Source organism: Treponema bryantii NK4A124 (assembly GCF_000421345.1).
GTDB classification, from domain to species: Bacteria; Spirochaetota; Spirochaetia; order Treponematales; family Treponemataceae; genus Treponema_D; species Treponema_D bryantii_B.
Window position 1 is genome coordinate 1 of the sequence record NZ_ATWV01000014.1, and the last position, 57,671, is coordinate 57,671.

The window sequence follows — 57,671 nt, forward strand, 5'->3', positions numbered from 1 at the left end:
AATATAATATTTCCAATACGCTGATTCATTCGGATCAGGGAAATACTTATAAAGCGTCAGAGTACAGAAAACTGCTGGAAGAGAAAGGTTTTATCCAGAGCATGAGTCGAGTTGGTAACTGCTGGGACAATGCCTGCATGGAACACTTTTTCGGTACGCTGAAAGCAGAGTCTGGATATTACAATGTTAGTAGACATGGCCTGCTTTCATATCAAATGATGGAAGAACTGATAACAGATTTTATTCAGTTCTATAACAAGGACCGCATACAGAAAAAATTAGGCTGGAAATCTCCAAAGACTTTCAGCCTAAAATGTGCGTAATAACTGTCTAAAAAAATGGGGGCAGTTCACGTAAAACTCTCTTTAAGGGTGAGCCTGTTCCTTTTGTTATGGAGCTTCCAAATTACAGACTGCCGAGCGTTAGAAACACCTGCCAGCTGCTCTGGGAAAAGGCAAAGGACTTTTTAGAGCGTGCCTTTACAGTGATTTTTATTGCGACTATCGTAATCTGGTTCCTGCAGAGCTTCAGCCCGCAGCTTCAATTTATAGAAGATTCTTCTCAGAGTATTCTGGCCCGCCTTGCAGGCCTGCTGGAGCCTCTTTTCCGCCCGCTTGGACTTGGTGACTGGAGAATCTGTACCTCGCTGATTTCCGGCGTTATGGCAAAAGAAAGCGTGGTTTCTACCATGGAGATTCTCTTTGCGGGCGGAGTTGCAAGTGCTCTTTCAAGCCGGGCCGCAGCAAGTCTTCTTGTTTTCAGCCTGCTCTACTCGCCTTGTATTGCAGCTATTGCCTCGGTAAAAAGAGAGCTGGGTACAAAGTGGGCCGTGGCCATGGTTGCCTGGCAGTGCGTTGTGGCATGGGTTTGCGCATTTGTAATATATGTAATATAATTTATCAATATTTATTTTATAGGAGTAAAAAAATGAGCAAATACGCAGGAACTCAGACAGAAAAAAACTTACAGGCAGCTTTTGCCGGTGAATCACAGGCAAGAAACAAATACACATATTTTTCAGCCGTAGCTGAAAAAGAAGGCCTCTCAAAAATCGCAGAAATCTTCAAGAAAACCGCTAACAACGAAGAGCAGCACGCTAAAATGTGGCTTACAGAGCTCGAAGGCATTGCAGACACAAAAACAAACCTTAAGAATGCAGCCGACGGCGAAAACTACGAATGGACAGACATGTATGTAGGCTTTGCAAAAACAGCAGAAGAAGAAGGCTTTAAAGAACTGGCTGCAAAGTTCCGTGCAGTTGCATCTATTGAAAAGCGCCACGAAGACCGCTACCGCTCTCTTCTTAAAGATGAAGATTCAAAAGCAGAGCTTGCAAAAAGCAGCGTAAAGGTTTGGGAATGTCTTAAATGCGGTCACATCGTAACAGGCGAAAAAGCTCCGGACTACTGCCCTACTTGCGGCGAATACAACCAGTACTTCGAAGTTCGCGAGGACAACTACGACCTGATTTTGACATGGGGACGCTAATTCTTATATAATGGACTTACTATGGCAAAAATACAGATGAAAAACGCCATCGCAGAGCTCGATGGCGATGAAATGACAAGAGTTTTATGGAAGGTTATTAAGGATGAACTCCTTTTACCTTATATCGATTTAAAAACTGAATATTTCGACCTTGGTCTTAAGAGCCGCGACGACTCAAACGACAAGATTACTTACGATGCTGCTGCGGCAATCAAACGTCTTCATGTCGGCGTTAAGTGTGCAACAATCACTTCTAACCAGGCACGTGTTGAAGAATATCACCTTAAGCAGCTCACTCCAAGCCCAAACGGAATTATCCGTGCAGAACTTGATGGAACTGTTTTCCGTGAGCCTATTTTTGTAAGCAATATCCACGGAACTGTAAGCTGCTGGAAAAAGCCGATTGTACTTGGCCGCCATGCTTATGGTGATGTTTATAAAAACTGCGAAATTAAATGTCCTACTGCCGGCCGTGCAGAACTTGTATTTACCGGCGTAGACGGTATGGAAATCCGCAAGACTATTATGGATATGAGCGGACCTGGAATCATTCAGGGAATCCACAACCTTGATAAATCAATCGAAAGCTTTGCCCGCTGCTGCTTTACTTATGCCCTCGACAGAAAGATGAGCGTATGGTTTGGTGCAAAGGATACAATCAGCAAGACTTACGACGGAAACTTCAAGGCTATCTTCCAGCGTGTTTTTGATGAAGAGTTCAAGGCTAAGTTTGAAAAAGCTGGCATCGAATACTTCTATACTTTGATTGATGATGCTGTAGCCCGTGTTATGAGAAGCGAAGGCGGCTTTATGTGGGCAACAAAGAATTACGACGGCGACGTTATGTCTGACATGATTGCCTCTGCCTGCGGTTCACTTGCCATGATGACATCTGTACTTGTAAGCCCGGATGGAAACTTCGAATATGAAGCAAGCCACGGAACTGTTCAGAAGCACTATTACCGCTACCTTAAGGGTGAAAAAACTTCTACAAACCCTGTAGCAACAATCTTTGCCTGGACAGGAGCTCTTGCAAAACGCGGCGAGATGGATGGAACTCCAGAGCTTACAGACTTTGCAAAACGTCTTGAGCGCGCTACCCTTCAGACAATTGAAGAAGGCTATATGACTGGTGATATTGCAAGAATCGCAGAACCTGCTGCAAAGGAAGTTCTTGATTCATGGCAGTTTATTGCCGCAATTAAAAACCGCCTTTAGTGTCATTGTCGGGCTCGACCCGACAATCTATACATTTCTACTGATGTAAAGATTCCCGCGTCAAACGCGGGAATGACAAAAAAATTATTTGACTTCATAATTGTTTGCATTTAAAATGGTTAAACGATTTATGAATGCAAAAATTAAAAAAATCCAGTTTCTCTCTATAATATTTTTTCTCGCCTCACTTATTTTTTTACTGATTTTTATTTTGACAAAAAATAAAAATAATACTTCTCATACAAAAAATGAAAACTCAGAAAAACTGATTCTTGGTTTTTCCCAGATTGGCTCTGAAAGTGCCTGGCGTACAAGAAATACCCAGTCTATTTTCGAAGCCGCCGCTGAAAACGATATTCAGATTATTTTTGATGATGCCCAGCAAAAACAGGAAAATCAGCTTAAGGCAATCCGTTCCTTTATTGTTTATCAGGTTGACGTAATTGCCTTTGTTCCTATTGTAGAAGACGGCTGGGATAATGTTCTTACAGAAGCAAAAGATGCAGGCATTCCTGTAATTCTTGTAGACCGACAGATAAATGCAGATCCTTCTTTGTACGCAGGTTTTCTTGGAGAAGATGGTTTAGAAGAAGGCCGACGCGCTGCCCGATTTCTTTTGAACAAATGCCGCAACCGCACTGGCACTGTAAGTATTTACGAAATGTCAGGTACAGAAAATTCTTCTGTGGTTCGCGACCGGGCAAAAGGCTTCCGCGAAATTATTGCAAGTGATCCTAAATTTCAGATTATCCATTCTGAAGACGGAGACTTTCTTCGTTCACGAGGAAAAGAAATTGCAGAAAATCTTATAACCAGCAGCTGCAGGAAAGACGGACTATATTATGAAGGACAGAAAATAGATGCCGTTTATTCCCATAATGATTCTATGACTCTTGGCATGCTGGATTCAATTGAAAACTACAAGGTTTATACAGGTAATACAATCATAATCAGTGTTGATGCCGAACAGAAATCAATTGATGCCTTACAGGCAGGGAAGCTAAATTGTGTTGTTGAATGTAATCCTAATCTCGGACCAAAACTTATGGAACTTGTAAAAGATATTGCAGAAGGAAAAACTATACCACGGGTTACCTACAACAGCGAAACAATGTTTACCGAAAACGATGATTTTTCTACCTACCAGCCACGCGGATATTAAGTGAGGAAATAATGAAGCACAACAGAAGCCTCAGAAAAACCCTCCTCCTGACTTACGTATTCCTTCTTTTTATCACACTCATTCCTTCAATTTATTCGGTACTTACATTTCAGATTCATACAAATAAATACAGTCAGATTATTAAAAATGTCAGTTCAGCAAATAAAATAAGCTCCATTGCAAAAAATGAACTTCCATCAGAGCTCTGGAATATCATCTGTGGAAAGAAAGAGATTGTTGAAGCTGATCACAACAAAATGCTGGATGAAATTAATTCAGGTCTTTCTCTCATGCTTCTAACAAACAATAATAATGAAAGTCTTGAAAAACTTGAGGTTGCAAATCGAGCTTATACTACCCTCAGACGAAATGTCGACATACTCATTCTCCAGATGGAAAATGGCAGTCCTGTTACACAAAATGAAGCTACTCTTGATGAAATCAGAACCATTACATCCCTTTTTTCTGATATCATGCAGGATTTTATAGTTACTGAAATTGATTTTGCAGATCAGACAAACCATTCTCTCAGAAACACATCCATTATACTTACAGCCATTCAGATTATCATTACCATTCTTGCAATTCTTGCCTCTATAAACAGTTTTATTACAGTTTCCGGTGCAATTCAAAAACCAATTTCTGACATGGAAAATCTTTCTACAAAAGTTGCAAACGGAGATCTTAATGCCCGAATCGATATTCCTCATGTAAACGAACTCGACACCCTTGCAGGCAATCTTAATACCATGACGGAGCAGATTGATGTACTGATCAGAAAGAATATGGAAGAACAGAAAAACTTCCAGAAGGCAGAAATGAAAGCTCTTCAGGCACAGATTACCCCGCACTTCCTGTATAACACTTTTGACACAATTGTCTGGCTTGCAGAAGAAGAGCATACCGAAGAAGTTGTAAAGATCACAAAAGCCTTTTCAGACTTCCTCCGTATTTCCCTAAGCCGTGGTCACGAATGGATTACTATTTCTCAGGAACTTGACCACATCAAAAATTATCTTACCATTCAGAAAATCCGTTATGCTGATATTTTGAATTATACGATTGATGCAGACGAATCCCTTATGGAATATAAAATCATAAAGCTTGTTCTTCAGCCTCTGGTTGAGAATGCTATTTATCATGGAATAAAAAATAAACGGGGACGTGGCATTCTTAAAGTAAGTATTCATTATGCAGATGAATCACATCAGAAAATATGTTTTACTGTTGAAGACAATGGAGCGGGCTTTACGGAAGAAAGACTAGGCCAGGTGCGTAATGAGCTTAGAACAGGCGCAGAAGATTCAGAAAAGCTTTCATCTGTTTATGGTCTTTACAATGTAAATAAAAAGCTTAAACTATATTATGGTGAACAGACCGAAGGTATTATAATTGAATCTGAAGCAGGAAAAGGAAGCAGAATTTCTTTTACTATTCCAATATTCATAGATGTACCATATACAGGAGAAAGCAATGTATAGCGTTTTTGCCGTTGATGATGAACCTATTGTACTCGAAGGAATCCGCTCTAAAATTGACTGGGAAGGCAGCGGCTTTACTTTTGCAGGTGAGGCAACTGACGGTGAAATTGCCCTCTCCATGATTCACGAAATTAAACCTGATATTTTAATCACTGACATCAAAATGCCTTTTATGGACGGTCTTCAGCTGGCAGAAGCAATTAAGCGCACCCAGCCCTGGATTAAAATAATAATTCTTTCCGGACATGATGAATTTGACTATGCAAAAAAGGCTATTTCTATCGGAATTGAAGATTATCTTTTAAAGCCTTTTACTCCAGATGAACTTCTTTCAAGCCTGAACAAAACTGCAGCCCAGATTGATAAAGAAAGAAAGCAGCTTTCCGACATCTCCCGTCTACGTGAGGAACTAAAAAGCAGTGAGGCTCTCATCAAAAAAGAATTCTTAAACAATCTTGTACACGGCTCAGAAGAAATGAGTACAGTAATTCAAAAAAGCTCAGAACTTGGCCTTAATCTTATTTCCCGTTATTACAAGGTTCTTATAAGCCGTATAGAAAGCCGCAGTGGAAACACTCAAACTCAGCAGGAAGCCTGCTCTCTTTTGAACTCTTATTCAACTGCCATTAACGAGGCTGTTTCTTTCTTCCATCACTCTAACCTTCTTGTCTGCATTTTTAAGGGAAGCACACAGACAGAACTTGATGATAATACCTTCCGTGCTGCAGAAACCATAAGCCATATCGCAACAAAAAATGAAGACTGTACAGTTCTTACGGCAATGGGAAAAACTGTTGAACATCTTTCTCAGCTTAAGGCTTCATATGAAGATGCTAAAAAGATTCTCGAGGCAAACAGTATTAAAGAAAACAGGATTATCTCTTCCGACGACCTTACAGATTCTGCTGGAGATGGCTCTGCTGCAGATGCTCTTCTTGATTTGAACGAAGGAGACCCGCTTGTTGATAAACTAAAATATGCAGCCAAAGGTGATATACAAAGTATTATAGAAGAATCCATGGAACTGATAAAAAAGAATCCTGACCAGTTTAATGTATTTGCTTCATATCTATTAGTTGATTTGATTTTTGCAGTTTCCAAGCTGGTAGAAAAACTTGGCGGAAATATTAAGGAATTAAAGCCAGAGATTTTGCAACGTAAATTTATTGATGATGCAGTTTCTGATGAGACTCGCTTTACAAAAACACTAGAACAGGTTTTAAACTTTGCCCTTGAATACCGGGACTCAAAAGTTACTGGAAAATATGCTGATGTTATTCTGAAAGCAAAGCATTTCATAGAAGAAAACTATGCAGATCAAAATACAACACTTACAACTGTTGCAGAAGAAGTTGCGTTAAGCCCTAATCACTTCAGTACAATTTTCTCTCAGGAATGTAAGACAACTTTTATTGAATACCTAACGAACGTTCGTTTGGAAAACGCAAAGCGTCTTATGCGGGAAACTGATATGAAGGGCTATGACATTGCCTACGAATGCGGCTTTTCAGACCCACACTACTTCAGCTACATTTTCAAAAAAAATACGGGGCTTTCGCCCCGTGAATATAAGTTGAGTCTCGAGAATTAACTGAATCGGTGGTTGAGTGCCGCGTAGCGGTGTATCGAAACCACCAGTGATTCTGCGGTGGTTTCGATACGATGCTTCGCATCACTCAACCACCGTAACATTATCCCGCCATATTACCAAGCTTCTTCTTACGCTGTGAAAGAATTACACTCTGCAATACGATAAAGAATGCAAGCATAAGACCTGTAGTAATAGACTGCCAGTAAGGTTCGCGTAAGCCTGCAGCAACTACCAGGTTATTAATTGTCTTAAGGGACATAACACCAAACATAGTTCCAATTACACTACCTACACCACCACTAAGCAGCGTTCCTCCGATAATCGAAGAAGCAATAGCCTGCATTTCTGCAGCCGTAGCGTTAGATGCGTTTCCGGCACCTGTATGAAGCAGATAGCAGAAACCTGCGATTCCGGCAAGCACGCCACAAAGAACATAAGCAAAGAACTGTGTTCTTCTAACGTTAATACCAAGCATCAAAGCAGATTCTGTATTTCCACCAACAGCGTAAAGGTTACGACCAAAGCGAGTCCATCTCAGCATTGCCCAAAGAAGAAGAACTACAACAAGTGCAATCACGACTCCTACTTCAATATAAGATGGAATCCAGTTACCATTACGAGCCCAGGTACCAAGGAAAGGAATGTCAATTTCAAAATCTTTAAGATCAAGAAAGAGTTCATTATTTGCTGTACGTGGAGCAGTACTTACTATTGTTGTCATACCACGTGTAAAGAACATACCGGCAAGAGTTACAATAAATGGCTGAATTTTAAGGAATGAAACTAAATATCCCTGAATAAGTCCCATAGCAAGACCAATTCCAAGAGCAATCAGGATTGAGCTTAAAATTCCACCGTTATGATCTTCCATAAATACTACAGAAGCCATTGTAATAAGAGCAATTGAACCACCAACCGAAATATCAATTCCACCGGTAATCATTACGATTGTAAGACCACAGGCTGCAACAATCAGATATGCATTATTATTAAGCAAATCCAGGAACTGCTGGGGATTTCTAAAACCACCACCCCAGATAATAATTCCAAGCAGATACATTCCAACAAAAATACAGATTGTTATGAGAAGAAGCAAAGATGTATTTGAAAGCGGCTGTCTGTTTTCTTTCTTTCCAAAAAGATTAGTAAAAATATTTGCCATAATTATTTAGCCTCCTTCTTTTCCATAATCTTGTCTTTAAGCTGAACGAACAACTGTTTTACAACAGGAGAACCTGCAACAACGATGATAATGATTACAACAGCTTTATATGCTTTTACAGCAGTAGAAGAAACCTTCATTGAATACAAAGTAGTTGTTAATGCCTGGATAATGTAAGCACCAAGAATAGAACCTGAAAGCTTAAACTTACCGCCACCAAGTGAGTTACCACCGATTGCAACTGCAAGAATTGCATCCATTTCTATATCAAGAAGTACAGTTTCATGGTTGATGATTCCTGTTCGGCAAACACTCATAGAACCTGCCATTGTTACACAGATACCAAGAATAATGAAAACGGCAAGCTTCCATACTGTAGGATTAATACCATTAAGCTTTGCAGCTCTTTCATTAATACCTACTGACTGAATGTACAATCCAAGAGTTGTCTTTTTTAAAAGCAGATTTATCAGCAGAATGAAAATTACAACTATAATAATAGGTGTTGGAATAGGAACATGTGGAATAAAGCTTCCCAGATAAGTAAGAAGATTACTTTCAACACTAGGGCTCGCACCACCATTAATCCAGTAAGCAATAGGACGTCCTGCTGTAAAGAGAATCAGCGAAGCTATCATAGGCTGAATATTGAACTTTGCAATAAGTGTTCCATTAAAGAGACAGAAAAGAATTGCTACAATACATGCAACAATCATTGCAAGGATTATTGTTGCAACATTGATGGAACCGGCACGCAAAATCTTTACAAACATAGAACCTGCAATTGCTGCCAGGGCACCAACAGAGATATCCTGTCCCTTTGTTGCAGAGGTAACAAGTGTCATTCCTATAGCAAGAATTACAAGCTCAGAAGCTCCGTTCAAAATACTGATTAAGTTACCTGCAAGAACAGTATTTCCAAAATTATTCTTTTTTATAAGAATAGAAAAGAAACTTGGATCTCGGATAAGGTTGAAAATAACCAGTACAATCAGGGCAACAAGCGGAATTGCAAGCTGCGATGAAAAAAGTTTTTTAATCTGATTTACGATTTTATTAGCCATTTTGTGCCTTGCCTCCCGCAATAGTCTGCATAATTACATCCTGACGCAAAAGATCATCCTTAAGCTCACCAACAATTTTGCGGTCGCGCATAACGATGAGTCTCTGACATACAGAAAGCATCTCTTCAATTTCAGAAGAAATAAAGGTAACACTTACCCCCTCTTCTGCAAGTTTAAGAACAAGCTTCTGAATCTCAAGCTTTGTACCAACGTCAATACCACGGGTAGGTTCATCAAGAATCAGATATTGTGGATGGGTCAAAAGCCAGCGTGCAAGAATAACCTTCTGCTGGTTTCCACCCGAAAGTGCTTTAATAGGAGTTTCCTTAGATGCAGTTTTAATCTGCAGCTGTTCAATAAACTCGTCTGCAAGTTTTTCCTGCTCTGCACGGGAAATAGGTTTTGTAAAACCATTGAGCACCTGAAGAGCAAGAATGATATTCTCACGAACTGAGAGGTCCTGGATAATTCCGTCTCCCTTGCGGTCTTCCGGCAAGTAACCGATTCCAGCCTTCATTGCATCCTTTGGCTGATTGATTTTTACTTCACGGCCATTAACATGAACCTTTCCGCCGGTAACACGGTCTGCAGCAAAAATCGCACGAACACTTTCACTACGTCCGGAACCAAGAAGACCTGTAAAACCGTTTACTTCGCCTTTGTTAATAAGGAAGTCGAAAGGTTTTACTCCTTCAGAACTTGAAAGGCCTTCTGCTTCATAAACAACCTCACCAGCTCCAGAATAAGGACGCTTCTGATTCTTGAGGTTTGTCATATCTTCCATATCTTTTCCAAGCATTGCAGAAATCAGCTTAACGCGTGGAAGCTCGCTTACTGTGTATTCACCTACAAGTTCACCGTTTCTTAAAACTGTAATCTTGTCGCAAACCTCGTAAACCTGTTCAAGGAAGTGAGTAATAAAGATAATTCCTACTCCACGGCTCTTAAGGTCACGCATGAGAGTAAACAAGAGTTCAACTTCTTTTTCATCCAGAGAAGAAGTTGGTTCGTCCAAAATAAGAACCTTACATTCCATATCAACAGCACGGGCAATAGCAACCATCTGCTGAACTGCAAGAGAACAGGTTCCAAGCTGCTGACCTGCTTTTGCCGGAATGTTTAATTTTGTAAGAAGCTGATCTGCTTTCTTTTCCTGGGCACGGCGATTAACAAACTTGTAATTTCCGCGACCTATATACATATTCTCTGCCACTGTAAGATTAGGACAGAGGGTAATTTCCTGATAAACTGTAGCGATACCCAGATTCTGGGCATCCTGTGGAGAACGAATTACAGCAGGCCCTTCTGTTCCCGCAATATGGATCTCACCGGCATCTTTTTCATAAACACCTGTGATTACCTTAACCAGAGTTGATTTTCCAGCTCCGTTTTCTCCCATGAGCGCATGAATCTCACCTTTACATAGAGTAAAGTCTACATTCTGCAGGGCTTTTACTCCGGGGAATTCCTTGTAGATTCCGCGCATAGATAAAACAACATTATTTTCCATTTATTTGTACCTTTGTCATCCTGAACTTGTTTCAGGATCCTTTTTTTAGATTCCGAAACAAGTTCGGAATGACGTAAGTCTTCAAAAAAAACGGCGTAAAATATGTACCACACACTTTACGCCGTAATATTTACAAGAGGGGGTTGGTATTAGTCACCAAGACCGTAAGTATCGATATCAGACTGTTTAATTGTCTTAGCATCGAAGCCCTTTTCATCATTGTAGATGATCTTTGAAGGAACTTTTCCGCTCTTAATCATATTTTCGATTACAGCAGCCTGGAATGGAGAACACTGTCCATCATAGTTCCAGCGGCCAGCGAGAAGCTCGCGGAGAGCCCACTTGTTTGTATCGAATCCCATAATGATTACTTTTCCATTTACACCGTGTGTGATACCAGCTTCATCGAGAGCTGCAACAGCACCCTTAGCCATGTCATCATTTTCAGCATAAATTACATTGAAGTCTTCTTTCTGGTTGATAACTGATTCAACAATCTTCTTTGCGTTATCTGCAGACCAGTCAGCTGTCTGCTGAACAACTTTCTTCATTGTTCCTGCAGCAAATTCCTTGTCCAAAGCACCTGTACGACCGATCTGAGCAGCAGATCCCATGTGTCCCTGAAGGTGGATTACCTTGTATTCCTTGAGTTTCTGAGCCTTGAGCCATGCAACAGCTGATTCACCTTCTTTAGGCATATCAGATACAACAGCAGCTTCATAAAGATTATCTTTTACATCAGCAAGGCGGTCAAAAAGGAATACTTTAACTCCTGATTTCTGAGCCTTCTTGAAAGCAGAAGACCAACCTGCCATATCAGCAGGAGATAAGAGAATATAATCTACTCCGTCTGTTACAAACTGAGAGAATGCATTCAACTGTTCGTCATTGTTCATGCTGTAATAAGTCTTAACATCATAACCTTTAGCTGCAGAGAATACGTTTTCCATATCCTTTACGTTAGCAGCACGGTATCCTGATTCTGATGGTGGGTTGTTGATAATACCAATCTTGATTTTTCCATCACCAGCAGCCTTTGCCTTCTTTTTTGGAGCGGCAAACAATGATGCTACACACATAAGTGCAACAGCAATAATCACGCTTTTTTTCATCTAATTTTCCTCCTATAGATGCTTTTTTAGATTACATGGTAACTATAAGCCTGTCAGAAGGATTTTTGAATGAAGATTTTTAGGAATTTTTGTATGAATTTTTAGGAATTTGAAAAAGTTTAAGGATAAATGGTTGGAAATTTATTTAAAAAAGTTAGAAATTTTACGAAATACGGTGGTTGAGTGATGCAAAGCATCGTATCGAAACCACCCTAGTACAGAACACAGGTGGTTTCGATACGGCACTCCGTGCCTACTCAACCACCGAAGCAATCTATTACTTATGACAGATTCTAGTCTGGCACTCTTTGTAAATTGCAGCAGTCTTGGCAACTACATCAGCAGGAATTTCCTTAATGTTAGGGTCGCCGGCAAGATTGTGCTCCTTGAGCCAGTCGCGAACGAACTGCTTGTCGTAGCTTGCAGGACTTCCGCCAACTTCGTATTTTGAAGCATCCCAGAAGCGGCTTGAATCCGGAGTAAGAACTTCGTCTCCTAGTACAAGCTCTCCATTCTCATCAAGACCAAATTCAAACTTTGTATCAGCAATGATAATTCCGTTTGCCTTAGCGTGCTCATAGCACTTCTTGTAAATTGCAAGAGCAGCCTGCTCGATTTTTGTTCCAAGCTCTTCGCCAAGATCGTCTTTCATATACTGCAATGTAACGTTAATATCATGACCTTCGGCAGCCTTAGTAGAAGGAGTTACAATAGGCTCGTCTAACTTTTCAGCCTGCTTGTATTCCTTGTCAAACTTGTGACCAAGGAAAGGCTCGCCCTTCTTGTAAGCCTCGTACATAGAACCAAACATATATCCGCGGACAATTACTTCGTAAGGAATCATCTTAAGCTTCTTTACAAGAATAGTGCGGCCTTCAAACTCAGGCTTCTGGAACTCAGCAGGCATATCCTTCAAATCACTTGAAATCATGTGATTCTTAACAATGTCCTTAGTGTAATCAAACCAGAAGTTAGCAAGAGCGTTGAGCACCTTACCCTTGTCGGTAATCATAGTTGGCAGAATAACATCAAAAGCAGAAATTCTGTCAGTAGTAACAATTACCATGCGACCATCTTCAAGGTCATAAACCTCGCGAACCTTACCAGAAATAATTTTCTTCATATACATCCTCTATTTCTATTTACTCAGCAAACCGCCGAATTTAATTCCAAAACGTGAACACAGCACATTATACTGATTTTCTTCCTCAATGTCACGGAAGCCTGTTATAAACAAATTTGGAGTTCCACCGGTGGTTGAGTAGCCCGAAGGACGTATCGAAACCACATTTTTTACGGTGGTTTCGATACACTCGCTGCGCGAGCACTCAACCACCTCGAGTGCATGTCTCACAACACCATCTACCGAGTCCACCACACGAATATCCGGTTTACAGGCTTCTTCAAATACATCAGTAAAATTCAAAAAGTGAGTACAACCAAGAATAATTGCATCACACCCCTGTCCGCGGAAAAAATCCACCGCAGGCTTTACGGCTTTGAGGCATTCTTCCCGGCTTGCAGTAAAAGCATTATGTTCAATAAAAGAAATAAGCTGTGGGTCAGGACGGTTTACAATCGTACAATCGCTGGCAAACTTATTTTTCAGCTCAATATTATAAGGATTTTCGCAGGTAGCCTTTGTAGCAAGAAGACCTATGCGGCGTTTTTTAGAAAGACTTGCTGCAAGCTTAATGGCAGGTACGGTTCCCACAAATTTTACCTCAGGAAATTTTTCCCGCAAAGCATCCAGAGCATTTACGCTCATTGTATTGCAGGCGACAACAATAACTTTTGGAGCAAACTGAGAGTTGATTTTTTCAACAAGCTCAGTTACACATTTTACTACCTGCTCGTGAGTCTTTTCACCATATGGAAAGTTTGCGGTATCAGCTACGTAGACACATTTTGTCTCCGGGGCACGCTGCAAAAGAGTTGTCATATAAGGAATTCCGCCAACACCGGAATCAATAAATACAAAGTCAGTCATAATTTCCTAATACATGGATTGCTTCGCTTCGCTCGCAATGACACATCCACGTCATTGCGAGGAGCGCAGCGACGAAGCAATCCATTCATTAATTAAACAAAGAGTTAAAAGCATCGCGGGCTGCTGCAGCTTTGTCATTACCAGAAGTACCTGCCGGGCCTTTCGAGCTTGCCCTGAAATAATCGCAGAAGTTTCCTCTTTCCTTGTCATTTACAAAGTCGGCTGAGCTTTCGCGGCAATCATTGTGTGCCCCGCTTTCATAAAAGTCGCAGGCCTTGCAGACATGCAAATCAGCATGACAAGACGGACATTCGTCTCCGCGTACAGGCTTTTCGATATTCGTTTCTTTTCGGCATTTCCAGCAAATCATAATTATATAGTATCATTTTTTAGCATTTTCTACTATAATAAAATTATGTTCACGCAGAATAAGTGCCTTGTACATTACTGCCGCAATCTCGCTCTTTCCACCTTCGATAAGGACGGAAACATAACAGACGACAAAAACTACTGTCTGGATCATATTCCGGATCCTGGAAAATTCAAGGCAGATATTTACAAGTATATTGCAGAACATGATAAGATAGTTGGTCTCAATGTCAGCGGCCTTCTGTTTTCCGACATTGACCTTTCAAACAAAAAGTTTTTCGGTTGCACCTTTACAAACTGTACTTTTAATAACATCAGTTCCAGTAACGTTCTGCTTCGCATGTGTATTTTTGATTTTGCTATTTTCAACGACTGCTCTTTCATCAAAAGTAATTCACTCTTTACCTCTTTTTCCGGTGCGACTTTTACACATACGCTTTTTACTTCCAGTGATATCATTCAGAGCAATTTCAACGGTATTAAAGCCTATCAGTCTTCCTTTGATGATTCAGACCTTTTCAGCAGCCGCTTTATTGCCGCAACTTTGACAGATACTTCCTTCAGAAACTGTAACTTAAAAAAATCATTGTTTTACGATTCAAAAAGAAGCAATGTTTCTTTCAAAATGTCAAACACACGAGAAGCTCTTTTTACACCGGAAGGTAAAACTCCTCTCGAAAAGGATTTATCATTTGGTAATTCAATTGTAGATGGAGACCGCTTATGAAAGTTTACTTCCATCTGAATCTGAGCGGTTTTTCTAACTGCTATATTGTTGTAAATGAAAAGACTTCTGAAGCCCTTATCATAGATCCGGGAAAAATTACAGAAGAAATAATTTCTCGTATAGAAGATAATCATCTTAAACTGGTTGCAGTTTTGATTACCCACAATCACGGATCTCATGCAGGAGGACTTCACACCCTGCGTAAAATATATTCGCCGAAGATTTTTGCAGCCGACTGGGAAGTAGCCGGTGAAGACACAACTGTAATCTCTGGTGACGGCACAATCAAAATTGCAAAAATGATTGTTAAGTATATGTCGCTTCCTGGTCACACTTCAGACTCAGTTGTTTATGAAATCGGTAACATCATGTTTACAGGTGATATTCTTTCGGCTGGCGAAATAGGAAGTACTAACTCAAGTTATTCTGAATATATCTTAAAATCAAATATTGAAAAGAAAATTTTTTCTCAGCAGGACAATGTAATTTTAATGCCAGGCCACGGACCTCCAACAACACTCGGAGCCGTAAAAGCCTTTACTGCAGACTTTAAGAATATGATCCAGAGTCCGCAGAATGACAGGATAAGAAGCTAAGGTGGTTTCGATACGCCCTTCGGGCTACTCAACCACCGGTGATTGAGTGCCGCGAAGCGGTGTATCGAAATCACATGTTATCTATTCACTAAGGCAATATTACCGCAGACAATTCCGTACTTATCATAAACAAAATCATTAAGGGCTGTGGCAGCATCTTCGAAGCCACGGCCTTCTGTTTTTCTGATATAGGCTGCAAGGTCCGGAGTAAACTTTATTACAGTGCCACGGTTAGCAAGATGAACAAAATACTTTGCAACTTCAGAAAGCCGCTGCTGCATTATATAAGCCATAAATTCATTGTGCATAAGATATTCGTCATTAATGTCATAACCAAGACTTGGCTGAGACTTAAAGTAATCAATAAGGAAGTCTCGCGAGGTCGGGTCGAAGGTATAATAAACTGCAGAAACAAAATTACGGAACTCTGCATCGCGGAAGAAAATTGTATGCCAGCCTTCATGAGCAAGTAAGTTTGTACGGCTCCAGCCAGGTGTTTCGCGAGAAATAGAAACAAGGCCGCCTTCATTTGCCTTTACATAAATTCCGTCATCTTCAAAAAGTCCGTTATGAATAAGAATTCGTTTGAGTAAAAGTTCTTCTTCGTTCAAAGGGAAATTAAGCTCAGTGGCCTTATTAAAAAATCTCGCCATTGATTCTGCACTATAATCGTGAGCATTATAGCCGTGCATATCACCAAGTTCTTCGTTAGTCAGCAGGCGGCCTTTATAGCCCTGTTTTTCTACAAAGAAAGCAAGACGGCGAAAAAGTCTGTCCTGAACTTCATAATTTCTTGTATCGAAAAAGAGAATCTGAGGAAAGCGGTCCCATTCGTAAATCTCATAATCCAGAGTACGCCACTGAGAACTTTTATAATTTAAGATAAGCCCCGGATCTGTGCGGATTGGTTCAAGAATCTCTCCTTCATCTGAAGCAAGAGCTTTTGTACCCCTCATAATAAGAGATTCAACGCAGTTTGCATTCTCAGCAAGTTCGGTACGGGAAAAAGGTGCATTTAGAGCTGCAGCCGGAATTATAATTTCGCGGGCAGCGTTTACATTATTTATGTAGAGTTTTTCACCGCCAGCATTCATCAGAATTTTTACAGAATGCTCACGGGTAGTTTTGAGGTCAGGATTTTCTGAAAGCACCAGTCTGTACTCAGGCATTGTCTGTTTTGCACTACTCTGCACAGGGAATACCATGGAAGTTCCGGAAAAATCAAAGCCCTTATTTTCAAAATCAACAAGGCCTCCGTTGCAGGCAAAACCGTAAAAAGGAATTTCTTTTGTTACATCAAAGCCAATTTCTGCAGGAACAACCGCAGCCGCTACAATTCTACAACGAACAGTAGAATAAACATAAAAACCGTTAGGAATATATTTTTCAATATTGTCATTTTTTTGAACAGCAAAAGAAAGGTCAAAGACTTCTGGAGCTTTTTTTTCATCTCCCTGAATCTGAATGCGCTTTATATCAGGGTACTTTTTCTTTATGTATTTTCCCTGAATCGTAAAATCGTCATTTCCTAAAAAACCGTATCTGAATACAGTTTCTGCATCAGATTCCAGAAGCTGTTTTTGCTTTTTTGTAGGAATAAGCTGAAGGCATACGGTTAATGCTACCGACCCATTTTCCTGGTAAGTTTTATAAAAATAATCTTTCTGCTCTTTAGAAAATTTGAAGTTTGCATAGCCTTCGTTTACAGTACCTTTTGAAGCAGCAGAATCCAGGGCATAAAGCCTTGTCATTGCCTGATTACCACAAACAATACGCACTGCAGATTTGTTTTTGTTTGCAAGAAGAATAATTCCTGCGATAATATCAAGTAAAAGAAATATAGTTACTGCAATAGAAAGAATCCATTGAGATTTTGTCAATTCTGGTAATTTTATGTTTGTTTTTTGTAATTTAAGATTCAACTTAGGCAATTTCATATTTAAAACTATACCAAATATACAAAAAAAGTTATACTCCCCTTATGACCGCACTTTTAATGCATCCTAATGATGAATTATTTTTCACTGATTTGCAGAAAGAAATAATCGCAGCCTTATACGAAGATGGAAGAATTATCTACAGCAAGATTCCTCTCTGGATTGAGCTTGGAGATTTTAACCTCAAAGACAAGGCTTTAATACAGAAGGCGCAGATTGGAGAATTGAGTTTTTCCGGAGAAACCATATACTGCCCGGTCTTGATTGAATGCAGCAATGTGCAGATTAATTCCAAACTAACGTTAGTTTGTTTACACAAGGGTAAAATTTTTACAGATTCAGAAATCGCGGCACTAAAAGAAAAGCCGGTAAGACAGCTTAAAGTCTTCCGGCTTGGTCTTGTGCAGGACGAAGGCCCGCACGCAAAAAGTATTTCAAAGTCTGTCTGGTGTAAGTTGAAATAGATGCTGAAATGTCATCCTGAACTTGTTTCAGGATCAGCATGACACAACTCTGTCGCCCTGCCCCTGAAACAAGTTCAGGGTTCAGGGTCTCTCACATAACTCCCGAACCTCTATCAAGAGAAGTAAGACCTGTGCGAACATACTCAAGAATTCCATAAGGCTCGAGCAGGCGTAAAAGGCTTTCCACCTTCTCTTCGCTTCCGGTAATTTCTATAATAACTGATTCCAGGCTTACATCCACGATTCGAGCCTTGTAGATGTCTGCAGTCTCAATGATTGTGCCACGGTTACTTGCCTCGGCACGAACCTTAATGAGAGACATTTCGCGCTGAACAGAACTTGAAGTTTCGCACTTTTTGATTGCGATTACTTCTTCGAGCTTGGCAAGCTGCTTTTGAATCTGGTCAAGAATATGCTCGTCACCCTTTACAACAATTGTCATACGACTCTGCTCAGGATTGTTAGTCGCACAAACTGTAAGCGAGTCGATGTTATAACCGCGGCGGCTGAAAAGCCCTGACACACGGCTAAGTACACCGGTTTTGTTTTCTACTAAAACGCTAAGTACGTATTTTTCCATAATAACTCCAAATACGGTGGTTGAGTAGGCCAGAGGCCGTATCGAAACCACATCATTGAAAACCGGTGGTTTCGATACGCTCGCTTTGCGAGCACTCAACCACCGTATTTATCGACAATTTCTATCTCTCAGGATTAAACGAAACTGTTCTCAGAATATCTCCAAATACACCGGCAGCTGTAACTCCTGCACCTGCACCGTATCCGCGGACAGTCAAAGGAATAGGCTGGTAACGCTCTGTGTAGAATACAAAGGCGTTCTCTCCACCTTTTACGCTGTACAAAGGATCGTCCTGACCTACTTCCATCATACCAACGCTAACCTTACCGTCTTTGATTGTTGCACCCATGCGGAGAACCTTACCCTTCTTTTTGAGGTCGGCAATTTTCTTTGCAAAGTAGTCATCAACTTCAGGAAGCTTCTTTAAGAACTCTTCAACAGTTCCACTTGAATCGAAGGAATCCGGGAATACCTTGAACATCTGAATGTCAGAAAGCTCAATGTCATAACCAGATTCGCGGGCAATGATAAGTCCCTTGCGGGCAACATCCATTCCGTTCAAGTCGTCGCGTGGGTCAGGCTCAGTGTAGCGGAGTTCTTTTGCTTCAAGAACGGCTTTACTGAATGGAACGCCCTCGTCGAGTTTTCCAAAAATGTATGAAAGAGAACCAGACATAATTCCGTTGAAGCTTTCAAGCTTATCACCAGATTTATAAAGGTTCTGCAGAGTATCGATGATAGGAAGTCCTGCACCAACGTTTGTCTCGTAGAGGAAGCGGCGGTGCATCTTGTTTGCTGTACGGCGGAGCTCGTGGTAGAATTTAATGTCCATAGAGTTTGCACGCTTGTTTGGAGTTGCGATGCTCATACCGGCATTAAGAATATCAAGGTAGCGCTCTGGCAAATCGTAGCTTGCAGTACAGTCAACAAAGACCGGATTCAGAGGCTTCTTCTCTTTTACAAACTTGATGATATCATCAACATTCTGATTTGAGTTGAACGGGAAGTCAGGCTTTTTCATCTGGTCGCGCCAGTTAGAAAGGTCGAGGCCGTCTTCATTCAAAAGCATACCATCGATTGTTGTTATACAGAGAACCTTGATATCAACATTTTCTTTCAACAATTTCTCGCGCTGGTCGCGGATCTGGTCAATCATTGTTCCACCGATAGTTCCGGCACCAAAGGCAAATACTTCGATTGTCTGAGCTGTGTGGAAGAAGAACTGATGAACGGCTTTTACGGCAGTATCAGCATATTCATTTTCAATTACAGCAGAAATACAACGCTCACTTGAGCCCTGAGCAATGGCCAGAATATTGATATCCTGACTTGAAAGAGCATTGAGGAACTTTCCTGCAACACCGCGGTTAGCAATCATGCCGTCACCAACAACGCTGACGATTGCGCAATCCTTGCGAACATCAATTGCATCAATCAGCTTTTCGCGGATTTCAAGCTCGAACTTAGCTTCAAGAGCATCTCTTACTACATCTGCCTCGCTGTCGCGTACACAGAAAGAAATTGTATATTCAGAAGATGACTGAGTAATCAAAAGAATAGAGCTGCCTGCGCTTGAAACGGCAGAGAAAATCTTACTAGCCATACCTGTGCGGCCGCGCATAAGGGAACCACCCACGCTGATCATGCTTACGTGCTTGAGCGAAGAAATACCACAGATGCTTGACTTTCCACGGCTTTCAAAAGGTCCCTTACCAATACGTGTTCCGCGGGCACTAGGATTGTGGCTGTTCAAGCTCCATGCTTCAATTCCCTTTGCCTGAAGAGGTGCAATTGTTTTTGGATGAAGTACCTTAGAACCAAAGAATGAAAGCTCCATAGCTTCTTCATAAGACATATCGTCTACGAGGATTGCATCTTTTACTACACGTGGATCAGCTGTATAAACACCGTCAACATCAGTCCAGAACTCAACACGCTTTACACGAAGGCTTGCACCAATAATTGCAGCAGAGAAATCAGAACCGTTGCGGCCAAGGAGCCCCATAACAGGCTTAGTACCGTGTCCGCCAGACCATGTACAGATAAAGCCCGGGAAAAGAAGAATGCGGGTCTGAGCCGGTGAAGCGCCGTCACGGAATGGAGCACATGCTTCATTACATGCAGAATAATCAGCTTCTCCCTCTTTCTGGTTGCCGGTTGTGAAAACAAACTTGCGGCTGTCGAGGAAGATTACACTCTGCTTTTTTGCAAGCAGGACATTTTCCATAATAGGTGCCGAGAGGAGTTCTCCCATACCCATAATGCGGCAGTGAACAGTATCAGGACACTCGCCGAATGAAACACAGCCGGCGAGGAGTTTTTCGAGTTCAGTAAAATTAGGCTCAAGACGAGCCATTGTTTTTTCTGCATCAAAGCCAGGAAGCTTAGACTGCAGTTCAAGACAAATCTCGTTGTGAGTGTTGCGGATGTCGTTTACGTAATTGGTTCCGGCAATTCCACCGGTACAAGCGTCGATTGCAGATTGTAATGTATTTGAAACACCAGCTGCCGCGCTTACGACAACAGAAAGACGGTCTTCCTTTGCACGAGAAATTATAATCTCGCTGGAAGCCAGAATGCGGCGGGCGTTGGCCATTGATGTGCCGCCGAACTTAAGAGTAATCATAAATACCTTCCCGCTGAAAACCGCAATTTCCCCGAACATCCGGGCGAGCTCCACCGCGCACAAGGCAGACCAGCGGGTCGGTTGTCAGCTGTTGTAAAAATATTAAATAATATAGTAATGCTTTGACAAAAAAATGGCAATGACATATGGATTGCCACGGCCTTCGGCCTCGCAATGACAACAATTATCGTCATTGCGAGCGCAGCGAAGCAATCCATCAGTTTGACTTCGGTTCAAATTTTGCTGAAAAGAAAGACATTGCAGCTCCGGCAATTATGCAAAGCACAGAAGTGATGCAGCTTACAGGAGCGGTAAAGCCAGACAGGCCTGGGAAAATCACAAAAACAGAACCGCAGATTAATCCAAAAATTACTGCATAAGTCTGATGCGGCAGTTTTTTAAAAAGCAGGCCGATTGCCTTGGCTCCGCACAAAAGTCCAAGCAAAACTCCTGCTCCATTAGGAAGCAGTAAGAAGAGAGCCCTGGTGAAAGTCGATGGTTCAAAGAGAGCTGGAATTGCAGTAATTATGATTGTGTAGACCCCCATCATGAGCATTAAAAGAGAACCTGAAATGCCCGGAATAATCATTGCAATAGCCCCGATAAAACCTGCAATAAAAATCCGTAAGGCAAGCATTACAGTCCAGTCCGGTAAAATCATATTTTCGATAGAGTCTTTATCAAACTTTTTCTCAAGATAAAAAAAGACCATTATGATTACAAAGCCTGCAAGGGCACACAAAAGAAGACTGATAATCCGTGCGACAGGAACAGAAGCACCTCCCGCGGTGGCCAAGCCTGCTCCCGCAGTGTCCGGGCCTGCTCCCGCGGTGGTTGAGCCTGTCGAAACCACATCATTCTTTTTTCCGCCCTTAATCATAAGTGAATACAGCAGAGGAATGCTTCCCAGAATCAGGCCGGTAAAAAAACAGTTTGTCTGAAATGGAAAGTTCGAATAAAGCAGACTGATAAGCTTACTGAAAATCAGAACACCCAGAGCCATTCCGCCCAGCATAGGAAAAACAAAGCGGCGGTTATGCCAGATATTTTTTACGTTAAAAGTAATGGCATTTATAAACTGGTCATAAATATTAAAAACTACAGCCAGAGTTCCACCAGAAACTCCGGGAATTACATTTGCCATACCAACAGCAATACCAATAAAAAAAAGTCTTACAATATTTAACATAGGCTATTTCAACTTTCCTTCAAGTTCTTCGAGCAGCATGATATTAAGCCCGCGCTTTTCAATTTTCTTGCGAAATTCAGGATGAGGCTCATTTTCAAAAACTGCAGTTCCTTTACCAGTAAGATGCTCGCCTGTTGATCCCCCGTTGTCATAAATCTTTTTTACAAGTTCAAAGGCTGCATCTACATCTTTCAAAATTTTATGATCCAGTTCAAAGCGTTCTCCCACCACTGTCTTAAAATGCGGCATAGGAGAAACCTTACCGTAGAGGCGTTTGATTTTTTCAGTCATCTCGCGTCGGTAAGCACGCTCTGCTGCCTGTTCAAGAATCTGCTCATTGGAAACAAAACATTTCTTTCCTTCGGCACTGGTCATAATCTCTTCAACACTCTGTCCAGACCTCATGCACTCAGCCTTAAGACAAAGCATAGTCATAATTGCATCGTCCTCAGATTTATGACTCTGATACTTTGCAACATTTACGCCAAACTCAGTAGCCCACTCTACAAGCTTCTGCTTTTTTTCGTATTTGCGTTCCAGGTAGCGCTCAAGATCAAAAGCCCGGAACTGAATGTAAGGCAGCTCATAGCGTTCGTTAGCATCATTCACAAAGCCCACGTCGTTGCTTACTGCAAAGCCCGCAATGTAGCGGTTGCCGGTTGTAAAAAGTTTTTTGATATCCTTATAGTAAGCCTCGTAGTTAGGCTTTTCGCGGAAGTAGTCTTTAGAATAAGCAAGCTTACAGTCGCCCTTTCCCGAAAGCAGATACCAGTCAAAATCGCATTCCGGATTCATTACAACATCTTCGCTTTCAATAATATTCAAATCGTCGTCGCAAATCACATAACCAAGCGAACAGATTTTTCCCACGCCGTCAAAGGTATTGGCGCACTCACAGTCAAAAAATACAAAACTCTTGTGATTCATTCTTCTATTGTACATATTATTCTTTAGGGTTACAATCCATGTATTATGATTTCATTTAATTCAAAAACAAATACTTTCCGTTTAGACACACCCGGCTCAACTTATGCTATTTTCATCAACGAGCGGGGCTATATTGGCCATGCTTATTATGGAAGCAAGATTGGAGACGATGATGTTTCTTACCTTACCCGCAACAAGGAATACGGCTTTTCTGATAATGCGATTTTCCGTGAGAAAGGCTCCTTCCTCGACTTCTTTCCACAGGAGCTGCCGACCGACGGGCTTGGTGATTACAGAGAGTCTGCCCTGGCCGTTTGCGATGCAGAAGGCCACAATGCCATTGAATTGAAATATAAGAGCCATAAGATTTCCGCTGGGGCGCAACCTCTGCCGGGCTTACCGGCCGTTTTCGGCTCAGCAGATGAGTGCTCTGTCCTCGATCTTACCGCCACTGATGATATTCTTGATGCAGAAGTTACTATTATATACACAGTTTTTGAAAAGCTTGATGCCATCGTCCGCTCTGTAAAAATCAAAAATAATGGAAGCAAAACACTCTTCCTCAAAAAGGCTCTTTCCCTTGCCCTTGATATTGATGATGATGGTTTTGATGTAATTACCCTGCACGGTTCCTGGGCCCGCGAACGTCACATTGACCGTCGGCCAGTGCATATGGGAAAACAAGGTGTCTGCTCTAACCGCGGTGAGACCAGCCATCAGGAGCATCCTTTCCTTGCCCTGCTGGACCACAAGGCAGACTGGGACTCCGGCCGCGTTTACGGAATCAACTTTATTTACTCCGGAAACTTTATTGCAGACGTTCAGAAAAATCAGTTTAATAACGTGCGCGCCGTAATGGGAATCAATCCTGAAAACTTTAGCTGGAAGCTGGAGCCAGGTTGCGACTTCTACACTCCTCAGGCTGTTCTTGTTTATTCTGATAACGGTCTTAACGGCATGAGCCATACCTTCCACGACCTCTACCGCGAACACCTGATCCGCTCCCCTTATAAAAAGTCGCCTCGTCCAATTCTCATCAACAACTGGGAAGCAACCTATTTTAATTTCGATACAGACAAGCTGATTGATATTGCCCGCGAAGCTTCAAAAGACGGAATCGAAATGCTTGTAATGGATGACGGCTGGTTCGGTCACCGCTCCTTTGATGACTCAAGTCTTGGCGACTGGATTGTAAACGAAAACAAAATCAAAGGCGGCCTCAAGCACTTAGTTGACGAAGTAAACAAGTTAGGCATGAAGTTCGGCATCTGGTTTGAGCCGGAAATGATTTCACCGGATTCTGATTTGTACCGTGCTCACCCCGACTGGGCAATTCAGATTCCTGGCCGCGAGCCTGGTATGAGCCGCCAGCAGCTGGTACTCGACATAACAAGAAAAGAAGTTGAAGATTACACTTACGAGAGCGTTGCAAAAATCCTTCGCAGCGCAAACATCGAATATGTAAAATGGGATATGAACCGCCAGCTCACAGACATTGGTTCGGTGCAACTGCCGGCAGACCAGCTTGGTGAGTTCTACCACCGCTACGTGCTTGCCGTTTACCGCCTGCAGGAACGATTGATCACCGAGTTCCCAAAGCTTCTGCTTGAAAACTGTTCCGGCGGCGGCGCACGTTTTGACCCTGGTATGTTCTTTTACAGCCCGCAGATCTGGTGCAGTGACGACACAGATGCAATTGAGCGTCTTGCCATTCAGGAAGGAACAGCCCTGGTTTATCCGCTTTCTACAATGGGAGCCCATGTGTCAGTCTGCCCTAACCATGCCTGTGGCCGCGTAACTCCTTTTAAAACCCGCGGCTACGTTGCCCTCAGCGGCACCTTCGGCTACGAACTGGACATTACAAAACTGCCGGCAGAAGAAAGAGCCATGATTCCAGGCCAGGTTGCCTTATATAAGAAGTTTAGTGATTTAGTTCGTAACGGTGACTACAGCCGCATTGCCAGCTACAGCGAAAATAATGAGTATGATTGCTGGGCTAGCATTGCAAAGGATAAGTCAAAGGCACTTGTTACTTTTGTGCAGGTTCTAAATCATCCAAATTATAAGACACGATTTATAAAAATCGCAGGCCTTAAACCGGAAGCAAAATACCGCGTTACCTGGCCGGATGAAGATCAGACAAAGTTCCAGCCGATGGAACTCTCCGGTCTCACACTTGCAAAAGCAGGAATCCCGCTTCGCCGAGACTGGGGAGACTTTCAGGCACAATTAATATATATAGAAGAATGCTAGTCATGCTGAATTTATTTCAGCATCTATACAAGGGGACCCCGAAACAAGTTCGGGGTGACTAGTTTTCAGAAATGATTTTTATCTGTTTTAATGAAAATCCAGCCCTCATAAGAGCCGCGGTCAGTTTTTCTCCGGATTTACTTTTCGATAATTTTTCATAGGCCTTGCGACAAATCTCATCTTCATCATTTTCAGAAAAAAACTCATCCAGGGCTTTGCCTGCAACATCCCGCGCAATACCTCGTGACGCCAGTTCTGCCGCCAGCCTGCTTCTTCCTTCAAAATGATTTATTTTTCGCGTATTAAGCCATGCTGTAGCAAAGCGGAGGTCACTCAGATAGCCCCGCCCCTCAAGATAGGTCAGCGCCGCTTCAACATATTTTTTATCATATTTCTTTTCAATTAATTTACGAGTAAGCCCAAAGCGGCTCTGCTCCGCACGAGCCAGATAGCCCACAGCCTTAAGCTCAACTGCACAGGTAAGGCCGGCGTCCATAAGAAGGTCCACCTGTTCCTCGTCAAACTCAACACCAACATCAATTTTATCAAACAAGCCTTCAGGTAAATATTCTTTACGTATATAGAATGAACTTCCTTCTTCAGGAGTAAACTTAAACATCCCTGAATAAGACGATTCTACAAGAGTTTTTACAACCATACGATTATTGTGTGTGTTTTTTTATATAGGGTCAAGCAAAAAAAAACACGGCCAAACGACCGTGTTTTGTAGATCTTCGGGTCGAGCCCGAAGATGACATATCTTCGACTGAAGATAACAAGCAAGTTATCGACTAACGCTTTGAGAACTGGAAGCGGCGGCGAGCACCCTTCTGTCCGTACTTCTTACGCTCAACCATACGAGAATCGCGTGTGAGGTATCCGTTAGCCTTGAGAGATGTACGAGCATCTGGATCAATCTGAACGAGAGCGCGTGAAATACCATGCAAGCAAGCTGCTGCCTGGCCGTTCATACCGCCACCCTGTACGTTGATAAGAACGTCATACTTAGCACCCATAGAAGTTACCAAGAGAGGCTGCTGAACAACCTGAATCTGTTCTGCAGTTGCAAAGTATTCTTTTACATCTTTACCGTTTACAACGATTTTTCCTGAGCCGTCGCGAACAAATACGCGGGCAACAGCTGTCTTTCTTCTTCCTGTACCAATAGCAATATTCTTTACCATTTTCTATCCCCCGTATTACAGCTCAACTGGCTGTGGATTCTGTGCAGCATGTGGATGCTCAGCACCAGCATAAATCTTAACATTGTCCATCATCTTGCGGCCAAGTCTTCCGTGTGGAAGCATACCAGCAACAGCGATTGCCATTGGGTCTGTAGGATGTTTTTCCAAAAGCTTTTCATAAGTGTGAGCGCGGAGACCACCAACGAATCCTGTGTGGTGATAATAAATCTTCTTCTGCTCTTTTCCACCAGTTACAACAGCTTTTTCTGCATTGATGATTACTACGAAATCACCCATAAGCTGATTCTTTGTGTAAGTTGCCTTGTTCTTTCCGCGTGCAATATAAGCAGCCTTTGCAGCAACACGTCCAAGAGGTTTACCAGCAGCGTCAATAACATACCATTTGCGTGGCTGGTCGTATTCTTTTACAAAAATAGTTTCCATGATATACCTTACTATAAAAAATTAAAGTTTATCTGCGGCTTTGGAGCTTTTGCATCTTACCCCAAAACTGCCTTGGATTTAAGATGAGCAGTCAAAAATCCAATAACGGGTAAAGTATATTATCAGATTTCCAAGGTTTGTGTCAATGCAGAACAGACTCATTTTTACATCTTTGCTAATAGTAAAAATTTAAAAAAATGTTATTGACATAATTGTATATATGTTGCATTTTATGCTTTAGACATTATTAATTGAGAAAACGACCCAGGCTTGCTAAGTTTTTGATTTGGTGTTAAGCCCTGCGTTTGCAGGATGTCCGTAAGGACAATCATTATTAGATTGAGGTTACTTGAGTGAAAGGAAGTCAGGTTACCATTGATCATGTATCCAAAAGATTCGGCGACTTTGTTGCCTTGGATGACATCAACTTTACTATTAAGCCGGGAGAGTTCTTTTCTCTTCTTGGTCCTTCTGGCTGCGGAAAAACTACCCTTCTCCGCATTATTGCAGGTTTTGAATCTCCAGATGACGGAGTTGTTCTTTTTGATGACAAGAATGTAATTCCGCTTCCGCCGGATAAGCGCGAATCAAACACAGTTTTTCAGACATACGCACTTTTTCCTCACATGACTGTTTATGAGAACGTTGCATTCTCATTACGTCTGAAAAAACTTCCAAAAGATGAAATTGATAAAAAGGTTCGCGAATACGTACATCTTGTACAGCTGGATCAGCATATAGACAAAAAGCCTAACCAGCTTTCCGGTGGCCAGAAGCAGCGTGTAGCAATTGCCCGCGCCCTCATCAATGAGCCAAAGGTATTACTGCTCGATGAGCCTCTTTCTGCCCTGGATGCAAAGCTCCGCGCCAATCTTCTTATTGATCTGGACCGTCTCCACGACCAGATTGGTATTACATTTATCTATGTAACACACGACCAGAGCGAAGCTCTTTCTGTTTCTGACCGCATTGCAGTTATGAATGCAGGCCATGTACTTCAGATTGGAACTCCATACGAAATTTACGAAAGCCCTGCAACTCAGTTTGTTGCCCAGTTTATTGGTGAAACTAACCTCTTTGATGCCGAAGTTGTAGACTGCGTTCCTCACAAGGATGCAGCCGGTAACGACGATTTTATGGCTACCCTCAGCGTTCCGGAACTCGGAAAACAGGCTCCTCTTGCAACTGATACTGCCGCAGAAGCTGCCCTTGACCGCTTTATGCAGGTTACAGACTACGAGCACACAGACAAGGGCCAGAAGGTTGCCTTCACAATCCGACCTGAAAAAATCCGTATTACTCTTGAGCCACCTTCTACAGGCGGACGCACAGATATCAACGTTTTCAGCGGTGTTGTAGAAGAGCCTATCTATTCAGGCTTCCAGTCTAAGTTCTATGTTAAGCTCGACACAGGCAAAGTCATTAAGGTTTTCAAGCAGCATACTGACTATATGGATGATGGTCCTGTAATTCAGTGGAAAGACAAGGTATATGTTTCCTGGTCTGCAGAAGATGCATATATCGTTGAAGATATTGAGAAATAGGTTTGCGTATGAAAGAAAAGAAACTTTCTAAAGAACTGCACGATTCTCGTGTCGGCTCTTTTTACGGCTGGCCTATGGGGCTCTGGTTTATAATCTTCTTTGTTGCGCCTCTGGTAATCATCTTTGTTTACAGCTTTCTCAAAAAAGGTATTTACGGCGGCGTAGAATGGAACTTCTCTCTCAAGGCCTACAAGCAGATGTGCAAGCCTGAATATGGCCTGATTGTGCTGAGAACTCTTAAAATCACTATTATTTCTACTATAATAACGATTTTAGTTTCGATTCCGAGTGCATACGCAATGGCCCGCAGCCGTCATCAGACTCTCTTCCTCTTCCTGGTAATCATACCTTTCTGGACAAACTCCCTGATTCGTATTTTTGCCTGGATGAGCATTCTCAACAACGACGGTATTCTCAATCAGATATTGATGAAGTTGCATATAATTAAAGATTACGTTCCTTTCCTCTATAATACAAAGGCCGTAATTCTTGTAAGCGTTTACATGTACATCCCTTATGCAATTCTACCTATTTTTACCGCAGTAGACCGCTTTGACTTTTCTCTGCTTGAAGCTGCCCGCGACCTTGGTGCAACCAAGCCACAGTCTATGTTCAAGGTTTTGATTCCGGGAATCCGCAGCGGTATTATTTCTGCCTTGATTTTTACCTTCATTCCTATTTTCGGTGCTTATACTGTTCCTTTGCTGGTCGGCGGTAAAGATTCTTACATGCTTGGTAATATCATCGTAGATCAGGTTCAGAAGACCCGTAACTGGCCTCTGGCCGCTGCTTTCTCTATGGTAATTACTTTGATTTCTGTAATCGGAATTATGATGATTACAAGAACAAACAGCAAAGACGCTCAGCTTAAAAAGAAGAACACTAAAGAAGATAACTATGTGGGAGGGGTACAGTAATGGCAAGAAATCTTGGTATGCTGATTCACGATGCCTTATCAGGCAAAAACCGCCCGCGTTCAGAAAATGCCCGCCACGCAAAAAGAGCCTGGCGCCGTCACGGTCACAAATTTTCTTTTTCAAAGCTGGTTCTCTGGCTCACAATTATCTTCCTCTTCCTGCCCCTCTTTGTAATCATTGTATATTCTTTCAATGCAAGTAAGGGTGCAGAGTTTACAAAGGTAAGCCTCAACTGGTACAAAGAACTTTTCTTTAATTCGAAGGCCCTCTGGCAGGCACTTTTGAATAGTATTCTCGTAGCCTTTTCTTCTGCTCTGGTTTCTACAGTGCTTGGAACAATGGCTTCCATCGGTGTAAACTGGTATAAGTTCAAGGGTAAGAAGTTTATTCAAACCCTCACCTACCTGCCTATGGTTTTGCCTGAGGTTATCATTGGTATTTCTATGGTAATTTTCTTCAGTGGTATTCATCTGCCACTTGGTTTATTTACCGTTTTTGCAGCCCACACAACCTTCTGTCTGCCTTTCGTATTTTTGATGGTGAACGCCCGCCTCGATGAATTTGATTTTTCGATTGTTGAAGCAGCTCACGACCTTGGGGCTACAGAAAAACAGACAATGTTTAAGGTAGTTGTTCCTGCAATTATGCCTGGTATTCTTTCGGGCTTTTTGATGGCTGTTACAATGTCTCTCGAAGACTTTGTAATTACCTTCTTTGTTTCAGGCCCGGGAAGCACAACACTTCCGCTTTACGTTTATTCGATGATCCGCTTCGGCGTTTCACCGGTAATAAACTCACTTTCTGTTATTATGATTATTTTTACCTGCTCAATTGCCTTCTTGTGCCGTAAGGGACTAAAAGGCTTTGCCGCAGGACATTAATACATGTGGTTTCGATAAACCGCTTCGCGGCACTCAACCACCGGTGGTTGAGTAGACACGTAGTGTCGTATCGAAACCACTATTATAGGAGATACATTTTTATGAAAAAGATTGCACTTGCAATTATGACACTCGTTGCTGCAACATTCTGTTTCACCTCATGTGGTGACGAAAAAGACGATGGAACACTTTACCTCTACAACTGGACTTACTACACTCCAGATTCAGTTCTTCGTGCTTTTGAAAAGGAATTCAACTGTACTGTAAAGGTTGATACCTTCGACTCAAACGAAGTTATGTACGCTAAGCTTAAGGCCGGAGCAAAGGGATACGATATTACCTTCCCTTCTCAGGACTACACTTCTATTATGATTAATCAGAAGATGCTGCAGAAAATTGACCAGTCAAAGTTTACAAACAAAAAATACATCAACATCGACTGCAAAAAGCTTATGACCTTTGACCCTGAAATGGAATGGCAGGTTCCTTACTACCTTGGTATGGCCGGTATTGCCGTAAACAAACAGAAGGTTTCTGACTACGAAAAATCATGGAACATTTTTGCCCGCACAGACCTTAAGGGCCACATGTCTATGATGGACGATATGCGTGAGGTTATCGGAGATGCTCTTGCTTACCAGGGACTTTCTGTAAACACAGTTGATGATGCAAAGCTTCAGGCTGCTACAGACCTTATCAATAACTCATGGAAGCCTAACCTTGTAAAGTTTGACGCTGAAGGTTTTGGAAAGTCTTTCGCCGCAGGTGACTTCTGGGTTTGTCAGGGTTATGCCGAAGTTGTATTTGGTGAAGTTCCAGAAGAAAAACAGGCCGATATGATTGACTTCTTTATTCCAAAGGAAGGCGGCCCTATGTACCTGGACTCTATGGTTATTCTTAAGGGTGCAAAGCACTACGACCGCGCCAACGAGTTCATCAACTTCATCCACAGACCAGAAATCTATGCTATGTTCCTTGATGACTTCCGCTTCCCTGGCTATGTAAACCTCGAAGCAGAAAAACACCGCACAACAGTGCCAATGTACAAGGCAGAAGAAATGGCAGGCGGAGAACTTAAACTCGACGTAGGCGAAGACCTCGAAAAGTTCAACGAAAAGTGGGAAACAATCCGCTTTACTGCTGACTAATTCTTTTCCGTTTCTATAAAAAGAATTTGACTTATGCTCATTTTGGACTTACTATAATAATTGCCGAGAGGGGAATTAAAAAATATAGCAGGTAAAAAATGAGCGTAAACCTTCTTTCGGTTCTCGACAATATCGCGGCTCCAGTTGTAGTCGCAACCCCCATAAAAGACACTTCCGGTAAAATCACCGATTTCGACATAATCTACACAAACGAAGAACTAAAAAAAGCAGCAAGTCACGTACTTCAGAACAAGCCAAGATGGTCTGATTTTTCCATGAACATCACTTCTGACATCCCCTGGTTCAAAATGGCCCTGGATGCCATTGCAGGCCGTTTTTACGATGATGTAAAGTATTTTTCACCATCAACTCAGGCCTGGTATAAAATTGAAATGAAATGGCTGCCGGAAGACCGCTACATCATAATCACCTTCATCAATATAACTTCAGAGCGTGAATATTACAGAAAGCTTAAGAAAACCCTTATTACAGACCCTATGACAGGCTTTTCTAACCGTACAGGCTTTGCAGACTCCTTTGCAATTACCCTTGAAACAGCCCGCTTTAAGAAATTTTATGCGGCCCTGCTCGTAATTGATATTGATAATCTTCAGAATATAAATGATTCGCTGGGAAGTCAGGCAGGAGACAAGGTAATTCTTGACGTAGCCGATGTACTCAAGCAGTTCCAGCGTGAATATATCCAGATTTTCCGCTATGGAGATGATGAATTTGCAGTTATTATCACAAATTTTGAATCTCAAGACTCCCTTGTAAACTTTATAGACTGTATTTTCGATGCCTTCCAGTTAAAGCAGATTTCTGTTTCAGGCGGAATTTCTATGTTCCCTACAAATACAGAGCAGAAGGATGAAATGATTCGCTTTGCAGATATGGCCGTACATTATGCAAAGAAAAACGGAAAGAACAGTTTCTTCTACTTTGAACCGGAAATGCAGAGAGTATTCATTCAGCATCTTACAATTCAGACAAGAATGAATGCCGCCCTGCTCGAAAGCAGCTTTACCCAGTACTATCAGCCGCAGTTTGATATTCAGACAGGAAAACTACGCGGCTTTGAAGCCCTTATCCGCTGGAATGATGATGAACTTGGTAACATTTCTCCTTCAGTTTTTATTCCGCTTGCAGAAGAAACCGGTCTTATTGTTCCAATCGGCAGATGGGTTTTGTACACTGCCATTAATACCCTTAAAACCTGGCAGGCAAAATATAATTTCAACGGAATCATTTCTGTAAACGTTTCGCCTATTCAGCTGCTGGGAGAAGGCTTTGTAGAAGAATTAGCTGATATGATTAACACCTTTAAGGTTGATCCTAGTCTTCTCGAGATTGAAATTACAGAAGGTGTAATGATTAATAACATGGGAGACGCAATCGAAAAGCTGCGACAGATTAAGGCTATGGGCTGCCGTGTTTCTCTGGATGATTTTGGAACCGGCTACTCTTCATTGAGCTATCTGCAGATGCTGCCTTTGAACACCCTTAAAATTGATAAAGCCTTTATTAATGATATCACTTCTGAAGACGGTGTTCAGGCAACAATTACCCGCTCTATCATTGATATGGTTGAAAAAATGGGGCTTGAAACTATTGCGGAAGGTGTTGAAAACACTGCTCAGCTGAATATGCTTAATCAGTTCCGCTGTAACTTTGTTCAGGGCTTTCTCCGCGGAAAACCTATGCCATATCACCTCTGCGATGCCTATCTTGCAGGTGATGTAAATGCACTTTTGAAGAATTAGCAAGTGGTTTCGATACACCCTGCGGGCTACTCAACCACCGGTGGTTGAGTAGGCGAAGCCGTATCGAAACCACCTACTCTCCCACCCTGTATTCCACATAGCGCACCCGGCCTTCGGCAACCGCCCTTTTTACTTCCCGTTCACGGCCGCTCAGGTTAGATTTTCCGGTTTTAACTTCAATTAAAAGCACTTCGTGAACCTCATCATCCTCTGATATACCGGGAAAGGCTATAAAATCCACTGGCTTTCCTATAAAACGTGCATCTCCGGGGTTACAGGGAAATCCGGGTAAAAAAGGTGCTACCTGCTCGGCTAACTGACCGCCGATTACAGAGCGGGAACGCTTAATTGCATCCCGGCGGATTTTTGAATTACCGGCATGCAGGCGGATTGTCTGAATAATCAAAAGAATAAAGAGAATCGCTGTAAGAATAATGGCCGGCAAAGGTATTGCCGTTGCTGTATTTTTTATGTAACTTAAAATCTGACTAATCATTTTTACAATATAAAGCAAAATAACCGATAATGTAAGTAGATTTTCAGGAGGATAGTTTTTTATGAAAAGCAGAGCATTTATCGCTGCACTCATACTTTTTTCAGCATCTCTTTTTGCCGAAGATGAAGGCGTTTTATTTGAATTTAATCAAAACAAGGGAGAAGCTGTTGTACATGTTGCGACTGTAGAAGAAGAAGCATATTTGAACGGACAGCTGCATAACGAGACACAGTTTATAAACCGTACATCTACAACTGTTACAGAAACTCAGAATGATGGATCAGCAAAGCTTTTTACCCATTATATGACAACCCAGAACAACTTCTTTAAAGAGACCGGAAAAATGCTTTCCTGGGGTGAAGAAGAGTCTGTAAGGCTTTACCGAGACAAAAACGGCCAGCTCCACGATTCAGATAACGATTTTCTTCCTACTGTTCAGAGTGTACCTTCTTTTTCTGATAAAAAAATCAAAATCGGTGAATCCTGGACCAGCGATGGACTTGAAGTTCACGACTGCAGGGAACTTTTTAACATGGAAGAAGCTATTCAGGTTCCTTTTACTGCAACTTATACTTACACAGGCGACGAAGAAATTGATGGAAAAAAGCTTAATGTAATTGAAGTTGAATATAAATTCTTTCAGGATGCTGGAGAAGCAGGTGACAAAGGCAGTCTCGGCCAGGACTGGTATGACTCTTATCTTTATGGCACTGCAAGTGGCAGCACATATGCAGGCACTCAGGGCCAGGCTGTACAAAAAATCTGGTGGGATAATGAACGCGGCGACCTGGATCACTATGTCGAAGAATTTGTAATTTATATGTACGACACCTTCGGTAATACCTATGCTTTCAGGGGAACAGCCCACGGGGAAGTTACTGAATATAAATCTGTAAATGATAAAACTAATCTTAAAAAGCTGCAGAAAAAGGTTGAAAAATACAAGCTGGACAATATTTCCGTAAAACAGGGCGAAAAAGGCCTTACAATCAGTCTGGATGCAATTCAGTTTGAGCCGGATTCTGATGTACTGCTTCCTTCAGAAAAGAAGAAGATTGAAAAGCTGGGTGAGATTCTTAAAGAGTTCAACAATGACCTTTTGATTACCGGACACTGCGCACAGCGCGGTACAGTAAAGGCTCAACAGCAATTGAGTGAAGAACGCGCGGAGTCGGTTGCCTCTTACCTGGTGGAACTTGGAATCCGTGACCAGTATCATGTGTTCACACAGGGAAAGGGCGCCACAGAACCGGTAGCATCGAATGCCACAGAAGCAGGAAGAATAAAAAATCGTCGCGTTGAGATTACGATTATGGATTAAGTCGCTTAGTTTTAATTAACCGATATGCAAAAAATCTGAAGTGCGTGAGCGAAACCGATGCAAAACTGCATCGAGGGGTATTTGGCGTTTAGCCATAAAAAAAATCCGAGGATTTTGCGAAGCAAAACCGCAGGATTTTTTCACAAAAACCAGCTCGCCCGCAGTTTTGCAATCGGTGTAGCGGAAGCACTTCAGATTTTTTATTTGCTGTAATTGTAAACGTAGCAAATCAATTCATATTAGGAAGACTTCATTTTTTTATTCTTCCTGATTCGTAATCTGCCTTTCCAGAGGAAATTATCCAGCTCTATGCGGCCGCTGTCTTTCAGTTGTTTTACAACTTCTACCGTATCCTTGTGGGTCCAGACGTTCAGGCCTAAGAGTGCACGGGTTCTGGCGTTCATTCTTTCAAAGAGTTCTGTTTCAATGTCGTCTTCGGAATAATAATTGCGGGCCTTGCGGATAATTTCGTAGGCCTCTTGCCAGTCGGAAGGCGCAGGCTTTTTCAGTTTTTTTCCTTGGGCCAGCTGTCGTCTCGCATCACATAAATCACAGCCGCTGCAAACAGCCTGCTCCGCTCCCAATGCATCCAGCAGAACCTGACGGCGGCAGCTATCAGTTTCTGCAAACTCACGCAAGGCAGCCTCTCTCGAGCCTTTTTTGAAAACAGAATAATTAAGCGAATCCTCCGGGCTCCAGAGCAAAATCGCTTTTGCAATACTTCCGTCACGCCCCCCTCTTCCGGCTTCCTGAATATAAGCTTCCGCCGTGGCGGAGGCTTCAAGATGCACAACCGTCTTTATATTTTTTTTATCTACGCCCATCCCGTAAGCGCAGGTGGCGCACAGAACCCCATCAGTACTGTCATAAAACCATTTTTCAGTTTCATCCTTTTCGGCTTTTTCCAGCCCTGCATGATAAAAACGGGCACTTCCATCTCCAAAGCAGAGATTTAGCTCCCGCGCCATATCTTCGCATTTATTACGGGTACCACAAAAAATTATCATAGGCCGGGCTTCTGTGCGGGCCAGCACCAGTGCTTCCTTTTTCTTGGCGGCGGCATAACGCACATAATAAATGATATTCTTGCGGTCACTTTCGCTGCGGACAATATGAGCCTGGCCATCAAATAAGATTTCTGCAACACGGCTAAGTACCTCAGGGGAAGCCGTTGCAGTAAAAGCCGTAATCACCGGCGGATTTATAACCTTAATTACATTTCCAAGGCCAAGATATGCCGGTCTAAAAGAATCCCCCCATTCAGAAACACAATGGGCCTCATCAATCGCAATGTGCTTTATTCCAACTTCCTTAAGCTGATTTAGAAGAGTCTCACTTTGAAGCACCTCGGGGTTGGCAAGAATAATCTGTGCCCCTTCCCTTATCTTCCGGAAGTTTTCGGCCCGCTCTTCATCAGTCTGCCCGCCTCTAAAGGTTACACTGCGAAGACTTCCCTCTTCCATTCGCCGCTGCTGGTCGCTCATCAGAGCAAGCAGCGGGTAAATAATCAGCGAGGGGCCGTCCAGCAGCAGAGCCGGAATCTGAAAACACAATGATTTTCCCGCCCCCGTCGGCAGCAAAACTATCTGACGTCCCTTGCAAAAAGAGTCATCAGCCTCACCGATATCCTCATAATCTGCCATGTTTTTGTGATATTCATAGGCTTCAAGAATATTTGCCACCACAAGCCTCTGCCAGGGATAGAGATACTTAATGCCAAAATTCTTAAAGGCAGTCTGGGTCACAAAATCATCAGAGATTTCTTCGTTTTGTGTCTGAAGTTTTTCATCACTTTCCATATATATAATATGGTGCGACTTTTGCTATTTCAGGAAGTTTTTTGAGAATAATTTTGATTTTTTTTATTTTTTTTCTTCGCCGCCGGCTGCTGCATCGCCTTCTGCAGCCTTTTCGTCTTTCTTCTCTTCTTTTGCTGGCTGAGCGGCTTTAGCGGCCTTTGCTTTCTTTGGCTTTGGAGGCTTTTTGCGGTAGGTGGTTACGAATTTAGCGAACTGAATTACTAAAATCATGACAATAACGGTGCCGATTACACGGAGGTCTTTGAGAACGCCAAGTATTACTGGGATATATTCTTTTATTGTCATAGTTTTTATATCGGCCAGCTGTACTTGAAACATTACCGTTTCTAATTTATCTTATATAAAACGTTTAACATAAAAGTATAAGAAGGAAGGAAAAAATGAAAGAATACATTCACGGTGCAAATCCATATATGCCATTTTGGGAGCATGTTCCTGATGGGGAACCTCGTGTTTTTGAATACAATGGAGAAAAACGAGTTTATCTTTACGGCTCTCACGATACTGTAAAAACTGAATACTGCGGTCCGGATCAGGTTGTATGGTCGGCTCCAGTTGACGATTTAACTAACTGGAAATGCCACGGTGTCTGCTATACTGCAACAGACGGCGGCATTCTCTATGCTCCTGATGTTGTTCAGAAGGGCGACACTTTTTATATGTATGCGGCTGAGGCAAAGGGCTCACGAATCATGCTTGCAACAAGTAAGAATCCTGCCGGTCCTTTTACAAATCCTGTAAAAACAGAACTTGGCTTTGATCCTGGTATTTTAGTTGATGATGACGGCCGCGTTTATGCCTTCTGGGGCTTCTGCAAGCAGTACTGCGCCGAACTCAATGATGATATGGCTACAATCAAAAAGGAGACTTTACGAGAAAATGTTGTAAAACACTGTATTGCGCCATGGTCGCCAAAAGACGGAATGGAAGATGAAAAGGACGCCTTCTTTGAGGCTTCTTCTCCTCGTAAGCTTTTTGGTAAATATGTTTACATCTATTCAAAGCGCTACTACACTCATCAGCCTCAGTATGGCGTTTACGAAGACTGTAACGGATTTCTGTCCTACAAATATAGCGACACCCCGCTCGGAGACTACAAGATGGGCGGCGACATCAGCTTTAACGGCGGCGAGATTCTTCCTGGTCCGGACGGCAAAAATCAGATGAGCTACCGCTGGGGCAACAACCACGGAAGCCTTATGGAAGTTAACGGCCAGTGGTATATTTTCTACCACCGTCAGATTGGAACTGATGAGTATGCCCGCCAGGCTATGATCGAACCGGTTGATGTTGCAATGGATAAGGCCGGCCGCATTTTTGTTGGTAAGATTACTTATAAGGACGGCGAACCGGTAGCTTCGGAGCCGGTTGAGATGACTTCGCAGGGTGCCCACATCAACGGTCTTGATGCCCGCAAGTGGATTTCTGCAGGTTATGCAGTTCACATTTACGGCGGTGCAAAGGGCGGTTACAACGGTGGCGCAGGCGGAGCCTACATCAAGCCTGTTTACGAAAAGGATGATAATGTAAGTTCTCCGATTGTTGACATTACAAATGGATTGACTGTTGGCTTCCGCTATCTGCAGTTTGGTTGCAATACACCTCACACAGTTACAGCTGATATTCTTGCTAAGGAAGATTTGACAGTAAAAGTGCGACTGGACAATTATAAAGGAAAAGAGATTGCCTGCTTCAATATGAAGAAAGGCGACAAACAGGCAACAGCCCCACTCACCTCTGGAGTAATTGGTAAGCGGGCTATTTACTTTGAGTTCCTTTCTTCATCAAAAGAAATAATCGCAGAGTTCGACAAATTTACTTTTGATTAATCATCGTCATTGCGAGAAGCGAATGCGACGAAGCAATCTACTCGTAATTATCCGGGTTGCCGATTGTACAAAGCTTGCCGCGAAGAATAAAACCTATTTTTTCGTAGCAGGCATTTGAGGCTTTGTAATCAGCATCAGTATAAAGCATTGGAAGATATCCTTTTTCCTTTGCGATTTTTGCCACCTGATAAACAAGATTTTCAGCATAATGGTGACGGCGGTATTCCGGTCTTGTAAATACAAGGCCGATACTTGCCAGTTCACCGTTAGGTCTGTAATCGCAGCTGGCAACATTCTTTCCTTCTTTATTCTTCCAGAAAAAAGTTCCCTTCCCTTTTATTGCTTCACCTGCATTCACAAGATACTTACTTCTTTCCTGCTGGTCAAAACCAATTTCACGATGCATCAAATCCATAAACTCTGCAAGTTCTTCCCTTTCTTCTTCAACACAAAGGACAAAGTAGCCGTCGGTAGGAGTCGGGGCCTCCACAAGCTTGGGGCAATCATAAGCAAACATATTTGTAAGAATCTCTAATTTTTTCCCTTCTGCTTCAGCACGTTTCATAAAATATTCTGCAAGAGGATATTTTAAATTGATTCTGTGAGTCTCGTCCAAAAAGCCATGTTCCATAGCAAGCTGGTAAGCCTGCTTCAATTCATCTTCATTTACATCATCAGCAGTCCAGATCCATACAGGAAAAGGGCTGCAGGAAAAACAGATAATGAGACGCGAATGGTCGGAAAGAATAAGCTGGCAGTCTCCACCCAAAATGCGCTTCAAAACAAAAAAAGTGTACTTGTCTTGTTCCAGTAATTCAAAATCTTTTTCGTTTGCAAATGTGTCCATAAGCGTCTCCTGTTATGAATATCTTGGATTATATTGTTTTTGTGATTGTGAAGAAAGAGATTTTTTTCTATAATCAGAAACATGGTTGGAATTATTGATTTTAATGCGGGAAATATCACTAGTCTGGAGCGGGCTCTGGACTATCTGAAGATTCCCTATATCCGTTCTAAAAATCCTTCTGAATTGAAAGACTGCGACCGCTTTATGTTTCCTGGAGATGGAGACGACGCTTATGCAATGGCAGAGCTGAAGAAAAGCGGCTTTGATTCTTTTGTCCGCGAGCAGGTTGCGGCAGGAAAGCCTTTGCTTGGAATCTGCGTTGGCTCTCAGATTATTTTTGAGCATTCAGAAGAAGGCGACGCTAAGTGTCTTGGGCTTGTAGAAGGCGAAATCAAACATTTTTATACGATTGAGCCAAAGATGAAGGAAGAGAAAATCAAGGTTCCCCATATGGGCTGGAATAACATAACTTTTGAAAACGGCGACTGCCCTATTCTGGCCGGAATCATAAATGATTCTGATGTTTACTTTGTTCATTCCTTTGTGATTTGTCCTAACGACCGTTCGGTAGTAAAGGCAAGCGCAGAATACGGAATTAAAGTTCCGGCTGTAATCCAGAAAGGAAATGTTTTTGCATGTCAGTTCCACCCGGAAAAAAGTGGCATTACTGGTCTGAAGATTATTGAGAACTTCTGTAAGTTATAAAAATGTGGTTTCGACAAGCTCAACCACCGGTGGTTGAGTAGGCTGCAAGCCGTATCGAAACCACATTGTTGGAGTAACCATGTTAAAAAAACGAATTATAATTTGTCTGGATGTAAAAGACGGACGCACCACTAAGGGTGTAAAGTTTCAGAATAATATAGACATCGGCGACCCGGTTGAGATGGCCGCAGAATATTACCGCCAGGGCGTAGACGAGCTGGTATTTTATGATATCATAGCCTCTGCCCGTGGTCGCGGTCCTATTCTCGATTTGATTTCCCGTGTTGCCCAGCAGGTTTTCATTCCCTTCTGCGTAGGCGGCGGTATTGGTACAATCGAAGATATCCGCTCTACAATTCTTGCAGGAGCTGAAAAGGTTTCTCTGAACTCACAGGCTGTGCGTAATCCAGGCCTTATTACAGAAGGCGCAAAAGTCTTCGGAAGTCAGTCTATTGTTCTTGGAATGGACGTTCGCCGAGACCCTACAAAGCCGAGCGGCTTTGGAACAACAATCAACGGTGGCCGCGTAGACACAGGCCTGGACGCTCTTGAATGGGCAAAGCGCGGCGTTGAGCTTGGAGCCGGCGAAATTGTTTTGAACTCAATGGATGCAGACGGAACTAAAAACGGCTACGACATCGAGCTCACCCGCCTTATTTCCGAAAATGTACCGGTACCTGTTATTGCAAGCGGCGGCGGCGGTACTCCTGCCCACTTAGCAGACGCCCTTACAGCAGGCAAGGCAGATGCAGCTCTTGTTGCCAGCATGGTTCACAACGGAACTTACACCGTTGGCCAAATAAAAGACGAATTGAACACTATGGGCGTTCCGATGCGTATGTAAAAGATGCTGAAACAAGTTCAGCATGACGTCACCCCAAACAACGTGGCTGTCACCCCGAACTTGTTTCGGGGTCTATTCATCTACGCGATATCGTGCACGGCTTGTTTCAGTTTCAAAAACATCAACTGCATAAAGGACTGGACCTTTCTTGCCTTTCTTGTAAGTCAGATCCAGTCCTTCGTTTTTCAGAAAATCTATTATTCCATTGTAAATATACATGGCAATGCGTTCTGCACTCGGGTTCTGGTCGAATACAGACATATCATTTAAGTTAGTGTGATCTAACTCCTTGCAAACCAGACGCAAAGCACCCTTGAGCTTAGAAAAATCCATCAGCATGCCGCCCTCGTTCAGCTCCGGCCCTTTTACATGAGCGTATACTTTATAGTTATGGCCGTGGAGGTTCTCACACTTGCCGTTATAGTCTCTTAAAAAATGTGCGGCCGCAAAATCCGCTGTTACTCTTACTTCAAACATAGAATATTTATAAATCTTTAACAGAAATTAATCTATATATATAGATTGCCACGTCGCTTCGCGCCTCGCAATGACAGTCATTGCGAACCGATGGTGAAGCAATCCATTTTCAATGACAAACAGTAATTAATTCACTATAATATAAGAATGACAAAACAACTTTCACAGATTCTGCCGGCTTTTCAGAACACAATAGTTGCAGCTGACGGAAGTAAAATTACAGATTTATCTGAAATCAATAATATACGTATTACGAACCTTGTATTCGACTCAAGAGAAGTTACAAAGGATTCTCTATTTTTTGCCCTTCCTGGTACCCACACAGACGGAAACAATTACATTGAGCAGGCAATTTTAGCCGGAGCTAACGCAGTTGTTTTTCAGGGAGAGCTCACTCCAGCCCAGAAAAAAGACGTTGCAGAAGCCATCATTAAGCGTACAATCGACAACGCCATTTCTGATGAAGCTCAAAAGTTTGCCCCTGCCCTCATCAATGTACCAGATGCCCGCTTTGCAATGGCTCCTCTTTCTGCAAGCTTTTATGATAATCCAAGTGAACGGCTTATTGTAATCGGAGTAACCGGTACAGAAGGAAAATCAAGTACAGTAAGCTTTATCTGGCAGCTTCTGAGAGCATGCGGAGAAAAGGCAGGCTTTATCTCTACTGTTGAATATTCCTTTGGCGGAGATGCCCTTCCTAATCCTCAGCATCAGACAACTCCGGAAGCACCAATCATCCAGCATCATCTTAATGAAATGCTGGAAAACGGCTGTAAATATGCAGTTGTAGAGACCTCTTCTCACGGACTTTCTACAAAGCTCAACCGCTGCGGTAATATTCTTTTTGACTGCGGAGTATTCATGAATGTAACTCTTGAGCATCTTGAGTTCCATAAAAACTTCGAAACCTACCGCAGTGACAAGGCAAACCTTTTCCGCGCTCTCGACAAGCATAATCATCTTAAAACAATTGCAGGCACAAAGCAGAAAATCAATTCTATTGGAATTGTTAATCTGGAAGATCCTTCTGCCCAGTACTTTATTGAAGCAACAAAGCAGCCTGTATACGGCTTTACAACAGAAGGAAAAGCAGGAAATGCTGCAGCAGAAAGCGGAAGCGAGGCTACACCACTTCCACCAATTCCAGATAATCTCCGCTACATGACAGCCCGCAATATTGCAAGCGCAACCTATGGTCTTAGTTTTGATGTAGATGCAGACGGAGAAAATGCCCTTTATCCGGAGAACTACGACCCGGTACAGCCACGCCCTCACAGCCACTTTGATGTAAAGGCAAGCCTGCCGGGAGCATTCAATGCCTATAATCTTATGGCAGCCATTACAGCTGTAAGCAGTGTAACCGGCCGTTCATTCGAAGAACTGGCAGTCCTCATTCCGCAGCTTACACCGATTAAAGGTCGCATGACTGTTATCGACGAAGGCCAGCCTTTCGAATTAATTGTAGATTACGCACACACACCTTCAAGCTTCGAGACAATCTTCCCGCCGCTCCGCAAGCGCTGCAATGGCCGTATCTTTGCCCTCTTCGGCAGTGGCGGTGAACGCGACCTTACAAAACGTCCCCTTCAGGGCCAGATAGCAGCCCGCTTCTGCGATACAATCGTTCTTGCAGATGAAGACCCTCGCGGTGAAGATCCTGTAGAGCTTCTTAAAATGATTGCAGAAGGAGCAATCAAAGAAGGTAAAGTAATGGGCGAAAATCTCTTTATCATTCATGACAGACCTCAGGCAATCCGCGAGACCTTTAAGATGGCCGCAAAGGGAGACATAGTTCTTCTGCTCGGAAAGTCGCACGAAAACAGTATTATTTATAAAGACCATGTTATGCCTTATGATGAAATCAGCGAGGCAAAAAAAGCATTAAAAGAGATGGGATTCACACAGGGGGAAAAATAAGATGACCATAGCAGTAATATACGGAGGCCGTTCAGGCGAACACGAAGTAAGCCTTGTTTCGGCAGCAGCAATTGCAAGCAATATCAAAAAAGAAAACAAGGTTCTTTTGATTGGTATTACAAAAGCAGGTAAATGGTACCTTCAGCCGGATGCTGAATACGAAAGAATCTGCAAGGACTCTAAGGCCGTTCTTACAATCAAAGAAGATGAAAGCAAGGCTGTGAGCATTGTTCCGGCCGGCGGAAAAAAGGCCTTTGTTGCTGGTGGAAAGCCATTAGACATTGATGTTGTTTTCCCTGCCCTTCACGGAACTTATGGTGAAGACGGTACTATACAGGGCCTTTTTGAAATGGCTGATATTCCTTACGTTGGCTGTACACCACTTGCTTCTGCCCTCACAATGGATAAGGAAAAAACAAAGCTTATCTGGCAGAGCGTTGGACTCCCTGTCGTACCTTATGTCTGCATTAAGCGTTCTGTTGTTTTAGACAGCATTGTTTATGATGCAGTTATCGAAGAAACAGAAAAAGAACTCGGTTATCCTATGTTTGTAAAACCTTGCTGTGCAGGAAGCTCTAACGGTGCTTCAAAGGCAAAGGACCGCAAAGAACTTCAATTTGCAATTATGGAAGCCTTCAACTGGGATGATAAGATTCTCGTAGAAAAATCTCTCAACAATGCCCGCGAAATTGAATGCAGCGTTACAGGAAACTCAGTTACCTACCCTGCAGACAGCGATGTTGAAGATGTAGTTGCTTATATTCCTGGCGAAATTAAACCTAATCATGATTTTTATGATTTTGATGCTAAGTACAATGACCCGGATGGTGCAAATCTTATGGTTCCTGCAGAACTTTCTGAAAACGACCTTGAAAAAATCAGAAAAACTGCCTGTGCAGCCTACAAGGTTCTTGATGCAACAGGTCTTTCGCGAGTTGATTTCTTTATTGACCGCGACTCAAAGGCTGTTTACCTCAACGAAATCAATACAATGCCTGGCTTTACTCCAATCAGCATGTTCCCTAAGATGTGCGATGCCGCAGGACTCAAGTTCCCTGAACTTGTAGATCTTCTGATAAAAGAGGCAGTTGCCCGCTACGAGGCAAAGAGCAAGTTGAGCACCAGCCGATAAAAAACTAGACTTCATACTAATTATATGGTAAAATATTCCAATTATTTTTATCAAATATCATAAAAAAAAGGAAACTTTATTATGAAAAAAAATACTGTTTACACACTCGGATCATTGATTATTCTTTTGATCTGTGCATTCTGTTTCGTTGTTCTTCCTGCAGTTGAAGGCAGAACAAGCCGTAACCAGGGCGGCGATGCTCCTGTTTTCGGAAAATATAACGGAAAAGAAATTAAATATGAGCAGGGCTCTGAGTTTGCAAACTTTGTATCTCAGTTCGGCCAGATGTATCAGATGTATGGTCAGCAGCTTGACCAGACTACTTACTATCAGATTTTCAACCAGGCATTTACTTCTACTGTAATGAATTATGCATTCTCAGATGAAGTTAAGAAATCTGGTTACAAGGTACCAAAATCTGCCATCACACGTCAGATTCTTCCATATTTCCAGGATGCAGACGGTAACTACTCATCTAAGCTTTACAAACAGGCTTCTGACAGCATCAAGCAGGAACTTCATGAGTCGGCAGAATCAAACCTTACTGCAAACCGTTTTTCAGAAGACTACTTCACAACAGAAGATAGACTTTATCTTACACCGCTTTATGGTCTTAAAACTTCTGAAGCTGAAAAAGCTTTCATTGCAAAAATGAATAAAGAACAGCGTGGCTTCAAAGTAGCTGTTTTCCAGAAATCAGATTACCCTCTTGAAGAAAAGCTTAAGTTTGGTAAAGAAAATGCAGCAAAATTCAACAACTATGACATGATGGTTATTACTGTTGAAGACAAAGCAAATGCAGAAACAATTGCTAAACGTATTTCTAACAACGAAATTACTTTTGAAGATGCAGTTTCTGAATACTCAGATAAGAACTATTCTAATTCAGAAGGTAAACTTACAAACTCATATCAGTATCAGATTGAAAACATTCTTGAAAACAAAGAAGACCTTGCTGCTGTAACAGGTCTTGCAGTTAATGCTGTAAGCGGAATTATTCAGACTAAAAACGGCTACTCAATTTTCAAGAATAATGCTGAATACACAAAACCTGATTTTGATTCTGAAACTATTCAGAGAACAATTACTTCATACATTTCTGCTTATGAATCAACAGTAATTGAAGATTACTTTACTTCAAAAGCTAAAGAATTTATTGCAGAAGCAAAGAAGACAGACTTCAACTCTGCAGCTGAAAAATTTGGTGCTAAAGCAAGCGAAATTGCTCCATTCCCACTCAACTACGGAAACATCGATGTTCTTAATAAGATCGATACTTCTGCTGATGGTCTTGCTAATGCAGAAAAGAATGAAAACTTCCTCAATACAGCATTCTCTCTTAAGCTCAACGAAATGTCTGAACCATTTGTTTTGAACAGCAACATCGCAGTTCTTCAGTATACAACAGAAGGTTCTTCGGATGATGATGATGTTAATACAAATCTCTTCCTTACTTATGATCGTAATGCTGCAACTGACATTGTTATGAATAGTGATAAACTTGAGAACAACTTCCTCTCAGTTTATTTCGACAACTACATGAGATAATAATTGGCAGATACCATTAATCAAAAGCCCTGTGTCGTTCAAAAAATCGAAACGCCTCAGGGCTTTTCTGTTTCTTATAAAGACCACCTTCTCTATTCAAAATACAATCCTGCCAAAAATATATGCTCTACAATTGAAAAACTTCAGCTTTTACCAGGAACAATTATTTTATGCTGTTCCCCGGTTTTGAATTATGGCCTTACAGAACTTCTTAATAAACTTCCTGAAAACTGTCTTTTAATTCTATGTGAAGCAGAAAAGGAACTTTATGATTTTTCTCTAAATGAAGGCCTTTTCAATATTTCTGATAAAAGATTGATTTCCTGCTCACAAGACAAGCTTAATGATTTACCACTTTTGATTTATAACTTTGCCAGCTCAGGACTTTACAAACGGGTTATTAGAATTGATATGTCTGCAGGAACTCAGTTTAACAAAGAGTTTTACGAAAAATTATTTGCAGCCTGCTCAGACTCAGTAATGACCTTCTGGAAAAATAGAATTTCTCTGACCCGCTTTGGCCGCCGTTATTCTAAAAATCTTTTTACAAACCTTCATTATCTTGCAGATTCAAAGCCAATAAGTGATTTTTTTGCCACAGTAGAAAAACCTCTTATAGTCTTTGGTGCAGGAGAAAGTACACAGACTTTGCTTTCGTCATTGCGAGCACAAAGTACGAAGCAATCCATTCTTTCTGATTACTATGTAATCTGTGCAGACACTGCCCTGCAACCTCTCTTAAAAAACGGAATCAAACCAGATGGAGTTTTTGTAGAAGAAGCACAAAGCGTAATTGTAAAAGCCTTTACCGGGACCCCAAAAGATATTCATATTTTTGCAGGCCTTTCTTCTATTCCGAATCTGGCACATCGTGCAGGAGCGAAAAATCTTTCCTATTTCTTTACGGAATATGCAGACGGAAATTTTTTTGATTCCTTAAAATCCCAAAGCTTTATGCCAGCTGCAAACAAACCTTTTGGCTCCGTAGGACTTACAGCTGTTTATTATGCCCTCAAGTTCCGTAAAAATGAAAATGTGCCGGTCTATCTTACAGGTCTCGACTTTTCTTACAGTACAGGCCTTACCCATACAAAGGGAGCACTGGCTCACATCCTGCGGCTTATCCAGTCTAACCGCCTGATATCACCACAGAACTACGCCGCAGCCTATGGACTGGGCACTGAAAAAGTATCTGGAAAAAACGGCCAGCCGGTAATTACGAGTCCAACTCTTAAAAACTACGCCGCAATGTTCAAGAGCTTTTTTGCAGGAGAGAAAAATCTTTTTGATGCGGGTGATTCAGGAATTGACCTGGGCTTACCACGTAAAAAACTGGATTGCCACGTCGCTGACGCTCCTCGCAATGACGAAGGAAGATGCGAGACCTCCACTTTCCGTCATTGCGAGGCCGAAGGTTGTGGCAATCCATACGTAAAAGAAATAGAAAACTACCTTCAAAAAGAACGCATAGCACTCGAAAACCTGCGCGACCTCTTAACCGGTAAAACAGAATTGAAGGATGATAAACTTTTAGAAGAAATCCGGAAAATCGCAGAACCACGCGAGTATCTCTATCTTCATTTTCCAGATGGATTTAAGTTCTCTTTGGAACAATCATTCTTGAACCGAATACGTATAGAACTCGACTATTTTCTTAAATTAATATAATCGTAAGAATCACGATAATGTGTGTTCAAAATATGGAACGCATATTTTGAACACATTATTGATCGTCGTTTTCTTTAAGAACTGCAAGGAAAGCACTCTGAGGAAGTTCAACATCACCAATCATCTTCATGCGCTTTTTACCCTCTTTCTGTTTTTCCAGCAGCTTTCGTTTACGGGTAATATCACCACCGTAACACTTGGCAAGAACGTCCTTGCGTACAGGGTTTACGGTTTCGCGGGCAATAATCTGGCCACCGATTGCACCCTGAATTGCTACCTTAAACTGCTGACGGGAAATCTCGTTCTTAAGGCGTTCACAAACCTTGCGGGCTCTGTCTACTGCGTTCTGGCGGAAGGTCAAAAGAGACAGGGCATCAACATTCTTTCCATTCAAGAGAATATCAACCTTAACAAGGTCAGTTGCACGATAGCCTGTAACTTCATAATCAAAAGAAGCATAACCGCGGCTGTAGCTTTTGAGACGGTCATAAAAATCAAAGAGAACTTCTGCAAGAGGCATTTCGTAAGTAAGTTCAACACGCTTTGTATCAAGATACTGCATGTTAGTCTGAACACCTCGCTTTTCTGTACAAAGGGCAATAATAGAACCAAGGAACTCAGCAGGAGTAATAATGGAAGCCTTGATGTAAGGCTCTTCTGCATCCTTAATGCGGCCCTGTGGATATTCAGAAGGGTTATCAATATACATATCTTCGCCGTTCTGAAGATGAAGGAGATAGCGAACGCTTGGTGCAGTAAAAATTACAGCCTGGTCAAAGTCGCGTTCAAGACGCTCCTGAATAATTTCAAGATGAAGAAGACCTAAGAAACCGCAGCGGAAACCATTACCCAGAGCAAGGGAATTATCCTTTTCGTAAATCAAGCTTGCATCGTTGAGCTTAAGCTTTTCCATACTGTCTTTAAGCTCTTCGTAATCGTTTGAATCCATAGGGTAGATTGATGAATATACAACAGGCTTTACTTCCTTAAAACCAGGAAGCGGCTCTTCTACACCGCCCTCTACAGAAGTAATTGTATCACCAACCTTAACATCACTTACAGTTTTAAGACCAGAAATGATATAACCTACATCACCAGCTTCAAGCACACCGGTTTCTTCATAATTGATTTTAAATATACCGCACTGCTCTACCTTGTACTGAGTGTTTGTACTCATCATCTTGATGAGGTCACCGGTTTTTAAGCGGCCTTCCATTACGCGGACATGAACAACAACACCGCGGTAAACATCATAATGACAGTCGAAAATCAGGGCGGCAAGCTTTCCGTTAGGGTCGCCTGTAGGGGCAGGAAACTTTGTTACAATAGCTTCAAGAAGCTCATCAATACCCTCACCTGTTTTTGCAGAAACACACATAGCGTCTGCAGAGTCCAGACCAAGCTCATTATCAATCTGATTTTTACATGAAGCAATATCAGCAGATGCAAGGTCAATTTTATTGATTACAGGAACCATCGTGAGGTCATGTTCAAGAGCCATATACATATTAGAAACAGTCTGGCTTTCAACCCCCTGGGTTGCATCAATCAGAAGAAGAGCACCTTCACAGGAAGCAATGGCACGGGAAACCTCATAAGAAAAGTCTACGTGACCCGGAGTATCTACAAAGTTCAGTTCATAGTCGTTGCCGTCCTTTGCGTGATAAGGAATAGTTACAGCCTGACTTTTAATTGTAATACCGCGTTCACGCTCAATATCCATATTATCGAGAATCTGGTTCATCATTTTACGGTCATCGATAATTTTTGCCTTTTGAATAAGGCGGTCAGAAAGAGTTGATTTTCCGTGGTCTATGTGTGCAACAATACAAAAGTTGCGCTTAAATTTCATTTCAGTCATTTATATGCTCCCAAAGTTAGAAGTAGTAAGGGCTGTCAAAGCTTGTTCCAAGACTCATAACTACATCAAGAAAGGCTTTTTTCTTTCTTTTTGTAGAAAGTGTTGTGATGATTACTTTGGCTTTATCGTTTACAGTAACATCGGCAACTGTTACAGTATCATTTTCAGAAAAGCTCATATCATCAGCGGCACTGCCCGGTATAATTTTTTCTATTGTATAGGATTTTCTGTTTGTTGTCGATGAAGGAATAAGCTTCATTCCAAACAGAGGAACAAAAGAACTTGTAATCAAATCAGATTCATAAACTGTTTTAGAAGGATTTTCCGGTCTTTTATCAAGATATACAAGACACTTTTTTTCCTGACCATCATCAGAAATATATTTACATTCAATAATTGTTTCAGGCTCAAGAGCCATCATCATAAAATTAAAATCATCAAGAGAAGTAACTGCTTTACCATCCAGAGAAGTAATAACATCTCCAACTTTCAGGCCAGACAAAAAGGCAGAACCACCGGAAAGTACATACTGAATCTCAAGACCAGTCTTCTTTGTCCCCTCTCTTTTTGTATTACCAAAGCAGCCTGTCCATGCATGAATAATTTCGCCGCGACCATAAAGATAAGGAAGCTCCTGTTTTAAGTACTCAACAGGAATTGCAAAGTTTAAGCCCTGCAGCTGAAGGATACCTGCATAAACAATAGCCTGAACTTTAAGATTTTTATCGATTAAAGGTCCACCGGAGTTTCCCGAGTTTACAGCCGCATCAATCTGAAATACATTTCCCAAAGCAAGAAGCTTACGGTCAAAAGAAGAAATAATTCCCGAAGTCAAAGTGCCTTCCAGACCAACCGGAGTACCTATTGCAGAAATCTTATCACCAATTTCCAGGTCGCTGCTGGAACCAAGATTCAAAACATATTCAGGTTCAATTTCAACTTTAAGAAGAGCCAGGTCCAGCAGAGAATCATAGCCTACAACCTTTGCAGGAATCTTTGTCAGATTATCTTCCGAAAGCTTGATGTAAAGACGGGCGTAACCTTCGTACTTTGGATTTACCATAGAATCGATTACATGATGATTTGTAACGATGTAACCGCGCTGGTCAATAAAAAATCCAGAACCGATTATAATATCTGCATAACCTGCCCCGTTTTTTACGGTTACACCACGGTCAAGCCAGATAGTAACTGCAGCCTTCATACATTCAGATATTTTTGAAGGTGATTTTTTATTAATTCCTGTAAGCCCGGGAACTTCTGTAAGTGCTAACTTATCAAGTTCTTCATATGTCATACTTGATTTCCACTGAGGGTTTACAGCCTTTAAGGATTTATAATTTTTTCTTGCATCGAGATAATTTTTTTCTTCAAGGGCTGTATTGTAAAGCTCTTCTACTTTAGAAAAACATCTTTGAATTACATCATCTCGTCCCAGCAGGTGGGCACGCCATAAAGCCCTCAAGGGCTCATTTTCAAGAAATCCATCAATACGTTCTATTTCATTCTGAACAATATCTTCATCAGTATAATTGATAGGCTGAGCAACAGATTTAGGCTGACGTACTGAACGGCAGGAAATACAAAGAAAAGCAAAAGAAAAAGAAATCAGTAAAAAAGAAGTTTTAATAAATCCCTGCATTTTATTCAGAGGCTCCCTGGTCAAGTGGCAATGTCGTAAAAGGTACCTTTCGGCAATAGTAAGAAGAGCCAACCTTTATTACAGAAATTCTTTCTTCCTGATAATCAAAAATATCAATTGCTCCCTGTTCAATATCTTTTTTAACATAATCTAAAAGTGCAACTTCTTCATCTGCGCTTCCCTTCTGGTCAATCCAGTATAAGTCAGCTGAATCACCGGCATAAATCATAACCTCAGAGCCCTGCACATTCATTTTTACCGGAACTCCATCTGCAATTGTAAGGGCAATAATCTGAAGACCATTCGAATCATAATACATGGTTTCTTCGATTAATGATTCGCCTTCTTTCTGAGGATAGCGGATATACTGGCAGTCTGGTAAACCGTTATCATCATTATCCCAGACAGTAACTTTTCCGCCATATTCAAGATACTCTTCACTAAACTCACTGAAGGTATTTGCATTGCGGTCTATCTGAATCTTGCGAAGATAAATATTCTGGCGGCCATCAATGAAATTAAACACGCTTGAAATGATGCGGTCATTTTCATCTGAATTAAGCCCCTGCTGTGCAAAAGGAATCTCAGAGAACTGTTCAACAGTTTCGAAGTTACCGTCGTTATCATAATCTACAAAACGAAAGATTGAACCTTCCTTTGTAAAATCGCTGTAGGCATAGCGATTATTATCTTCATAGAACTCTGCAAATACAATATTGCCGCCTGAAAGTGTATAGACAATTCTTGCATTGTCTCTTTCGGTTATAGGAAGCTCAAAGCTTGCAGCCTTTTCAATCAGCTCCTGAGGAAGAGGAATTGCAGTTTCTCTTGAAATATTAGGAATATAAAACTCTGCTCCTGTACGGGCAAAAACATTGTCGGTAACAAATTCAAAAGGAGAAAAAACAAAATCATCGTGAAGAAAATTAAAAACAAGATTTGTATCAGAATAAGAAACCTTTGAAATGCGGGGGAAAGTATCGTAGAAGAACTGAATGCGGCGGGAATTGAAATAAACAAAAACCGGTGCACCAAAATCACAGGCAGAATACAGTTCTATTTCTCCGTCGTTGTTTCCGTCATATTTAATATACTGAGGACGCCCCTTTTCATACTGAACGGTAAACTCATACTGTAAATCAATATTTTCATCGATATAAAGAGTTCCGGTAAATTCAGCCAGAGTTTTAGCAGCACATTCAATAATTTCTTCATCCTTTAAAAGTGCAATAAAAGTTTCCAGCAGATCTAACGAGAACTCTGAACCACTTGCTCCAAAAAACATGTCAAAGGCTTCTGCATCTGTGTAAATGCCGGCGCGAAGAGCTGCTATTGCGAGCAAAGAAGAAAGACTTTTGTTTTTAGCGTCAATTGCTTTTATGAGACGGATTTTATCTTCTCCACGGGCAAAGGAAGCAGCCATAAGTTCCAGTTCCTGATTTCTGTCTGAATAATCCGGAAGCTTTGCAATATAAGAATCAGCAATTGTACTTACAATCTGAGGAACAGTGTACTTTAATCCATCACGCTCAGCCTCACTCATAAACTGAGATTCAAACATAAAGAAGATTTCCGGAAAGCGCAGATCCTGCGGGTAAACACGACGGTCACTGTTTAAGCGCTGGCGTGCATTGTTGAGTCCCTCTTCTGTTCCCATACGGTAGTAGTTTTTAATACGAATGAATTCAGCATCAGCAGAATAAATAAAAGGCTCGGCATCAAGAGCAGCAAGAGATTCTTCGTAAAGACCTGTGTCCGAAAGAAGATCTGCCATAAAAATACGGGCTCCGTTTTTTGTATAGCCGGCCCAGGCAGAACGCTCAAAAGCAGAAGAAAGAAGCCGCAGGGCATCTGCTTTTGTTCCGCCAAGATTAAGCGAAGCAGCCGCTTTTATATAATACAAATCAGAAATTGAATCATCATAAGAAAGGCCAAGCTCAGCCTGATTCAAAGCATTCTGCCAGTCATTACCGACGAGACAGTTCTCTGCAAGTTTAAGGCAACGAAGGGCAGTATTTTTATTTGCAGCGGCAGCAGAATTTTGAGCCAGAGCTGTAAAAGTAATTCCAAACGATAAAAGAACAATAAGAAACTTTTTCATAACTTTACAATCCAATCCTTATATCCTAAAAATCCGCCGAGAATTGCTTTAATTGACTGCGGGTTTTCATCAAGCATTTGAATGACAGGCAGAAGACTCCTTTTTTCAGGAGGAACGTGCCAGTCAGAATAAATATCAGAAACTTTTTTTTCAGAACCGTCGGCAGAAAGAATTGTATCTCCCGGTCGAAAACTTCTTACAAAAAAAGGAAGAGGAATATTTTCAGCAAGGCTGTTTTCTCCAGCCTGTACAGAAACACAGGCTTTTCCATTCTTTTCTTTATAGTTAAAAACAAGTAAGTTCCCAAAAGGAAACTCAAAAGTTCCACTTTCTTCTATTATATCAGAAAAAACTAAATCCGTATTGCTTTCTGAGTATTTTTTTATAAAAAGTTGATTATTTTTCCGCCTGATTTCTATACTGCCAAAACGCTTAGAAAATGAAGCAGCCTGACATAAAATTACATCTTTTAAAAACTGATGAGGGATTCTTTCGCTTTCCCCCGCCCGGTTACAGGCTTCAAGCAGAAGACGGTATTTTACAGCCTCCGGAGCATTAATAAAATCATCAAGAGGAAGTTCTACACTCCCGTCAGCATTTTGCAGAATCTTAAAAGCTTCAAGACAGCTTTGAATAAATTCAGAATCTTCAGCATTTTTTTCAGCACCTTTAAGGGCTGCGGTCTGCCATCCTTCAAAGTTTTCATCAAGAAAAGGAAGAAGCTTAAGGCGGATTTTATTACGAAGATAATCTGTCTCAAAATTAGTTTTATCTGTCCGCCAGGTAATTCCAAGTCCTGTCAGATAAGACTCAATCTCCGTCCTCGCAATATTCAAAAGAGGCCTTACATAAGGACCGCGGCGGGCCCTGATTCCACCCGCAGAATCAAAAGAAGCCCCCTGCAAAAAACGCATAAGAATAGTTTCCAGCTGGTCGTTGCGGTTGTGGGCAAGACAGAGTGCATCCAGCTGATTCTGGCTGATAAATTTTTCAAAGGCTTCATAGCGCAGGCTGCGGGCAGCATCCTCAGTACCCCGGCCCCGCTTTTGAGCTTCGGCCTCTACGCTGCCCCTTGGTAACTCAATAATCGTGCAATTGATTTTTTTGCCGTTTTCCTTTTCCAGCTTTTGACAAAGCTCTGACACAAAACGAGCATCGCCGTCTGACTCTAGAGCCGGTCTTATATTATGGTTTACAGTGATTACGTATAATGAAGAAAGAAAAGATGAAAGAGCAAGCAGTAAAGAAACAGAATCCGCCCCGCCCGATACAGCAAGTCCGATTTTCTGCGAGCCGTCAGGACTCACACCACAAGCAAGAAGATTTTTTTTTACTTTTTCTTCGAATTCACACATCACACTTGTCATTCCCGTGCTTGACACGGGAACCTAAAAAAAAGGCTGCCCCACAAATGTGGAACAGCCTTTATTATACACCAAAAAACGCGAATACGCGAGTGCCGGTCTAGCCGAAACTAGCCACGAGCTGGTGATACAGTAACGAGTGGGAGTTCAGCGCTTGTAAGAACTTCAACCTTGCTGTCAAGCTTGAGATCCTTTACGCGGAGTGCTTCACTAACGTTGATTCCAGAAATATCAGCAGTGATTGTTTCTGGGAGGTCTGCGATAGCAGCCTTGATTTTGATTTCGTTATTGCGTTCTTTCTTGAAACCACCCTTAAGAACACCGGCTGGAGTTCCTGTGTAGTGGATCTTGATTTTCATAACGAGTTTTTCATCTGCATCTGGTGTGAAGAAATCAGCATGAAGTACTTTGTCGTTGCGGATGTTGTACTCAACGTCCTTGATCAAAGCGAGTGCTTCTTTTCCATCAACCTTAAGTGTGATAGAAGTTGTTGGAGTGATTGTTCTCCAGATCTTGTTGAATTCTACTTCGCCAACTTCGATAGATGTAGCCTCGCCCTTTGAGTTGTAAACAACGGCAGGGATACGTCCTTCTTTGCGAAGATTTTTAGCAGCTGTTTTACCAGTAGCTGTACGAAGTTTTGCTTCGAGTGTCTGCTTACTCATTTTCTTAAAGCTCCTTATATCCTAAAAAATGTTTGAATATATTAACAGAAATAAGGAGTTTATTCAAGGCTCGAAGCCTCTTTCATCTCAGAGCCACTTCGTACAGCACAGATTCTTATACCTATTGAAAAGAATTCTTTGACATAAGAAGTTCTTCTTTAGGCTTGCTTCCCTTTAATTTAAAGGTAAGCATTAGACCAAAACCATCAGAAGAAATTTCATCAATTTCATATACAAGGTCACAGTCTTCCGGCTTAAGTTTAAGGAAGTCATCTTTAGTCAGAGAACCATCATCGTTGTATTTAATGTAAATTGTACCTTTAGACAATTTAGCATCTGTTGAAAAACCTATAAAGCCTGCATGCTCTTCATTTGCGTAAGAATCTTTTACAGTAACAGTAAGATCTTCTCCATAATACCAGAACTTTCCACGGTGATCTGTCAGATAAAGTTTTTTACCAGCAGCAACAGGATCCAGAACCTGCTCTACATATGCAAGAATTGATTTCTGATGGAGGTTGTAGTTATTCGGATTAGTAACAGACTTTCCGGTTTTAGCATCCAGAAGCTCAAAAGAAACCTTATTTTTTTCTGTCTTTGCAACAATCTTATAAGCCTGACCTGCTTCAAGAGTAAACTTTAATGAGTTCGGCATAAGAGTATAAGATTTGCCGTTGTTAAATTTTACAACGAATATGTGTGTGCCAGGCATCATAAGCACAGTTCTGTTTTTGTTGAATTTAGATAAAGACGAATCTAAGTATTCTTTTCCATCTGCTTCATCAGCCCCCTTCTTTTTTTCCGGAGCTGGATTAATACCATCAATTGCTTCAACTACAACAGAAGAAGCAAAGGTCATAGAAACAAGTTCTTCTTCAGGAATATCATCGCTGATAGAAGCTGGAACTTTTACTGATTTAGATTTAGCAAAAGCGCTAAAGTTTAATAACATTAAAAATAATACAAACAGTTTTTTCATTTTAATTTTCTCCAATTATGATCCCATTATTGTAGAGTCATAAACCTCATACATCAGTTTATCCCCTTCCATATAGTAAATCATAAGCGTCATAGCACCATAAAAAAAGTGTGGAAAACCTAAACAGGATTCATCATATTCTTTTTTGTAATTCGTAAGCTTTTCCTTTACTTCTTCAACACTTGTCGTTTCTACTTTATTGCGCTCTTCATTAATATATAATGTATCTACAATAAAGTCTCCAGTAAATTCTTTTGGTTCAAGTTTATCTCTAACATCCCAACTTTTACTAATATTATTAAAAGATTCCCTTGCATATTCATTAAATGCCTTTATTAATTCAGCTTTGCTCTCGTAGTAGCCGCCTTCCTGATCACTCGTATACTTTCCCCTATAGGTAACTGTTTCAAGTGTATCCGGGTTTTGTTTTGCCCATCCTGTTTTCTCTTCTTTTCCGAAATCACAGGCAGTCAGCATAAGGATACTTCCCAAGATAAATAGACTTAACAACTTTTTCATTTTTTGCCTCCACTATATATATATATAGTACTATATTACTATATAAAGAAGCCTAAAACAAGAAAAATCGATTTTAATATGGTTTTTAAGAATAAGGAGGGGGAAGCCTCCCCCTCGCTCCAGCCCGCTGCGCGGTCTTACGCTACCCCTTCTCCTAGGGGCTTCGCCCCTAAGACCCCATAGAATAGAATGGATAATTGCTTACGCAATTTTCGATTTATTTACATTCCCTTGAATTCTTTTTTAAGAATTGGTTTCAAAAACTGTTTTTTTAAATCTCTAGGATCATGAAAGATTAGTAATTCAGAACGCGATAATTCTTTGTTTTTATGTTTTATTGCAAGTAGCTGTAACGTACATATTAAATCGGCAACCTGAAACAACTTATAATCTTTAGGACAAACTTTTCGAACATCATATTGGGACAGTTCTGTTGAAAGTACAGAATTCAAAATTCTATTTAAATTTCTTTGTCCGTTATCATAATACAAAATTACTTCCTCAAAGGCTTGGAAATAAGAAACATTTTCTCGAATAAATTGAGACATCTCTTTTGCCATACGACCTTCAAGCTTTAATAAATCATCAAACTGCCGTTTTTCAAAAACA

At 41.6% G+C, this 57,671-nt stretch carries 52 protein-coding genes and 1 pseudogene (1 of these 53 running past the window's edge); 25 read left to right on the forward strand and 28 right to left on the reverse strand.

Features of this window, described 5'->3' with window-relative positions; genetic code table 11:
- The 8 genes and pseudogenes from G626_RS0112650 to G626_RS0112680 all read left to right on the forward strand — a co-directional run.
- Positions 1-323 (forward strand): integrase core domain-containing protein (locus G626_RS0112650; protein ID WP_022933157.1); only part of this gene is annotated, 323 nt, incomplete at its 5' end.
- Between the two features lie 41 nt (positions 324-364).
- Positions 365-442: pseudogene (locus G626_RS18360) on the forward strand (hypothetical protein); the annotation flags it as partial.
- Between the two features lie 42 nt (positions 443-484).
- Positions 485-895 carry a nucleoside recognition domain-containing protein gene (locus G626_RS0112655; RefSeq protein ID WP_269208121.1) on the forward strand — a complete coding sequence of 137 codons (411 nt, stop codon included), beginning with the start codon at positions 485-487 and terminating at the stop codon, positions 893-895.
- A 32-nt stretch (positions 896-927) separates the two neighbouring features.
- Complete coding sequence (rbr, locus tag G626_RS0112660; protein ID WP_022933159.1) at positions 928-1,488, forward strand: rubrerythrin; 561 nt, start codon at positions 928-930, stop codon at positions 1,486-1,488.
- A 21-nt stretch (positions 1,489-1,509) separates the two neighbouring features.
- A complete protein-coding gene (locus tag G626_RS0112665; RefSeq protein ID WP_022933160.1) occupies positions 1,510-2,706 on the forward strand; it encodes an NADP-dependent isocitrate dehydrogenase in 1,197 nt (398 codons plus the stop codon).
- A 211-nt stretch (positions 2,707-2,917) separates the two neighbouring features.
- Entirely contained in the window at positions 2,918-3,868 is a 951-nt protein-coding gene (locus tag G626_RS0112670) for an ABC transporter substrate-binding protein (protein ID WP_231365119.1), read from the forward strand.
- Between the two features lie 11 nt (positions 3,869-3,879).
- Positions 3,880-5,349 (forward strand): sensor histidine kinase, encoded by a 1,470-nt coding sequence (locus tag G626_RS0112675; protein ID WP_022933162.1) that lies wholly within the window; start codon positions 3,880-3,882, stop codon positions 5,347-5,349.
- A complete protein-coding gene (locus G626_RS0112680; RefSeq protein WP_022933163.1) occupies positions 5,342-6,940 on the forward strand; it encodes a response regulator in 1,599 nt (532 codons plus the stop codon). The genes G626_RS0112675 and G626_RS0112680 overlap by 8 nt, the downstream gene beginning before the upstream one ends.
- Before the next feature lie 100 nt (positions 6,941-7,040).
- Here G626_RS0112680 and G626_RS0112685 read toward each other — a convergent pair whose 3' ends face one another.
- From G626_RS0112685 to G626_RS0112715, 7 genes are all read right to left on the reverse strand, one after another.
- Positions 7,041-8,102 (reverse strand): ABC transporter permease, encoded by a 1,062-nt coding sequence (locus tag G626_RS0112685; protein ID WP_022933164.1) that lies wholly within the window; start codon positions 8,100-8,102, stop codon positions 7,041-7,043.
- Between the two features lie 2 nt (positions 8,103-8,104).
- A complete protein-coding gene (locus G626_RS0112690) occupies positions 8,105-9,166 on the reverse strand; it encodes an ABC transporter permease (RefSeq protein WP_022933165.1) in 1,062 nt (353 codons plus the stop codon).
- On the reverse strand, positions 9,159-10,676 hold the full coding sequence (locus G626_RS0112695) for a sugar ABC transporter ATP-binding protein (RefSeq protein ID WP_022933166.1): 1,518 nt from the start codon (positions 10,674-10,676) through the stop codon (positions 9,159-9,161). The genes G626_RS0112690 and G626_RS0112695 overlap by 8 nt, the downstream gene beginning before the upstream one ends.
- Positions 10,677-10,825: 149 nt before the next feature.
- A complete protein-coding gene (locus G626_RS0112700; RefSeq protein WP_022933167.1) occupies positions 10,826-11,788 on the reverse strand; it encodes a substrate-binding domain-containing protein in 963 nt (320 codons plus the stop codon).
- A gap of 277 nt (positions 11,789-12,065) precedes the next feature.
- Entirely contained in the window at positions 12,066-12,911 is an 846-nt protein-coding gene (locus G626_RS0112705; protein ID WP_022933168.1) for a phosphoribosylaminoimidazolesuccinocarboxamide synthase, read from the reverse strand.
- A 15-nt stretch (positions 12,912-12,926) separates the two neighbouring features.
- Positions 12,927-13,778, reverse strand: coding sequence for a glutamate racemase (murI, locus tag G626_RS0112710; RefSeq protein ID WP_022933169.1), 852 nt, complete (start codon positions 13,776-13,778; stop codon positions 12,927-12,929).
- A gap of 88 nt (positions 13,779-13,866) precedes the next feature.
- On the reverse strand, positions 13,867-14,148 hold the full coding sequence (locus G626_RS0112715; protein WP_022933170.1) for a hypothetical protein: 282 nt from the start codon (positions 14,146-14,148) through the stop codon (positions 13,867-13,869).
- A gap of 45 nt (positions 14,149-14,193) precedes the next feature.
- Between G626_RS0112715 and G626_RS16675 the strand changes: the two genes are divergently transcribed.
- Together G626_RS16675 and G626_RS16680 are read left to right on the forward strand one after the other, a co-directional pair.
- The gene (locus G626_RS16675) at positions 14,194-14,874 is read left to right on the forward strand and encodes a pentapeptide repeat-containing protein (RefSeq protein ID WP_022933171.1); all 681 of its coding nucleotides are present in this window, start codon (positions 14,194-14,196) and stop codon (positions 14,872-14,874) included.
- Entirely contained in the window at positions 14,871-15,470 is a 600-nt protein-coding gene (locus G626_RS16680) for an MBL fold metallo-hydrolase (protein ID WP_022933172.1), read from the forward strand. Before G626_RS16675 ends, G626_RS16680 begins: the two co-directional genes overlap by 4 nt.
- Before the next feature lie 77 nt (positions 15,471-15,547).
- Here the strand turns inward: G626_RS16680 and G626_RS17695 are convergent, their stop codons facing one another.
- Positions 15,548-17,407, reverse strand: a complete 1,860-nt coding sequence (locus G626_RS17695; RefSeq protein ID WP_022933173.1) for a hypothetical protein — start codon at positions 17,405-17,407, stop codon at positions 15,548-15,550.
- Between the two features lie 44 nt (positions 17,408-17,451).
- Here G626_RS17695 and G626_RS0112735 point away from each other — a divergent pair, with 44 nt between their 5' ends.
- Positions 17,452-17,871, forward strand: a complete 420-nt coding sequence (locus tag G626_RS0112735; RefSeq protein WP_156003333.1) for a hypothetical protein — start codon at positions 17,452-17,454, stop codon at positions 17,869-17,871.
- A 91-nt stretch (positions 17,872-17,962) separates the two neighbouring features.
- Here the strand turns inward: G626_RS0112735 and ilvN are convergent, their stop codons facing one another.
- The 4 genes from ilvN to G626_RS0112755 all read right to left on the reverse strand — a co-directional run bounded on the left by ilvN (position 17,963) and on the right by G626_RS0112755 (position 23,193).
- A complete protein-coding gene (gene ilvN / locus G626_RS0112740; protein WP_022933175.1) occupies positions 17,963-18,451 on the reverse strand; it encodes an acetolactate synthase small subunit in 489 nt (162 codons plus the stop codon).
- A 121-nt stretch (positions 18,452-18,572) separates the two neighbouring features.
- Entirely contained in the window at positions 18,573-21,077 is a 2,505-nt protein-coding gene (thrA, locus tag G626_RS0112745) for a bifunctional aspartate kinase/homoserine dehydrogenase I (protein ID WP_027727182.1), read from the reverse strand.
- 217 nt (positions 21,078-21,294) lie between these two features.
- Positions 21,295-22,266: a DUF368 domain-containing protein gene (locus G626_RS0112750; protein ID WP_022933177.1), complete on the reverse strand. Its 972-nt coding sequence runs from the start codon at positions 22,264-22,266 to the stop codon at positions 21,295-21,297.
- Between the two features lie 3 nt (positions 22,267-22,269).
- Positions 22,270-23,193, reverse strand: coding sequence for a 3'-5' exonuclease (locus tag G626_RS0112755; RefSeq protein ID WP_022933178.1), 924 nt, complete (start codon positions 23,191-23,193; stop codon positions 22,270-22,272).
- Positions 23,194-23,238: 45 nt separating this feature from the next.
- Between G626_RS0112755 and G626_RS0112760 the strand changes: the two genes are divergently transcribed.
- Positions 23,239-25,446: an alpha-galactosidase gene (locus tag G626_RS0112760; protein WP_022933179.1), complete on the forward strand. Its 2,208-nt coding sequence runs from the start codon at positions 23,239-23,241 to the stop codon at positions 25,444-25,446.
- 58 nt (positions 25,447-25,504) lie between these two features.
- Here G626_RS0112760 and G626_RS16690 read toward each other — a convergent pair whose 3' ends face one another.
- The 3 genes from G626_RS16690 to rplM form a co-directional block, all read right to left on the reverse strand.
- Positions 25,505-26,104 (reverse strand): regulatory protein RecX, encoded by a 600-nt coding sequence (locus tag G626_RS16690; RefSeq protein WP_022933180.1) that lies wholly within the window; start codon positions 26,102-26,104, stop codon positions 25,505-25,507.
- Between the two features lie 133 nt (positions 26,105-26,237).
- Positions 26,238-26,630, reverse strand: a complete 393-nt coding sequence (rpsI, locus tag G626_RS0112770; RefSeq protein WP_022933181.1) for a 30S ribosomal protein S9 — start codon at positions 26,628-26,630, stop codon at positions 26,238-26,240.
- A gap of 15 nt (positions 26,631-26,645) precedes the next feature.
- Complete coding sequence (gene rplM / locus G626_RS0112775; protein WP_022933182.1) at positions 26,646-27,074, reverse strand: 50S ribosomal protein L13; 429 nt, start codon at positions 27,072-27,074, stop codon at positions 26,646-26,648.
- A gap of 353 nt (positions 27,075-27,427) precedes the next feature.
- On the opposite strand from rplM, the gene G626_RS0112780 reads away from it, so the two are divergent.
- The 5 genes from G626_RS0112780 (at position 27,428) to G626_RS0112800 (ending at position 33,327) form a co-directional block, all read left to right on the forward strand.
- Positions 27,428-28,618 (forward strand): ABC transporter ATP-binding protein, encoded by a 1,191-nt coding sequence (locus G626_RS0112780; protein WP_022933183.1) that lies wholly within the window; start codon positions 27,428-27,430, stop codon positions 28,616-28,618.
- 8 nt (positions 28,619-28,626) lie between these two features.
- The gene (locus G626_RS0112785; RefSeq protein WP_022933184.1) at positions 28,627-29,535 is read left to right on the forward strand and encodes an ABC transporter permease; all 909 of its coding nucleotides are present in this window, start codon (positions 28,627-28,629) and stop codon (positions 29,533-29,535) included.
- The gene (locus tag G626_RS0112790; RefSeq protein ID WP_022933185.1) at positions 29,535-30,416 is read left to right on the forward strand and encodes an ABC transporter permease; all 882 of its coding nucleotides are present in this window, start codon (positions 29,535-29,537) and stop codon (positions 30,414-30,416) included. The genes G626_RS0112785 and G626_RS0112790 overlap by 1 nt, the downstream gene beginning before the upstream one ends.
- Before the next feature lie 101 nt (positions 30,417-30,517).
- The gene (locus G626_RS0112795) at positions 30,518-31,564 is read left to right on the forward strand and encodes an extracellular solute-binding protein (RefSeq protein ID WP_022933186.1); all 1,047 of its coding nucleotides are present in this window, start codon (positions 30,518-30,520) and stop codon (positions 31,562-31,564) included.
- A 98-nt stretch (positions 31,565-31,662) separates the two neighbouring features.
- Entirely contained in the window at positions 31,663-33,327 is a 1,665-nt protein-coding gene (locus G626_RS0112800) for a putative bifunctional diguanylate cyclase/phosphodiesterase (RefSeq protein ID WP_022933187.1), read from the forward strand.
- A gap of 73 nt (positions 33,328-33,400) precedes the next feature.
- Here G626_RS0112800 and G626_RS0112805 read toward each other — a convergent pair whose 3' ends face one another.
- Entirely contained in the window at positions 33,401-33,823 is a 423-nt protein-coding gene (locus G626_RS0112805) for a Holliday junction resolvase-like protein (protein WP_081647553.1), read from the reverse strand.
- A gap of 61 nt (positions 33,824-33,884) precedes the next feature.
- Between G626_RS0112805 and G626_RS16695 the strand changes: the two genes are divergently transcribed.
- Complete coding sequence (locus G626_RS16695; RefSeq protein ID WP_022933189.1) at positions 33,885-35,144, forward strand: OmpA family protein; 1,260 nt, start codon at positions 33,885-33,887, stop codon at positions 35,142-35,144.
- 239 nt (positions 35,145-35,383) lie between these two features.
- Here G626_RS16695 and G626_RS0112815 read toward each other — a convergent pair whose 3' ends face one another.
- A complete protein-coding gene (locus G626_RS0112815) occupies positions 35,384-36,943 on the reverse strand; it encodes a RecQ family ATP-dependent DNA helicase (protein WP_022933191.1) in 1,560 nt (519 codons plus the stop codon).
- 63 nt (positions 36,944-37,006) lie between these two features.
- Positions 37,007-37,282 (reverse strand): hypothetical protein, encoded by a 276-nt coding sequence (locus tag G626_RS0112820; protein ID WP_022933192.1) that lies wholly within the window; start codon positions 37,280-37,282, stop codon positions 37,007-37,009.
- A 62-nt stretch (positions 37,283-37,344) separates the two neighbouring features.
- On the opposite strand from G626_RS0112820, the gene G626_RS0112825 reads away from it, so the two are divergent.
- Complete coding sequence (locus tag G626_RS0112825) at positions 37,345-38,793, forward strand: family 43 glycosylhydrolase (RefSeq protein ID WP_022933193.1); 1,449 nt, start codon at positions 37,345-37,347, stop codon at positions 38,791-38,793.
- A gap of 37 nt (positions 38,794-38,830) precedes the next feature.
- Here the strand turns inward: G626_RS0112825 and G626_RS0112830 are convergent, their stop codons facing one another.
- Positions 38,831-39,640 (reverse strand): GNAT family N-acetyltransferase, encoded by an 810-nt coding sequence (locus G626_RS0112830; RefSeq protein ID WP_022933194.1) that lies wholly within the window; start codon positions 39,638-39,640, stop codon positions 38,831-38,833.
- 81 nt (positions 39,641-39,721) lie between these two features.
- On the opposite strand from G626_RS0112830, the gene hisH reads away from it, so the two are divergent.
- Together hisH and hisF are read left to right on the forward strand one after the other, a co-directional pair.
- The gene (gene hisH, locus G626_RS0112835) at positions 39,722-40,345 is read left to right on the forward strand and encodes an imidazole glycerol phosphate synthase subunit HisH (RefSeq protein WP_027727186.1); all 624 of its coding nucleotides are present in this window, start codon (positions 39,722-39,724) and stop codon (positions 40,343-40,345) included.
- 79 nt (positions 40,346-40,424) lie between these two features.
- Positions 40,425-41,189, forward strand: a complete 765-nt coding sequence (hisF, locus tag G626_RS0112840) for an imidazole glycerol phosphate synthase subunit HisF (protein WP_022933195.1) — start codon at positions 40,425-40,427, stop codon at positions 41,187-41,189.
- 72 nt (positions 41,190-41,261) lie between these two features.
- Here the strand turns inward: hisF and queD are convergent, their stop codons facing one another.
- Positions 41,262-41,666 carry a 6-carboxytetrahydropterin synthase QueD gene (gene queD / locus G626_RS16700; RefSeq protein ID WP_022933196.1) on the reverse strand — a complete coding sequence of 135 codons (405 nt, stop codon included), beginning with the start codon at positions 41,664-41,666 and terminating at the stop codon, positions 41,262-41,264.
- Between the two features lie 147 nt (positions 41,667-41,813).
- Between queD and G626_RS0112850 the strand changes: the two genes are divergently transcribed.
- The 4 genes from G626_RS0112850 (at position 41,814) to G626_RS0112865 (ending at position 47,931) form a co-directional block, all read left to right on the forward strand.
- A complete protein-coding gene (locus G626_RS0112850; RefSeq protein ID WP_022933197.1) occupies positions 41,814-43,583 on the forward strand; it encodes a Mur ligase family protein in 1,770 nt (589 codons plus the stop codon).
- Between the two features lies 1 nt (position 43,584).
- Positions 43,585-44,715 (forward strand): D-alanine--D-alanine ligase family protein, encoded by a 1,131-nt coding sequence (locus G626_RS0112855; protein ID WP_022933198.1) that lies wholly within the window; start codon positions 43,585-43,587, stop codon positions 44,713-44,715.
- A gap of 81 nt (positions 44,716-44,796) precedes the next feature.
- Positions 44,797-46,263, forward strand: a complete 1,467-nt coding sequence (locus tag G626_RS0112860) for a SurA N-terminal domain-containing protein (RefSeq protein ID WP_022933199.1) — start codon at positions 44,797-44,799, stop codon at positions 46,261-46,263.
- Between the two features lie 3 nt (positions 46,264-46,266).
- On the forward strand, positions 46,267-47,931 hold the full coding sequence (locus G626_RS0112865) for a 6-hydroxymethylpterin diphosphokinase MptE-like protein (RefSeq protein ID WP_022933200.1): 1,665 nt from the start codon (positions 46,267-46,269) through the stop codon (positions 47,929-47,931).
- A 55-nt stretch (positions 47,932-47,986) separates the two neighbouring features.
- On the opposite strand, the gene lepA is transcribed toward G626_RS0112865, so the two are convergent.
- From lepA to G626_RS0112905, 8 genes are all read right to left on the reverse strand, one after another.
- Positions 47,987-49,792, reverse strand: coding sequence for a translation elongation factor 4 (gene lepA / locus G626_RS0112870; RefSeq protein WP_022933201.1), 1,806 nt, complete (start codon positions 49,790-49,792; stop codon positions 47,987-47,989).
- Between the two features lie 16 nt (positions 49,793-49,808).
- Positions 49,809-51,434 carry a S1C family serine protease gene (locus G626_RS0112875; protein ID WP_022933202.1) on the reverse strand — a complete coding sequence of 542 codons (1,626 nt, stop codon included), beginning with the start codon at positions 51,432-51,434 and terminating at the stop codon, positions 49,809-49,811.
- A gap of 1 nt (position 51,435) precedes the next feature.
- Positions 51,436-53,535: a hypothetical protein gene (locus G626_RS0112880; protein WP_022933203.1), complete on the reverse strand. Its 2,100-nt coding sequence runs from the start codon at positions 53,533-53,535 to the stop codon at positions 51,436-51,438.
- A complete protein-coding gene (gene tilS / locus G626_RS0112885) occupies positions 53,532-54,890 on the reverse strand; it encodes a tRNA lysidine(34) synthetase TilS (RefSeq protein WP_022933204.1) in 1,359 nt (452 codons plus the stop codon). The genes G626_RS0112880 and tilS overlap by 4 nt, the downstream gene beginning before the upstream one ends.
- 119 nt (positions 54,891-55,009) lie before the next feature.
- Positions 55,010-55,564: a 50S ribosomal protein L25 gene (locus tag G626_RS0112890; protein WP_022933205.1), complete on the reverse strand. Its 555-nt coding sequence runs from the start codon at positions 55,562-55,564 to the stop codon at positions 55,010-55,012.
- Between the two features lie 121 nt (positions 55,565-55,685).
- Positions 55,686-56,543, reverse strand: coding sequence for a hypothetical protein (locus G626_RS0112895; protein WP_022933206.1), 858 nt, complete (start codon positions 56,541-56,543; stop codon positions 55,686-55,688).
- Positions 56,544-56,558: 15 nt separating this feature from the next.
- Positions 56,559-57,062 (reverse strand): hypothetical protein, encoded by a 504-nt coding sequence (locus G626_RS0112900; RefSeq protein WP_022933207.1) that lies wholly within the window; start codon positions 57,060-57,062, stop codon positions 56,559-56,561.
- A gap of 221 nt (positions 57,063-57,283) precedes the next feature.
- Positions 57,284-57,671: the 3' portion of a DUF3800 domain-containing protein gene (locus tag G626_RS0112905; protein WP_022933208.1), read on the reverse strand. Its footprint extends 299 nt past the window's final position; 388 of the gene's 687 nt are visible here — the last part of the coding sequence; the start codon falls outside the window, past its right edge; its stop codon occupies positions 57,284-57,286.

Bases quoted from the DNA above. Each gene is read 5' to 3' on its own strand.
- murI (WP_022933169.1), bottom strand. From the start codon at position 13,778: ATGACTGACTTTGTATTTATTGATTCCGGTGTTGGCGGAATTCCTTAT.
- G626_RS0112705 (WP_022933168.1), bottom strand. From the start codon at position 12,911: ATGAAGAAAATTATTTCTGGTAAGGTTCGCGAGGTTTATGACCTTGAA.
- G626_RS0112880 (WP_022933203.1), bottom strand. From the start codon at position 53,535: ATGAAAAAGTTTCTTATTGTTCTTTTATCGTTTGGAATTACTTTTACA.
- G626_RS0112755 (WP_022933178.1), bottom strand. From the start codon at position 23,193: ATGAATCACAAGAGTTTTGTATTTTTTGACTGTGAGTGCGCCAATACC.
- G626_RS0112675 (WP_022933162.1), top strand. From the start codon at position 3,880: ATGAAGCACAACAGAAGCCTCAGAAAAACCCTCCTCCTGACTTACGTA.
- G626_RS16680 (WP_022933172.1), top strand. From the start codon at position 14,871: ATGAAAGTTTACTTCCATCTGAATCTGAGCGGTTTTTCTAACTGCTAT.
- G626_RS16695 (WP_022933189.1), top strand. From the start codon at position 33,885: ATGAAAAGCAGAGCATTTATCGCTGCACTCATACTTTTTTCAGCATCT.
- thrA (WP_027727182.1), bottom strand. From the start codon at position 21,077: ATGATTACTCTTAAGTTCGGCGGCACATCAATGGCCAACGCCCGCCGC.
- G626_RS0112665 (WP_022933160.1), top strand. From the start codon at position 1,510: ATGGCAAAAATACAGATGAAAAACGCCATCGCAGAGCTCGATGGCGAT.
- G626_RS0112680 (WP_022933163.1), top strand. From the start codon at position 5,342: ATGTATAGCGTTTTTGCCGTTGATGATGAACCTATTGTACTCGAAGGA.
- G626_RS0112805 (WP_081647553.1), bottom strand. From the start codon at position 33,823: ATGATTAGTCAGATTTTAAGTTACATAAAAAATACAGCAACGGCAATA.
- tilS (WP_022933204.1), bottom strand. From the start codon at position 54,890: ATGTGTGAATTCGAAGAAAAAGTAAAAAAAAATCTTCTTGCTTGTGGT.
- hisF (WP_022933195.1), top strand. From the start codon at position 40,425: ATGTTAAAAAAACGAATTATAATTTGTCTGGATGTAAAAGACGGACGC.
- G626_RS0112695 (WP_022933166.1), bottom strand. From the start codon at position 10,676: ATGGAAAATAATGTTGTTTTATCTATGCGCGGAATCTACAAGGAATTC.
- ilvN (WP_022933175.1), bottom strand. From the start codon at position 18,451: ATGGAAAAATACGTACTTAGCGTTTTAGTAGAAAACAAAACCGGTGTA.
- G626_RS0112795 (WP_022933186.1), top strand. From the start codon at position 30,518: ATGAAAAAGATTGCACTTGCAATTATGACACTCGTTGCTGCAACATTC.
- G626_RS0112690 (WP_022933165.1), bottom strand. From the start codon at position 9,166: ATGGCTAATAAAATCGTAAATCAGATTAAAAAACTTTTTTCATCGCAG.
- G626_RS0112715 (WP_022933170.1), bottom strand. From the start codon at position 14,148: ATGATTTGCTGGAAATGCCGAAAAGAAACGAATATCGAAAAGCCTGTA.
- G626_RS0112760 (WP_022933179.1), top strand. From the start codon at position 23,239: ATGATTTCATTTAATTCAAAAACAAATACTTTCCGTTTAGACACACCC.
- G626_RS0112700 (WP_022933167.1), bottom strand. From the start codon at position 11,788: ATGAAAAAAAGCGTGATTATTGCTGTTGCACTTATGTGTGTAGCATCA.
- G626_RS0112685 (WP_022933164.1), bottom strand. From the start codon at position 8,102: ATGGCAAATATTTTTACTAATCTTTTTGGAAAGAAAGAAAACAGACAG.
- G626_RS16690 (WP_022933180.1), bottom strand. From the start codon at position 26,104: ATGGTTGTAAAAACTCTTGTAGAATCGTCTTATTCAGGGATGTTTAAG.
- G626_RS17695 (WP_022933173.1), bottom strand. From the start codon at position 17,407: ATGAAATTGCCTAAGTTGAATCTTAAATTACAAAAAACAAACATAAAA.
- G626_RS0112800 (WP_022933187.1), top strand. From the start codon at position 31,663: ATGAGCGTAAACCTTCTTTCGGTTCTCGACAATATCGCGGCTCCAGTT.
- queD (WP_022933196.1), bottom strand. From the start codon at position 41,666: ATGTTTGAAGTAAGAGTAACAGCGGATTTTGCGGCCGCACATTTTTTA.
- G626_RS0112830 (WP_022933194.1), bottom strand. From the start codon at position 39,640: ATGGACACATTTGCAAACGAAAAAGATTTTGAATTACTGGAACAAGAC.
- G626_RS0112735 (WP_156003333.1), top strand. From the start codon at position 17,452: ATGACCGCACTTTTAATGCATCCTAATGATGAATTATTTTTCACTGAT.
- lepA (WP_022933201.1), bottom strand. From the start codon at position 49,792: ATGACTGAAATGAAATTTAAGCGCAACTTTTGTATTGTTGCACACATA.
- G626_RS0112815 (WP_022933191.1), bottom strand. From the start codon at position 36,943: ATGGAAAGTGATGAAAAACTTCAGACACAAAACGAAGAAATCTCTGAT.
- G626_RS16675 (WP_022933171.1), top strand. From the start codon at position 14,194: ATGTTCACGCAGAATAAGTGCCTTGTACATTACTGCCGCAATCTCGCT.
- rplM (WP_022933182.1), bottom strand. From the start codon at position 27,074: ATGGAAACTATTTTTGTAAAAGAATACGACCAGCCACGCAAATGGTAT.
- G626_RS0112875 (WP_022933202.1), bottom strand. From the start codon at position 51,434: ATGCAGGGATTTATTAAAACTTCTTTTTTACTGATTTCTTTTTCTTTT.
- hisH (WP_027727186.1), top strand. From the start codon at position 39,722: ATGGTTGGAATTATTGATTTTAATGCGGGAAATATCACTAGTCTGGAG.
- G626_RS0112790 (WP_022933185.1), top strand. From the start codon at position 29,535: ATGGCAAGAAATCTTGGTATGCTGATTCACGATGCCTTATCAGGCAAA.
- G626_RS0112860 (WP_022933199.1), top strand. From the start codon at position 44,797: ATGAAAAAAAATACTGTTTACACACTCGGATCATTGATTATTCTTTTG.
- G626_RS0112890 (WP_022933205.1), bottom strand. From the start codon at position 55,564: ATGAGTAAGCAGACACTCGAAGCAAAACTTCGTACAGCTACTGGTAAA.
- rbr (WP_022933159.1), top strand. From the start codon at position 928: ATGAGCAAATACGCAGGAACTCAGACAGAAAAAAACTTACAGGCAGCT.
- G626_RS0112820 (WP_022933192.1), bottom strand. From the start codon at position 37,282: ATGTTTCAAGTACAGCTGGCCGATATAAAAACTATGACAATAAAAGAA.
- G626_RS0112850 (WP_022933197.1), top strand. From the start codon at position 41,814: ATGACAAAACAACTTTCACAGATTCTGCCGGCTTTTCAGAACACAATA.
- rpsI (WP_022933181.1), bottom strand. From the start codon at position 26,630: ATGGTAAAGAATATTGCTATTGGTACAGGAAGAAGAAAGACAGCTGTT.
- G626_RS0112855 (WP_022933198.1), top strand. From the start codon at position 43,585: ATGACCATAGCAGTAATATACGGAGGCCGTTCAGGCGAACACGAAGTA.
- G626_RS0112895 (WP_022933206.1), bottom strand. From the start codon at position 56,543: ATGAAAAAACTGTTTGTATTATTTTTAATGTTATTAAACTTTAGCGCT.
- G626_RS0112785 (WP_022933184.1), top strand. From the start codon at position 28,627: ATGAAAGAAAAGAAACTTTCTAAAGAACTGCACGATTCTCGTGTCGGC.
- G626_RS0112900 (WP_022933207.1), bottom strand. From the start codon at position 57,062: ATGAAAAAGTTGTTAAGTCTATTTATCTTGGGAAGTATCCTTATGCTG.
- G626_RS0112750 (WP_022933177.1), bottom strand. From the start codon at position 22,266: ATGTTAAATATTGTAAGACTTTTTTTTATTGGTATTGCTGTTGGTATG.
- G626_RS0112825 (WP_022933193.1), top strand. From the start codon at position 37,345: ATGAAAGAATACATTCACGGTGCAAATCCATATATGCCATTTTGGGAG.